Here is a 54,417-nt window from a genome sequence, read left to right on the forward strand (position 1 = left end):
AGAAGCCAGCGAGGAAATCGCGCCCTATGAATGGCAGGTCGATCTCCTCGACGGTGTGTCCGCCCTCGCGGGCAAGCGCCACCGCCGTGTCGAGCGCCTTGAGCGTCTCATCCGAGATCGGCAGGCCAAGCGGCGATTTGCGGTACACGGCCAGCCTGAGCTTGCCGGGATCGCGTGCGGCGGCCGCCGTGAACGTGCCTTTCGGCGGCGGCGCGGCATAGGGCGACAAAAGGTCGGGACCGTGGGTGAGATCAAGCAGCAACGCGCAATCGCGCACCGAACGGGTGAGTGCATGGTCGACCACCATGCCGTACCAGCTTTCGCTCACCAGGGGCGTCAGCGGTGTGCGGCCGCGCGACGTCTTCAGGCCGACAAGCCCGGTGCAGGCGGCGGGCACGCGGATCGAGCCGCCGCCATCCGAGGCGTGCGCCACCGGCACGACACCTGCGGCGACCAGTGCCGCCGCACCACCCGACGAGCCACCGCTGGTATGGCCGGTGTTCCACGGATTGCAGGTGATGCCAAAGGCTTTGGACTCGGTCATCAGCCGCAGCCCGTGTTCCGGCGACGTCGAGGTGACGATCGGAATGAGCCCGGCGGCAAGATAGCGGTCGGTGAGCGCCGAATCGACGTCGGCCAGCCATGCCGGAATGCGGCTGCCGCCATGCGTCGACACGCCCTTGATGGCTATGCCGAGATCCTTGATGGCGAACGGGACGCCGGCCAGCGGCAGCGAGCGGTCGACGATCCTGGCGCGGGCGCGGGCGGCATCATAGAGCGACACGGCCGTGGCGTTGATGTCGCGACGGGTGGCCTCGGCGCGGGCAATCGCGGCCTCGGTCAGCTCGATGGGCGAGACCTCCCCCTTGCGAATCAGATCGGCGAGGCCGGTTGCGTCTTGCGACCATAGTATCTGTTCAACCGACATGCGCGCTCCCCGTCCCTATAGCAAGCTAGGCAGTGGCGGCTACATTGGCAATCGACGGGCGGAGCCGGGCTGGCGACACGCAAAGCTAGGGCGTGCACAAGGTTTTCCGCCGTTGCAAATATATCGCAATCGCCTAATTTGCCTGCGATGACGCCGCAGGACATCACCAAGCTGATCGTCCGGACTTCGATGAAGGATCGGGCCGCGTTCGATCTGCTCTACCGGCAGACCAGCGCGAAACTTTTCGGCGTTTGTCTTCGTGTATTGAACGATCGGGGAGATGCGGAAGAAGCTCTACAGGAAGTCTTCGTCAAGATATGGACGAAGGCGGACCGTTTTGCCGTCTCCGACCTGAGCCCGATCTCCTGGTTGGTGGCGATCGCGCGCAATCATGCGATCGATCGCATCAGGGCGCGGCGCAAGCCTGCTGCCGACATCGATGCCGCACTCGACGTGGCCGATCCGGCGCCGGGGCCTGAAGCGATGGTGGTGGCGGGCGACGAATCCGAACGCATCCACCATTGCCTCGATGAATTGGAGAAGGACCGGGCGGCGGCCGTCCGGGGTGCTTATCTCAAGGGCGAAAGCTATGCCGAACTGGCGGAGCGCCACGGCGTGCCGCTGAACACGATGCGTACCTGGCTGCGCCGCAGCCTGCTGAAACTCAGAGAATGTCTGGAAAGATGACGCTGGCAGAAGACACAGGACCGGAACGTGGAGGCGACGACCTGCTCGCCGCCGAATACGTTCTCGGCGTGCTGGCTGCCGACGAACGCCGGATCGCGTCTCGCCGCATCGAAGCCGAGACCGACTTCGCCCGCCTTGTCGACGGCTGGGAGGTCAATTTTTCGCCGCTGGCTGCCGCCTATCAGGACATCGAGCCGCCGACTTCGGTCAAGCCGGCGATCGACCGCAGGCTGTTTGCGTCCGCCGGGGCCGTTACCGCACCCGCTCAACCGCGCGGATTGTGGTCCAGCCTGGCCTTCTGGCGCGGCCTCGCCGCGGCAGCGGTCGCCGCACTGGTGATCTACATCGCCGTGCCCATCCTTAACCCGCCGGTCGAGCAACCGCAGGCGCGCCTCGTCGCCTCGCTGGCCGCCGAAGGCAGCGACGTCAAATATCTCGCCGTCTACGACGCCGCGCATCACGAGGTCGGCCTGTCGCACGTCTCCGGTGAGCGCGCCGCCGGCAAGGACTTCGAGCTGTGGATGATCGAAGGCAAGAACCCGCCGGTGTCGATGGGCGTCATTCCGGCAGGTGCTACGGCGCGCATCATCGTCTCGCCGGCGGCCCGGCAGAAGCTCGCCCAGGGCGCGGTGCTGGCCGTCAGCCTCGAGCCGTCAGGCGGTTCGCCGACCGGCCAGCCAACCGGACCGGTGGTCGCCGCGGGCGATCTGAAGAGCATCTGACCGGCTCTTGCGTCTGCAAACTCAAAATAGATTACCTGAAGTCTATCATTCGCTGCACACGCCTCAGTGAGCATGTTCGTGGGCACACCCGGCGGCATTCGAAAATGTATCTGACCTGGTAGATAATTTAAAAAATCACAATATTCCTGAAACTAGCGCATTTTTGTCCCGTATCTCCTCTCGTCCCAAAGATGGGAAGTGGAAAATCCAAGGAGTATTATATCATGCGCAGATTCGCCACCCTTTTGCTCGCCGGTACCATCGCCGTCTCCGCCCTTGCCACCTCCGCCTATGCCAAAAACCCGACGGTCGGCGGCGCCCCAATGTATGCCAACAAGAACATCATCGAAAACGCCGTCAACTCGAAGGACCACACGACGCTGGTCGCCGCCGTGAAGGCCGCCGGCCTGGTCGAGACGCTGCAGGGCGCCGGTCCGTTCACGGTGTTCGCGCCGACCAACAAAGCCTTTGCGGCACTGCCGGCCGGCACGGTCGAGACGCTGCTCAAGCCCGAGAACAAGGACAAGCTCACCAAAATTCTGACCTGCCATGTCGTCGGTGCCAAGGCGATGCGGGCGGACGTTGCCTCGATGGCCAAGGCCGATGGCGGCACCCACAAGGTCAAGACTGTTGGCGGCTGCGAGCTGTCGCTCAAGGCCGAAGGCGGCAAGGTCACCGTCACCGACGAGAACGGCAATGTCGCCCATGTGACGATCGCCGATGTCGAACAGTCCAACGGCGTCATTCACGTCATCGACAAGGTTCTTTTGCCCAAGATGTAACTTCTTTTGTCGAAGATGTAACAGGGGGCTTGCTGCCGGCGAACTGGCTGCAAGAGCCCTCCGTCGATTGCATGATCCCGCTCCCGAGATCCGCAATCGACCCGCGCACTCCGCGGCGTCCACATCCAGATGTGGAACGGCGCGGGGTGTTCGGTCGAGGGCCACCGTCACCGGCTTTTGATTTCCGCGCGGCGGTATAGTTTGGCAAAGAGACAATAGGAGGAACTGGTCATGAACCGTCGCGACTTTCTTTGGAGCGGTGCCGCCGCCATTGGCGTCGCCGGGGGCGCGGCGACAGTGCTGCGCATGAGCAGCCCGCAGGCGGCGCAGGCCGCCGAGAAGTTCGAAGTCACCAAGACCGACGCCGAATGGAAAGCCATCCTGTCGCCGGCTGCCTTCGACGTGCTGCGCAAGGGAGGCACGGAGTATCCCGGTACGAGCCCGCTGCTCAACGAACACCGCAAGGGCATCTTTGCCTGCGCCGGCTGCGACCTGCCGGTCTACCCGTCGGAGACGAAGTTTGATTCCGGCACCGGCTGGCCGAGCTTCTGGCAAGAGATCCCCAATGGCATCGGCAAAACCGTGGACAGGTCGCTCGGCATGACCCGCACCGAGGTGCATTGCCGCCGTTGCGGCGGCCATCTTGGCCACGTCTTCGACGATGGCCCGGCGCCGACCGGCCTGCGCCACTGCATCAACGGCGTAGCGCTGAGCTTCAAGCCCGCGACCGCCTGACAAGTTCCAAACTGGAAACGAAAAACTCCGGGCTTGGCAGCCCGGAGTTTTTTGCGCGGTCACAGCTTTTCGGGCGTGGACTGGAGGAGCTTCCCGAAACGCTGCCCACGTATCTTTGTCGCAATTCCTGACGGAAAACCGCCTTTTACTATTCCTGGACTTGCTCCGGAATCAGTGCCCGCCACCGCCGCCGCCGGCGGGGACCGGCTTGCGGATCAGCATGGTGAACAGCCCGAGCGTCGCAAACAGCACCGTCAGCATGAAGAACACGTCCATGAAGGACAGCAGCGACGCCTGCTGATGGACCATGCCCGACAGCTTGGAGATCGCGGCATTTGTCGCGTTCAGGCCGGGGGTCTGCTCGAAATTGAGCGTCATGTTCTGCAGCTTGGACTGCGCGGCTTCACTGCCCCATTGCACATGCTCGGAAAGCCTTGCGAAGTGGAAGGCATTGCGGTCGATCAGCACCGTGTTGATCAGGGCGAGGCCGACGGCGCCACCAAGGTTGCGGGTGAGATTGAACAGGCCGGACGCATTCTTCAACCGCTCCGGCGGCAGCGTGCCGAGCGCTATGTTGTTGATCGGCACCATGCACAGCATCATCGAACAGCCCCGCAGGATCTGCGGGATGAGCAGCTCGTAGAAATCCCAATCGGCGGTCAGATGCGTCATCCACCAAGTGCCGGTGGCGAAGCCGAAAAAGCCGATCATCATCATTAGCCGCGGGTCGATCTTGTTCGACAGGATGCCCGAGATCGGTGCGGTGAAGAACATCGCCAGTCCGCTGACGAACAGCGCCTCGCCGATCATCATCGAATCATAGCCGCGGATGCGCCCGAGAAACACCGGGTAGAGATAGGTCAGGCCGTAGAGGCCGATGCCGATGACGAAGGAAAACAGCGAGCCGAAGGCGAAATTGATATTGGTGAAGGCCTTCAGGTCGACGATCGGCTCTTCGGCCGTGAACACGCGCCAGAAGAACAGCACCCCGCCAATGGTCATGACAATGGCGCAGATGAAGACGCCCTGGTCCTGCAGCCAGTCGTTGTTGGGTCCTTCCTCAAGCACATATTCCATGCAGCCCAGGAAGGCCGCCATGCCGGCGAGACCCCACCAGTCGAACTTGCTGAACAGCTTGAGATTGGGCTTGTCGAAGTCGATCAGCGTCCAGGCCGCCGTCGTCACCAGGATGCCGGGCACGACATTGACCAGGAACAGCCAATGCCAGGACATTGCATGGCTGATATAGCCGCCGACCGTCGGGCCGATGGTCGGCGCCAACGTTGCCACCAGGCCGATCATCGGCGACACCACGGCGCGGCGCGACGGCGGGAAGATGGTGAAGGCGGCAGCGAAGACGCTCGGGATCATGCCGCCGCCGATGAAGCCCTGGACGGCGCGGTAGACGATCATCTGGTCGATGTTGGTGGCGGTCGCGGCAAGGGCGCTGGCAGCGGTAAAGCCCGCCGCCGAAATCGTGAACAGCACGCGCGTCGACAGCATCCGGCTGAGGAAGCCCGACAGCGGGATCATCACCACCTCGGCGATCAGATAGGCGGTCTGCACCCACGGGATTTCATCGGAACTGGCGCTCAGGCCGGCCTGGATCTCGGCCAGCGAGGCGGAGACGATCTGGATATCCAGGATGGCCATGAACATGCCGAACACCATCGCCAGGAAAGCGATGACGCGCCGTGTCGAGATGGTGTCGGGCACAGCCGGCCTTGCCGGCGGCGCTCCTGCTGTCAGGGTTGCGGTTGCCATGGCATTGCTCCCCGGCGGCCGCTCAGTTCGACGCGGCGGCCGACGCCGACGCGGCGGGGGCGGTGCGGCTGTCGACGGCGACGACGACGCTGAGGCCGGCGCGCAGCTTGCCGCTCTTCAGCGCGTCGGCGGGTACGTCGATGCGGACCGGAACGCGCTGCACGACCTTGGTGAAGTTGCCGGTGGCGTTTTCGGGCGGCAGCAGCGAGAACACGGCACCGGAAGCCGGCGCGAGCGACGAGACGGTTCCCTCGAAGTCCTGGCCGTCGGTCGCATCGACCGAGATCTTGACCTTCTCACCGGGCACCAGCCGGGCAAGCTGCGTCTCCTTGAAGTTGGCGACGATGTAGAGCTTGTCCATCGGCACGATGACGGCAAGCTTCTGGCCGGGGCTGACGAGATCGCCCTGCTCCACGGAACGGTTGCCGACGACACCGTCGTAAGGCGCCTTGAGTACGGTGAAGGAAAGATCCCGCAGGGCCTTGTCGTGGCTGAGCTGCAAGGATGCGAGCGTGCTTGCCGATTCGGCGCGCTGCGCCTGCAGCACGCCGATATTGGCCTGCGCCGCGGCGATCTGCGCGTCGGCGCCGACAAGGGCTGCGTCGGCCTGCTGGACTGCCGTCTGGGCGTCGTCCAGTTGCGCCTGCGTGCCGACATGCGTCTTGAGCAGCTGCGAGGCGCGCGCCGCGACTTTGGCCGCATTGTCGGCAGAGGCACGGTCGGCGACCTTCTGCGCCTGGGCCTGCTGCAACGAGGCGCGCGCCGCTTCGGTCTGGGCGTCGATACGGTCGAGCGTCTTGCTCAACGTGGCCATCTGCGCCTCGGCCTGGGCGACAGCTATTTTATAGTCGCCATCATCAACGACGAGCAGTGGGTCGCCGGCCTTGACCAGCTGGTTCTCGCCGACCTTGACCTGATCGACATAGCCGGAAATCTTGGGCGATATGAACGCCATATCGGCCTGTACATAGGCATCGTCCGTCGAGATCATGAAGCGGCCCATGGTCCAATAGTCGTAACCGTACCAGGCGCCGGCACCCAGCAAGGCAACGCCGATGACGGGCAGCAGAAAGGAGCGCACCGAGCGCTTCTTCTTGGCCGGAGCCTCTGTCGGCGGCGGCGATACCGCGGGCTGGACTGGTATTTCAGGTGCTTCCGTCGCCGGCGCGACCTTGGCGTTGGGGAAGGGACGGACTTCGGCTGATGTTGGCGCGTTCGAGGACATGACATCTCTCTAATGTAATAGTACTGAACCGTTCGGTTCGATCCGGACGTTGACATAGCGCGTAAAGAGGACCATATCAAGTGCAATCGAACCGGATGGTTCGAATTATTTTCGAGGTGTGACCTTTATGGCCGAGACTCTGCCCAACGTCGAAACCGACCAGTGTGGCGATTTGCTGGACAGCTTGCGCCGTGGTCGCCCGGCGGCAGGGCAGGACCCGGTCAAGCGTAGCCAGATCATCGATGGCGCCCGGCGTGTCTTCATAGACAAGGGCTTCGAAGCTGCGTCGATGAACGACATCACCCGCGAGGCCGGTGTCTCCAAGGGCACGATCTATGTCTACTTCGCCAACAAGGAAGAGCTGTTCGAAGCGCTGATCGAGGAAGAGCGCGGCAGCATCTTCAAGAACATGTACGACATGCTGGAGAAATCCGACGACCTTCGCCAGACACTGGTGAAGTTCGGCAAGGTGCTGGCGCTCAAGATCACATCAGCCAAGGTCATCCAGGCACAGCGTACGGTGATCGGCGCATCCGACCGGATTCCCGACATGGGCGCGCGTTTTTACGAACGTGGACCCAAGCGCGGTCACGACAAGGTCGTGGCCTTTCTCAATGCTGCCATCGAGCGCGGCCTGTTGCGGATCGATGATGTCGATCTCGCCGCCTATCAGTTCACTGAACTGTGCTTGGCCAGTCTGTTCCGCCAGTGCATCTTCGCCTACCGAACCAAGGCCCCGTCGCAGGACGAGATCGACCACATCGTCACGTCAGGCGTCAGCATGTTCCTGAAGGCTTACGGCACCGAAAGGCTCGTGGCGGAAGAAAGCCATCAGACGATTGCCATCGAGGCCAAGCCTTAGCATTTTTGTTTCCGCGCAATTCCTAAGGGAAGGCGCTATGCGCTTTGGGAATTGTTCTATCCGCCATTGGCCGCAAGCACTATCGCGGCCTGCAATTCCTGCAGGCCCTCGGCCTTTTCCGAAGATGTCGCCAGAACGAACGGAAACGCTGCCGGCCGCTTCTTGATCTTTGCCAGCGTCTCCTCGATCAGCCGCGGCACGCCGGCAGCCTTGATCTTGTCGGTCTTGGTCAGCACGATCTGATAGGACACGGCCGCCTTGTCGAGCAGCGACAGCACTTCATCGTCCTTGGCCTTGATGCCGTGTCGGGCGTCGATCAGCACATAGACCCGCTTCAGCGTGACGCGGCCCTTGAGATAGTCGAAGACCAGCTTGGTCCACTCGTCTACCTTCTCCTTCGGTGCCGTGGCGTAGCCGTAACCCGGCATGTCGACAAGCGCCAAGGGCGGCAGGTCTGCGCCCTCGCCCGAAAAACCGTCCGGCACGAAATAGTTGAGCTCCTGCGTGCGTCCCGGCGTGTTGGAGGTACGGGCCAGCCCCTTCTGGTTGACCAACGCGTTGATCAGCGACGATTTGCCGACATTCGAGCGGCCGGCAAAAGCGATTTCCGGCGGTCCTTCCGGCGGCAGGAATTTCATTGCCGGCACGCCGCGAATGAATACCCATCCCCGCGTAAACAGTTCGGTGCCGATCGTGCTGCTGTTCAGAGCGTTCAAGCTGCTGCCTCCAGAAGAGAAATATTGGCACCCCGGATAGCGTCGAGGTTGCGGCTGATCTTGTCCACCGGCCAGTCCCACCACGCCACTGCCAGCAGCCGCCTGATCGTGCGGTCGTCGAAACGCATCTTAACCACCTTGGCCGGGTTGCCGGCGACGATTGCATAGGGCGGGGCGTCGTGCGTCACCACCGATTTCGCGGCGATGATGGCGCCATGACCTATTTCCAACCCGGGCAGGATCACCGCCTCCATGCCGATCCAGACGTCGTTGCCGACGATCGTGTCGCCACGAACCTCCTTCGACCAGGTCGCTGGGTCAAAACCCCTTTCCCAGCCATGGCCGAAAATGTTGAACGGGTAGGTCGAAAAGCCGGACATTGCGTGGTTGGCGCCATTCATGATGAAGCGCGCACCCTCGGCGATGGCGCAGAACTTGCCGATGATGAGCTTGTCGCCAATGAACGGATAATGATGCAGGACGCATTTTTCAGCAAATTTGTCCGGCCCGTCGGGGTCGTCATAATAGGTGTAATCGCCGATTTCGATATTCGGCGCGTTCACCAGTGCCTTGAGGAAGCCGACGCGGGTATACATCGGGATCGGGTGCTTGATGTCTGGGTTGGGTCCGTCCATGTCGAAGTCCATCAAAGAATTGGCCGCCTGGCGCAGAGCGAAGTTCGCACGCGCCCGTTCAAAAATAGCGTGATCCGCCCTATAGCACCAATCGGCTGACGAGCGAGCTTTCCATGGCGGCATTGCTCATTTGCTGCCGCACACAGGCAAGGTCGACGATCCCCGGAGCAGCCGGCGTTCATCTGCTTCGACAGCCAAAGCCCACAGAATCTTCGAGTCCAAGCAAAAGAACCGGGGCCCCGTGGAGGCCAACAGGACCCCGGTCTGCCGCTACGGCCTCCCAAACACCGGCGCCTTTGCGCCGGAAGCCGTCTTGGCAACACTATCTTGTCAGCGTCGCGAAAAAACGCGGTGGTGCGCACCAAACCCATGCCGTAGGGAATAGTGATACGCAGTTACGAGGCGTGGCGGCCAAAGTTTCGCCGGATATTGGAAATCGGTCGAAATGGGATGTCCACCAACGAAGAAGCCTCGGGCGTGTGAACCCGAGGCTTCTTGAGTCCGCAAAACGAGCGCCTGCTATTCCGCCGGTGACGGTTTCTTCCGGAACAGCGCAACCAGATTGTCCCACAGCTCGATCTTGGCGCCCTGGCGTTTCATGATCACGCCCTGCTGGAGAATCGACAGCGTGTTGTTCCAGGCCCAGTAGATGACGAGGCCGGCCGGGAAACCCGCCATCATGAAGGTGAAGATGACCGGCATCCAGGTGAAGATGGCCGCCTGCGTCGGGTCCGGCGGCGTCGGGTTCATGCGCATCTGCAGGAACATGGTAACGCCCATGATCAGCGGCCAGACGCCGATCATCAGCATGTGCGGCAGCGTGACCGGAACGAGGCCGAACAGGTTGAAGATCGAGGTCGGATCGGGTGCCGCCAGATCCTGGATCCAGCCGAAGAACGGCGCGTGCCGCATCTCGATGGTGATGTAAAGGACCTTGTAGAGCGAGAAGAAGACCGGGATCTGCAGCGCCACCGGCCAGCAGCCGGCGAGCGGGTTGATCTTCTCGGTCTTGTACAGCTCCATCATCGCCTGCTGCTGCTTCATCTTGTCGTCCGCGTATTTCTCGCGGATTTCGAGCATTTTCGGCTGCACCTTTTTCATGTTCGCCATCGACGCATAGGACTTGTTGGCGAGCGGGAAGAAGATGGCCTTGACGATGACGGTGGTGGCGAGGATCGCCAGGCCGAAATTGCCGAAGAATTTGTAGAGCGTGTCGATCAGCCAGAACATCGGCTTGGTAATGAAGTGGAACCAGCCCCAGTCGATCAACAGGTCGAACCGCTTGATGTGACGGTCTTCCGCATAGGCATTGATCTTGGCGACTTCCTTGGCGCCGGCGAAGATTTCGCTCTCCACCGTCGCCGACTGACCGGCGGCGACTGTGATCGGATCGGTCAGGAAATCGGACTGGTAGCGGTGGCGGCCGTCCTCGAAATAGGCGTAGCGCGGCTGGAACGGCTGCTTCTCCGTCGGCACCAGCGTCACCGCCCAGTATTTGTCGGTGATGCCAAGCCAGCCATCGGTCGACTTGCCCGGCGTGGCCTGCTTGTCCTTTTCGATGGACGCGTATTTGTGTTCCTGCAGGCCTTCGGTGCCGGTGAAGCCGATCAAGCCCTCATGCAGCACATAGGTGCTGGCGACGAGCGGCTTGTCGAACCGGGTGACGCGGCCGTAGTTGGACAGCGAGACGGCAGCCGTGCCCGCATTCTGCACCGTGTCGGAAACCGTGAACATGTAGTTGGTATCGACGGAAAAGGTGCGCTTGAAGGTCAGGCCCTTGTCATTCGAATAGGTCAGGGTGACCGGCGTCGTCGGCGTCAGTGTCGCATTGCCGTCGACGGTCCATACAGTCTCGGGACCAGGCACCGCACCGGTCTTGTCGTTGCCGACGAAGCCGATCTCGGCATAATAGCCATTGGGGAGTGCCGCCGGGTTGAGCAGGCTGATCTCGGGCGAGTTCTTGTCGACCGTCTCGGTGTAATGCTTGAGCTTGAGGTCGTCGAGACGGGCGCCAGTCAGGTTGATCGAACCCTCGAGGCTCGGCGTATCGATCTTGGCGCGGGTCGTCGTGGCCAGAGCCTGTTCGCGGCCGGCCGGCGTCACGGCATCGGTGCCGGGTGCGTTCGGAATGGCGCCAGGAGCAGCGGGCGTTCCGGTGTCGGTGCCGGGATTGGTGCCCTGGGCGGCCTTCTTCTGCTCCTCGATGCGCTGCTGTTCGACGCGGGCCGCCTCGCGCTGCTGCTCGCTGCGCGGCAACACGTAAAAATATTGCCATACGGCCAGGATCAGCACCGACAATGCGATGGTGATGAAGAAATTCCGGTTGTTTTCCATCGAAAGCCCTTGGCCTATCGTGTTCCGCGCAGTCGGCGGGAGAGTTCGGCCTTCAACTGGCCGAACGGAATGGTAAGCACGTCTTCGCGCCCGACGATGACATAGTCATTGCCAGGCGCCATGTCACATGCAGCGTGTGTACGGACGGCTTCTCGCAGCCGCCGCCGGACGCGGTTGCGGATAACCGCATTGCCGACCTTCTTGGTGACGGTGTAACCGATGCGCGGCGACAGGCCGTCGCCGCGGTCGAGAACTTCAACGAGAAAAAGCCGCCCACGTCGCTTTTCACCACGACGGACGGCCAGAAATTCCGCGCGCTTCAGAAGCCGCTGGGGATTTGGTCCCACTGGCTTGCCGGTTGCGGGCAACGATCTCGTCTTCCGTTCAGGCGCTGAGCCGCTTGCGGCCGCGATTGCGGCGAGCTGCGACGACGCCGCGACCACCCTTGGTGGCCATGCGGGCACGAAAGCCGTGCCGACGTTTGCGGACGAGTTTGGACGGTTGGTAGGTACGCTTCATTTGTTTTAATACCGCGGGGTGCGGCCCTTCTTGATTCTGTCACTGTGTAACAGGAGCTTTGCCGGGGCGTTTTTGGCGCGATCGAAACCGCGCCGGGACGAATGGCCCGAGCGTGTGCGGGCTTATAGAAAGAAGGCTTTTGGAAGTCAATCCGGAGTCGTCGGACCGAAACCCGGAGTCGTTCTGGCCGGTTTATGTTTCCGACAAGGATGAAATTGGCAAGAAAGCCGTAATCGCCTAATCTGCGTTGATCAAGTGATTGTGAAGACATGGACCGCATGAGCGAAACCATACAAGCGCAGGAAGGGACCGGCACGGCCGAACCCACCATCGTGCGCACGGTGCCGCTGTCTCGCGGCCTGTCGACCAAGCTGCTGCTGCTCACCATCGTTTTCGTGCTTTTGGCCGAAGTGCTGATCTTCCTGCCCTGGATCGCCAGCTACCGGCTGAACTGGCTGAAGGAGCGGCTGAGCACGGCGGCGGCGGTGTCGATCGTGCTGGTGCAGGGTGAGCCAACCTCGCTGTCACGCACGGCCCAGAACGACGTGCTGATGGCGATCGGCGCCAAGGCGATCGCGGTGCGCGACGGCGGCGTCTCGCGGCTGCTGGTGGTGGCCGAAATGCCGCCGAAGGTCGACGAACACATCGATATCGCCGGCATCGGCATGATCAAGGGCATGACCGGCGCGCTCGACACGCTGTTTTTCGGCGGTGACCGGATGCTGCGCGTTTTCGGGCCCGTCGGCGACTCCGACAAGGAGTTCGAGCTGATCATGCCCGACAACAGCCTGCGCAATGCGATGCTGCGATACTCACGCAACGTCGCCTTCGTCTCGCTGCTGATCTCGCTGTTCACCGCAATGCTGGTCTATGCCGCGATCGACCTGATCATGATCGGCCCGATCCGGACGATGACGCGCTCGATGCTGTCCTTTTCGGAAGCCCCCGACGATCCGGGGCGCATCATCCACCCGGCCGCCCGCGCCGACGAGATCGGCGTTGCCGAGCGCGAACTGTCGCAGATGCAGGAACGGCTGCAAAAAATGCTCTCCGAGCAGAAGCACCTTGCCGACCTCGGCCTTGCCGTCTCCAAGATCAACCATGACATGCGCAACATCCTGGCCTCGGCGCAGCTGATGTCGGACCGCCTGCGCCAGGTCAAGGACCCGACCGTGCAGGCCTTCGCGCCGAAACTGCTGCGCGCGCTCGACCGAGCCGTCTCCTATTCCGAAGGCGTGCTCGCCTATGGCCGCACGCAGGAGCCGCCACCGGCGCGCCGACGCTTGAGGCTGCGCCAGCTGGTCGAGGACGTGCACGGCCTGCTCGACATCGGGCAGGGCATCGAGTTCGTCAATTCCGTCGAACCGACCTTCGAGGTGGACGCTGATTCCGATCAGCTGTTCCGCGTGCTCACCAATCTGTGCCGGAATTCCGTGCAGGCGATGGCAGCAGACAGTGAAAGCGCCCTGGTGCGCCGCCTGGCGGTGTCGGCCGTGCGCCTCGGCAGTGTCAGCCGCATCGCCGTCAGCGATACCGGACCGGGGCTGCCGCCCAAGGCGCGGGAGAACCTGTTCGCGGCGTTCCGCGGCTCGGCCCGCAGCGGCGGCACCGGCCTTGGACTGGCGATTGCGCACGAACTGATCCGGGCGCATGGCGGCACGGTGGAGCTGGTCGAGAGCATTGGCGGGCGCACCACATTCGCGGTCACCATTCCCGACCAGCCGGCACGGCTCGACCAGGCCCGCAGCAACGGCCTGCGCCGCCCGGCATGACGGTTCGGCGCTGTTTTGACCCGGCCACTGACCTTTCCTCCATTTCCTTGCAGAAACATGTCGCCCGAAGGCGGCATCTCCGGCCATGGGCACGTCATGCATCGGAAGCGCATCGCTTGAGGCCGCCCGGACACGATGCGTTTTGGTGGTTTTGAGGCGCTGGGAAACGGGCCGTCATCGCCGGATGACACGCCTGCGACAAAACTTTTGCCGGATCGGCTTGCTTTTCCGAAATTCAGTCGCTAGGGAACACGTCTCGTCGCGGCCGGTCGTTCACGATCGGATCGCGGGGTCATGGAAGCATGGCCTGATGCGCGCCCGTAGCTCAGCTGGATAGAGCACCAGACTACGAATCTGGGGGTCAGGAGTTCGAATCTCTTCGGGCGCGCCATCCCCAGCCGACTTCACGATTTCCTGCGATCCATTGCCCCGAGCACTGCGAGGCCAGTCAGTATCGTGCGACGATCGATTGAAGTCCTAAAGGTTGAATTGTTCATTGCTGCACTTCTCCACCGGTCGTCTGGGACAGATGCTCGATGACGGCCGCAAGGAACTGGGCACGCCCGCGTTCGGACCGATCGAGGTGGACGTAGTGCGTCGCGTCCCGGATCGTGATAGCGCGCAGGTCTTCGGCGTTGATCAGATGACGCTGGAGCATCGTGACGTCCTGCTGACGGCTCCAGAAATCGTTGGCGGAACGGACAATCAGCACGCGCGCCGTGATGGCGGCCGCGTCCCAGAGCTGACGTCCGGACGCCAGATAGAAGCTGTCTTCCATAGCTCCGGAGGGTGCCCGGAACGATGCGGGATTGCGCTGAGCTGACGTCGGGTCTGAAGCGAGTGCTGCCTCCTGATAGGCTTCTGCGACAGCGGGATCGCGCCAATCCGCCTTGTGCTCGATCGGTATCGAGCGATCCCAGGATGGCAGGAGCGATGCGGCCGTGTTCAGGCGGTAGGCGCCAAACTTCGCTACATTGAAACGCGTGCGATCGGCGGGATCGGCGTTCTCGCCGTCAGGTCCGAGCAAGGGGTGCCCGCGCGTGCCGCCATATAGGCTGTTGTAGAAAACGAGGTGGCTGACCCGCTCAGGATTGAGGGCAGCGTACATTCCGCTCCAGTGACCACCAGTCGCCCAGCCGAGGAGCGCTACCTGCCTGTTGCCGGCGCGCCGCTCGACCGCGTCGGCGACCGCGCCAATGTCGCGCATGACCTCGTGGGAATTAGCAAGCGGATCGCCGTCCGCGCTCCCGTCCTGCCCGGCACGGCTCGAACCGCCATAGCCTCGCACGTCCATCACGAACACACGGTGCCCCGCGCGCGCCAGGTCAGCTGCGAGCGAGCCGCCCTGCACCGGTAGGTCGAACGAGGCAATCCCGGGTACGCGCGCGCCATGCACCAAGATTACCGGCGGTTTGCCTCCGCCCGCTTTCGTGTCGCTGACCTCCCGAACGGCGAGCTGAACTCCATAATCTGTCGTGACCTGGAAGTTTTCGCGCCTGATTTCGGCCGATACAGACGATGCTGCAAAAAGGGATGCAGCAGCGGCCGTTGTGACGGTTCTCAATCGCATCGATATTCTCCACGTTGTCATTCCCTCCCCATATTGTGGCCGACCGAGACATGATCCAATATCAACGCGATCTATATTGAGACCTTTTAGGTATGACAGTCGATCTTCTTCGGATGAGGCAGTTTGTGGCCGTGGCCGAGGAACTTCATTTCGGCAGAGCGGCAGTCCGCCTCGGCATGGCTCAGCCGCCGCTCAGCCAGGCTATCAAGCGGTTAGAAGCAGATCTCGGTTTCCCACTCTTCGAGCGTACCCGACGTGTCGTCAGCCTGACTGCGGCGGGCCGGGTGTTCTTGGAGGAAGCGCGCCAGACCCTCATCCAGGCCGAAGAGGCGATTCGCATGGCTCGTCGCGCCGCTTCAGACGACTTGGCGGAACTCTCCATCAACTTTGTGTCTGCGGCCCTCTATCGTGTGCTTCCCGCCGCCATCCGGGCATTTCGACGAACTTGGCCGGACGCCACAATCCGTCTCGACGAGCGACCTACCGACGCGCAGCTCGCTGACCTTGAGAGAGGCGCCGTCGACCTCGGGTTCCTTCATCCACCTCTCAAGGCGATAGACGGACTGGAGATTGAGACGATGCACCGCGACCGTCTGTTGGTTGCGGTGTCATCAACCGACTTACTCTCGACATGGGGCGAATGCCGCATTGCCGACCTGGCGTCGAAACCGTTCATCCTCTTCCCGTATCGCCAGGGGCCGAGCCTGCACGCCCGGATCACCCAGGCCTGCCGTCGCGCCGGCTTCTTGCCGCGCATCGCACAGGAGGCACGACAGATGCACACTATTCTAAGTCTGGTCGCGGCTGGACTGGGTGTGTCGCTTGTGCCCGAGGGCGCTCGCACAATGCAGGTGGATGGTGTCGCTTTTGTTCTGCTTACCGATGCCGCGGATGATCTCGCTTGGGAACTTGCCGTCGCGTGGCGACCGCGAGGCGCCCGACGTGCACTTCGCGACTTCGTTGAGACGACACGTGCAATTGCCGCCGACTTTGATCATGAGCGCCGTCCTAACCCGCATCAGAGATAGACCAGCGAGCCTACCCTGCATCCCCTGGTTGCACGTCGCTTTTCAGGCACCAATCTGGATCGTCGTAGTGATTCCGGCGGCTCTTGGCCGCTCACGGCTGCTTCCACGGCGAACGGCTGAAATGTCAAAGTACTTCAGCGGAAATGTAGCTATCAGTTTCATCCACGCTGGCGCGCCATTTGACTCTAAATCGTCCTGATGTGCGAACGCCATAGACCGCCGTTTCCCATCATCGAGCATACGGCGGTCCCAGCCCGGCTAGCCGCCTTGCCTGTATGTAACCACCACCATCGTCTGTGGGAGGCGGCTGATCCGGTGGAATGACCAAAGGAGGAGAGGGCAAAGAAGGAGCACGGCAGCGCCGAAATCGAGCGCGGCGGCCGAGCTGCCGGCCCAGGTTGCAAGTTTGCCGCCGATCGTCGGCCCAGCCAGCATGCCGGCATAGTAGACGGTGTAGAACACCCCCATCCCGATCGAGCGCGTCTTCTGGTTGAGCACGCGCGTCGGCAAGCTCATGATCGCGCCGGCAGGCAACCCGCCTGCGATCCCCATGGCGATGATGAGGGCAAACACTGGTCCGCTTCTCGACAGAAGGAGCATCAGAAATGCAAAGCCTACACAGCCCGTGGCGAGAACCACGCCGCCACGCTTGGTGCGATCGGTCAGGAAGCCACCCAGGGGGACCGAAAGCGTGGCCAGCCAAAGCACGACGCTGATCGTCGATCCCGCCGCAGAGTTGGACCACCCGCGCTCGACGAGCATTGACGGCCCGAAGCTGAAGACCATTGCGAAGCCGACATTGTAGAGGCACCAGATCAGGCCGGCGGCAATAAGGGCATAGGTTGTCGCCGCCGAAATGCCAGAGCGTTCGACGCCACCAGCGGGCAGTACCTCCGGGGTGCGGTAGATGAAGGTCATCAGGCCGATGGCGACGATGACCAGGACCGAAACGGCAATGGCCACGGCGGTCACTCCGAATGTCGTTGCGATTGCCGGCAGCAGCATGAGAGCGATAGCGATGCCTGCTGGCCACGAGTTGATGTAGATGGCCATGGCGGTTGCGATTTCCCGGCCGGCAAACCAGTCGGCGACCATCTTGGTCATCAGGACGTTCAGGAGAACGCCGCCAGTGCCGCTTATCAATCGACCGCCGACCTGCAGGCTCCAGAACGGCGATGCCGCCATCAGCATTTCACCCGCCAGCATCATCAGGAGCCCGGCAAGAACGGTCGCCTTATCGCCATAGCGCTGGCCGATGGTCGCGCCAGGCAGGGCCAATGCGACTCCCGGTGCAAGATAGAGGCCGATTAGAATGCCGATGTCGGCCAGGCTCGCTCCGACGCTATCGCTGATAAGAGGCGCGACGGCGCCGACGCTCTGAAACTGAAACGCCATTGCGGCGCGGGCGACAAACAGGACAAAGGATCGTCCAGCGACGGCGCACGGTTCCCCGTTATGTTTGTTCCGAACTATTCAGGCCTGATGTTCTGATTCAATCGAAAGAAATTGGTCGGGTCGTATTGCTTCTTGATAGAAGCGAGGCGCTCATAATTGGCGCCGTAGGCATCACGCACGCGCTCGTCACCCTCATCACCGAGATTGTTGGCATAGACGCCACCGGTCGAGAATGGTCTGACCGCATCCCACAGGTCGCGCGCCCAGCGGGTATTTGCCTCGTCATCGGCCAGATCGTCCCAGATCGCGATCGGGAAGCAGTCAAAGGCCGCATCGCGATTGGCGTAGGGCGAGTGCGATGCGGGCATGCGAGCGATCGCGCCGCCGACCTGCTGGAAAACCAACAGGGAGGAGCGATTGGGAGCCCGCGCGTAAGCGTCGAGCAGGGCCTCGATCGCGCCATCGCTGATCTCGCGCATGAACTGCGCTTTCCAGTAATAGCGTCGCCCGCGTGGAAAGAGGCTGTCGGCGGCCGATTGGATCTGAAGATAAGGAATGGCTTGAAGGCGACTGTCGATGGGGGATCCGAATTTCATCAGCGGTGCGATGACTGGTTCGCCCGCTTCGGGCGACCCGACGTAGCAAGCCGAGATGCTGAAGGCACGCTCGCCCGAGGGCAGCGTGACGAGCGCGGCATCGACGCTCACCTCGTCCGGGGCGTCGCGGGAGAATCCATCGTAAAACCGGATGGCCTCGCGCGCATGATCGTAATCATGAAGCACCGAGCCCACGAGAAGGTTCGGGCTAAGCGGGTGCAGCCGGTATTCGAACGTCGTCACGATGCCGAAATTGCCCCCGCCCCCTCGCAAGGCCCAGAACAGTTCGGGATACTCGCTGGCGCTTGTTCGCAACAGCCGTCCGTCGGCCGTGACAATTTCAGCCGCGATCAAATTATCGCAAGTCAGGCCGTGCTTTCGTCCGAGCTTGCCGAAGCCTCCACCCAGCGTGAGGCCGGCAATACCAGTGTCGCTGTTGACGCCCATGGTCGTCGCAAGGCCGTGGGCCAGCGTGGCTGCGTCGAACTCGCCGAGGGTCAGACCAGCTTCGGCCCTGGCAATGCGACGCCCAGGATCGACTGCGATCTTCTTCATGCGGGATAGATCGATCACCATCCCATCGTCGCAGACGGACAGACCGGCGACGTTGTGGCCGCCGCTGCGAACTGCCACGAGACAGCCGTGTGATCTGGCATAGGTCACGGCATGGACGACGTCATCAGGATCGGCGCAAAGGACAATTGCAGCAGGGTGTTTGTCGATCGCCCCGTTCCAGACTCCGCGCGCCTGGTCGTAGGTAGCGTCCGTCGGCAACACCAGTTCGCCCCGTAAGCCTTGCCGGAGCTGTTCAATCGCCGCACTCGGAGAATGGGGTCGGCCCAATAGCGCCTCGGTCTGTCGCGGAATCTCCATCGGTATCGCCCTCGGTTCTGGCAGGACTATGATCTCACAGAGACGCAACCTTCTGCAAAAGCGAAATTCTTAGCTGCTAGATGAGAGGAACTCATCTACACTGCCGGCATGGGAAACTGCCCGCCTCTCCGCGCTTTGCACGCCTTCGAGGCCGCCGCTCGGCACGGCAGCTTCAAAGCCGCAGCGGCGGAACTCGGCGTGACGCCGACAGCGATCAGTCACCAAGTCCGCTTGTTGGAAGAGATATGCGGTCGCAAGCTGTTCCAGCGCCGACCGCGCCCGCTCGTGTTGACGGGTGCGGGAACGCGACTGTTTCCTATACTCCGCAACGGCTTTGATCTTCTCTCCGGCTCCCTTGCCGCAGTCGCCGAGCCGGATTTTCAAGCACCATTGCGGGTGACAAGCCCAAACGCTTTCGCGAGTCGATGGCTGGTGCCTCGATTGCCTAAATGGCGAGAGGCCAACCCGGCCGTACCACTGGATATCATCGGGACGGACGCAGTACTCGATTTACGCGCCGGCGCCGCAGATGTGGCGATCCGCTACACGCGTCGCTCGCCTTTGGGCTTTGCCGCGCAGGAGATATGCCGTGATTCCTTCTTTCCCATATGCAGTCCCCGATTATTGGCAAGCGACGGGCGAAACGATTGAGCGTGCTGCTGATCTCCTGCGCTATCCGTTGATCCATTTCGACTGGATGAACCGGGATCCGGACGCTCCCACCTGGCCCCGGTGGCTAGCGACGGCCCGTTCAATCGATCCAGACCTAATCCCGCACAAAGCTTGGGATTTGAGCTTCCGCGAGGAACTGCATGCGATCGATGCGGTTGTCGCCGGGCAAGGCATTGCGATCTGTAGTGACGTCGTGGTTGGCCGTGAACTGGAAAACGGCTCGCTCGTCAAAGCGCATCAATTATCCTTGCCAGGCTACAGTTTTTATATCGTATGGATGCCCCACAGTCCGAGATCCGCGGTGATAGAGTCCTTCCTGGCGTGGATGAGAACCGTCGCATGAGACTGTCGAATCTGGGATGAGCCGCGCCAAGCTTGGCTCTCAAGAGGATGGGGCCATGGCAGCGAAGACGTCCAACAGATTTTCTTCCAGCCTTTTGACGGCGTGGGAGGAGGCGGCCGGAAACTCGCCGTGATTTCAGCAAGTTCCGGTCTGCTTCCGAGTGTCACTTTGGAGGGCTATAGCGTAGACATAGTTCTCATCATCACCTGCGACGGCGCGCCGAATTCATCCATGGACTATGGTTCGTTGATTGCGACAGTAGGGGAACAGGCGGAAACCAGTGGAGCCTGATTTGACCCATCCTCCTACCCATATCAAGCGCGCCTTAATCACCGGGGCCGGTGCGGCCGACGGCATCGGCTTTGCCATTGCCCGGCAACTCGGCCGTGCCGGCCACGCGGTTTTCCTCACCGGCGCCAGTGCGCGTGTGCTCGATCGCGCCGCCGAGCTTAGTGCCGAAGGCATCGATGCGAACGCCGCAATTGCCGATCTCACCAAAGCCGCCGATGTCGCGCGGCTGCGGGCGGATGTCGGCACGGTCGATATACTGGTCAACAATGCCGGCATGGGCTCGCTGGCATCGCCATCGGTCGACAAGGCGTTTCTAGCCATGACCGAGGCCGACTGGGATCAGGGGATCGACGTCAGCTTGAAGACCGCGTTTCTGGTCACCCGTGCGTTCCTGCCGGCGATGGTCGAAGCGGGCTACGGGCGCATCGTCAATGTGACATCGGTCACCGGGCCGCTGGTGTCTTTCGAAGGCACATCAGCCTATTCCGCCGCCAAGGCCGGCATGGTCGGCCTGACGCGCGCGCTGGCGCTGGAAGTGGCAAAAAGCGGCATTACGGCCAACGCCGTGGCCCCCGGCTGGATCGAAACGGGTTCGTCGAGCGAGATGGAGCGGCAAGCTGCCCTGCATACGCCGCCGGCGCGAGCCGGGCGACCCGACGAAGTGGCCGCAGCGGTGATGTTCCTGGCCTCGGAACGCGCCAGCTATGTCAACGGCGCCCTGCTGGTGGTCGACGGCGGCAACAGCCTGCAGGAGCGCAAGGGCTGAACGTCGATCGGCACATCCGCCAATCGGCGGGAACCAAACCGCTCAGCAGCGGTTTTCCCATGAAGGGACCGCAAACCTCAAGGGTGCGGAATAATGCACGACCATCTGGAACTGGAACTGGCGAGAGCCAGGCAGCGCGTCAAGCGGGCGGAAGTCTTTCTCAAGCGAGCGAACGAGATGCTGGACGAGGAGCGTGGCGTTGGCATCAGCCTTGCCCTGTGCTGCCGGATCAGATCCGAGCAAAAAAATGTGGCTGAAGCGCGCTCGCGCCTCCGCCAGATTGATCCCACCACACACTGATCATCCCATGACTATGATGCCCTTGGAATCTCCCGGCTGAGGGAACGGCTCAGGCCCGCGGCGCATCAGTAGCGTCCAGGTGGTTCCTCAAGACGCCTTGGCGAGGAAATTCCGATAGTCCGACTTGGCCTGCAGCAGGCGCAAGACATTGTCGCGCGATGCGCGCACATGGGCGCGGGCCAGGGTGCCGGCGCGGGCGGCGTCGCCGGCGCAGATCGCCTCGACGATTTCGGCATGCTCGTCGCGGGCGATCTTCCATTCGTCCAGCCACAGGAGTTCTGTCCAGACATAGTGCTGGCACTTGTCGAGGATGCCGCAGAGCATGCCGTGCAGCATCACATTGCCGCTGATTTCGGCGATGACGCGATGCAGGTCGATGCCGACTTCCAGTTCCTGGAACTTTTCCCTGTTGGTGCGGTCCGGAATGGCGGCCAGCCGCTCGCATTCGACCAGCATGGCGCGCAGCCGCGCCTTGTCCTGTTCCGAGGCAGCAGTCGCGGCCAGTTCGGTCGCATGGCCGTCGAGCAGTTCGCGGATCTCGAAGGCCTCGCGGAACATGTTGATGTCGAACTCGGTGACGGCATAGCCCTGACGCGGCCGGCCAGTGACCAGGCCGTCGCGCTCGAGGCGGTTGAAGGCCTCGCGCACCGGGGTGCGGCTGACATTGAGCTTCGCGGCGATGTCGTTTTCGGTGACGCGCGAGCCCGGCGGAATCTGGCCGGTCACGATCATCGCCTTGAGCGAGGAATAGACCGAGTCGCGCAGCGTATTTTTGGTTTCTCTGGCCAAGCTTCCATTCCCAGTTCTCCGGTCTTTCAGCCGGAACACGCATAGCTGTAATCGCAGTCGGCGTAATTTGCCACGTCTCCGACGAAGCCATCTCTCGCCATCTGTCCGGCACGAAGCGCGTACAATCCGATCGTGCAGGACGGTGTTGACATCGCCAACTCCCAAGCTACACTCAAAATTGTATACAAGATAGCATGCGAAATCAAAAAACAAATGGGAACACCGGTTGGAGAGCCGAAACATGAACAGGATCAGAAGCGTTAGCGTCGTTGCGGTTGCCGGCCTCATGGCCTCGCTCGCAGCTCCCGCAATGGCGGGCGACACCATCACCGTTGCCTCGTGGGGCGGCACCTATCAGGAGGCGCAGACAAAGGCGTTCTTCAAGCCGACCGCCGATGCGCTCGGCATCACCATCAAGGAAGACACCACCAACGGCCTCGACGACGTGCGGCTGCAGGTGACCGGCAATGCGGTGAAGTGGGACATCACGGAGCTCGGCGCCGACGAATGCGCGCGCGGCTCGAAGGAAGGGCTGTTCGAGAAGCTCGACTACGGCATCATCGACAAGAGCGGCATCAACCCGAAGCTGGTCCATGACGACTGGGTCGGCATTTCCTACACGTCGGTCGTGCTCATCTACCGGACCGATGTCTTCGGCGACAAAGGGCCGAAGACATGGGCCGATTTCTGGAACGTGGAGAAATTTCCGGGACGTCGCGCGCTGAGCGGCAGCCAGGCGACGGAAACGCTGAGCGTCGCGGCACTTGCCGAAGGCATTCCGATCGACAAGGTCTATCCGGTCGATATCGACGGTGCCTTGAAATCCATTGACAAGATCCGCGGCCATATCGATGCCTGGTGGACCTCCGGCGCCCAGGCCATGCAGCTGGTCAAGGATGGTGAAGTCGACATGGCGAGCATCTGGAACGGCCGCGCCGGCACCTTGAAGAAGCAGGGTGCGCCGGTCAGCTTCTCCTTCGACCAGGGCGTGCTGACCGCCGACTGCATGGTCATTCCCAAGGGTGCAAAGAACAAGGAAGCGGCGATGAAGGCGCTGGCGATGTTCGTCAGCCCGCAACTGCAGGCCAATCTGCCGCTCTATGTCGATAATGGGCCGGTCAACGAAAAGGCTTTCGAGACCGGCAAGATCCCGCAGGAGAGGATCAAGGACATCAATTCGGCGCCCGAAAACGTCAAGAAGCAGACGCTGCAGGACGCCGAGTTCTGGCGCGACAATCTGGTCGAGGCAACGGAAAAGTTCAACAATCTGGTCCAGCAATAGGCCGCGGCCACAACCCAAACCGCGGCAGGGCGGTGCTTCGCCCTGCTTCTGCCGCCTCAGCCTTCAGGAGACGATGATTTTGTCCATTGCGCCATCCGCGCTGCCGATCGGCATGCGCCGGATCGAGAAACGATTTGGCAGCGTGCCGGTGCTGCGCGACCTGAACCTCGATGTCGAGGCCGGCGAATTCCTGACGCTGCTCGGCCCTTCCGGCTCCGGAAAGACGACGCTGCTGATGATCCTGGCCGGCTTCGTGCGGGCCAATGCCGGCTCGATCAAGGTCGGCACCGACGAGATCATCACCATGCCGCCGCACAAGCGCAACATCGGCATGGTGTTCCAGAATTATGCGCTGTTTCCGCATATGAACGTCTTCCACAACATCGCCTTTCCGCTGAAGCAGCGCGGCGTCGCCGCCGCCGAGACGGCCGAGCGCGTCGAGAAGGCGCTCGATCTGGTGAAACTGCAGAGCCTGGGCGAGCGCCGGGTCGACCAGCTCTCCGGCGGCCAGCGCCAGCGCGTGGCGCTGGCGCGCGCCATCGTCTTCGAGCCGCGCATCGTGCTGATGGACGAACCGCTGTCGGCGCTCGACAAGGGCCTGCGCGAGCATATGCAGATCGAGCTGCGCAGCCTGCACCGGCGGCTCGGCATGACCACGGTCTATGTCACGCACGACCAGCGCGAAGCCATCACCATGTCCGACCGCATAGCCGTCATGAACGCCGGGCGCATCGAGCAGCTCGACCGGCCCGAAACGCTCTACGCCACGCCGCGGACGCGGTTTGTAGCCGGCTTCATCGGCGAATCGAATTTCATTCCGGTCGAGTGCCGCAACGGCTCCGTCTGGTACGAGGACAGACGAATCCACATCGCAGCGCCGGCGCCTGTATCGGGCCAGCAGCTGATTGTGGTGCGGCCGGAGAAGCTGCGGCTGCTGGCAAATGCCGAACCGGCGAACGGCGTCAACGTGCTCGATGCGACGCTCAGCGACATCATCTACCAAGGCGACAGCTTTGTCTGCTACGCGCTGTTGCGCGACGGCCGCCAGCTGACGCTGCGCGACTATTGCCGCAGCGATGTGCTGGCCAGAATGCCTGCTCCCGGCCAGCGGATAAGCCTCGGCCTCGATGCGCAGGACACCATCCTGGTGGCGGCGGATTGATGAGCGCGCAGCCCGCCCTCATGGAAGCGACTGGCCGCGCGGATAAGGTCCTGAACACACAGGCGCTGCGCGCCGATGCGCGGCGCGAGTCGTTGCGGCTGCTGGCGCTGCTGTCGCCAAGCCTGTTGCTGGTCTTCGCCATCATCATCGTGCCGATCGGCTGGCTGTTCTGGCTGTCGCTGTTCGACGAGGCCGGCGCCTTCAGCGCCGCCAACTATGCGCGCTTCTTCGAACAGGCCTCTTACATCAAGACCTTCGTCACCACCTTCAAGGTCGCCTTCATCGTCACCGGCGCCTGTGTCCTGCTCGGGTATCCCCTGGCCTACATGCTGTCGCAACTGCCACGCCGGGCGGCGTCGATCTGCCTGATCTTCGTCATCCTGCCATTCTGGACATCGGTGCTGGTACGCACCTATGCCTGGCTTGTGATCCTGCAGCGCAAGGGCCTGATCAACAGCTGGCTGATCGACCTCGGCGTGATCAATCAGCCGCTGTCGCTCGCCAACAATCTGTCGGGCGTCGTCATCGGCATGACGCATATATTGCTGCCGTTCCTGGTGCTGCCGCTTTACGCCTCGATGAAGATCATCGACACCGACTGCCTGCGCGCCGGCATGAACCTTGGCGCCGGCCCGGCCGCCACCTTCCGGCAGATTTTCTTTCCGCTGTCGCTGCCCGGCCTCGCCTCCGGCGTGGTCATCGTCTTCGTGCTGTGCCTGGGCTTCTTCGTCACGCCGGCGCTGATGGGCGGCGGCAAGGTGACCATGTGGGCCATGCGCATGGAACAGACCACCAGCCTCTTTTCCAACTGGGGTGCAGGCGCCGCGCTTGGCGTGGTGCTGCTGGTGGTCACGCTGGCGCTTCTCGGCCTGTTCCAGTGGCTGCTCGGCGCGCGCGCCACCGGTGTGTGGAGTTCACGATGAGTGGGGATGTCGGCCTGCCGATCTCGCACCGGCAACGCATTTGGCTCTATGGCCTCGGCGGCCTCGTGCTGTTCTTCCTAATCGCGCCGTCGATCATCATCGTCATCATGTCGTTCTCGGACTCGACGCTGCTGCAGTTCCCGCCGCAGCAATGGTCGCTGCGCTGGTACCAGACCTATTTCCAGTCGGTGGAATGGCGCGATGCCACGATCGTCTCGGTCAAGGTGGCTGTCATGACAGTGCTCGTCGCGACACCGCTCGGCACCGCCGCAGCCTACGCGATCAACAGGGGAACGCTGCGCTTCAACGGCACCATCAACGCGCTGCTGGCCGCGTCGCTGATCGTCCCGGTGATCCTGATCGGCATCGGCACCTTCTTCCTCTATGCGCGGATCGGGCTCAACAACACGCTGACCGGGCTGGTCATCGCGCATACGGTACAGGCCTTGCCGCTGGTGGTTCTGACGGTGCTGTCGGGCCTGCGTTCCTACGACATGAACCAGGAGCGGGTGGCGCGCAGCCTCGGCGCCGGACGCGTCGCCGCCTTCTGGCAGGTGACCATGCCGCAGATCCGATTCTCGGTCGTCTCCGGCGCGCTGTTTGCCTTCATCACCTCCTTCGACGAAGTTGTGGTTTCGCTGTTCATATCCGGCGGCGAGACGACGACGTTAACGCGCCGCATGTTCAATGCGCTGCGCGACCAGATCGATCCGACGATCGCCGCCATCTCGACCTGCCTGATCGTGCTCTCGGTCGCGCTGTTGTCGGTTGCGCAGATATTCGGGCGGCGGCATTGATTTCAGACAACCAATTCGCAGAAGTGACCAATTCACAGATGTGACCAGGGGTATCCAGACAGAATGCGTGATTTCCAGTTTCCCGGCCGCTCGCCGGTTCGTGCGACGGAGGCGATGGCAGCGACCTCGCATCCGCTTGCTACCCTTGCCGCAATCGACATGCTGCGCTCCGGCGGCAACGCCATGGACGCCGCGGTCTGCGCCGCCGCAGTGCAGGCGGTGGTCGAACCGCAGTCGACCGGCATCGGCGGCGACTGCTTCGTGCTTTACTGCCCGGCGGGACAAGGCAATGTGCTGGCCTTCAACGGCTCCGGCCGCGCGCCGGCCAGGGCGACCGTCGACTGGTATCTGGAAAAAGGCTTCGACCGCATCCCGCTGCAGGGCCCGCATGCGGTCACCGTGCCGGGCGTCGTCGATGCCTGGAGCCGCCTGCTGGAAGATCATGGTCGCAAGGGCCTTGCCGAGGCGCTGGCGCCTGCCATCCACTATGCCGAAAACGGCTATGTCGTGCACGACCGCGTCGCCTTCGACTGGGCCGAACCAGAGACCGACCTTTCGGCCGACGAGCATGCCGCGCGCATCTTCCTGCCCGGCGGCAAGGCGCCGCAGGCCGGAGATGTTCACCGCCAGCCGGAACTGGCGGCCACCTTGCGCACCATCGCCCGGCAGGGCCGTTCCGGATTCTACGAGGGTGCCGCCGCCGACGACATGGTGAGCCGGCTCAACGAATTGGGCGGGCTGCATTCGACCGAGGATTTCGCCGCGACCAGAGGCGACTATGTGGCGCCGGTCAGCACCTCTTATGGCGGCCATGATATCCACCAGATGCCGCCGAACAATCAGGGGCTGACGGCGCTCTTGATGCTGAACGTGCTATCGGGGTTCAAGCTCGGCGGACTCGATCCCAATGGCGCCGAGCGCCTGCATCTGGAGATCGAGGCAGGACGTCTGGCCTATCGCGACCGCGACCGCTACGTCGGCGACCAGGATCATGTCCCGGTGCCGGTCAAGCAACTCCTGTCGGGCGCCTATGCCGACAGGCTGCGCGCCGAGATCGACCGCGACCGCGCCATGACGCATCTGCCGCGTGTGGACCTGCCCGGCAGCGACACGGTCTACATCTCCATCGTCGACCGTGATCGCAACGCGGTCTCATTCATCAACTCGACCTACTATTCGTTCGGCAGCGGCGTGGTCAGCCCGAAGACCGGTGTGGTGCTGCAGAACCGCGGCTCCAGCTTCCGCCTCGACCCGGCGCACCCGAACGCAATCGCGCCCGGCAAGCGGCCGATGCACACGATCATGCCCGGCATGGCGACGAAGAACGGCCGCGTGGTGATGCCGTTCGGCGTCATGGGCGGCGGCTACCAGCCGTTCGGCCATGTCCATCTGCTCACCAACATGCTCGACTTCGGCATGGACCCGCAGCAGGCGCTGGACGCGCCGCGGGTGTTTTACAACGATGATACGGTGGAGGCCGAGCGTGGCGTTCCCAGCGATGCGATCGAGGGCCTGCGCCGGCACGGCCACCGCGTCACCGAGCCGCATCATCCGCTTGGCGGCGGACAAGCGGTGTTGATCGATTGGGAGAAGGGCACGCTGACCGGCGCCTCCGATCCGCGCAAGGATGGTTTGGCGCTTGGCTACTGAGGCGATCCGTTGTCCAATGGCGTATCCCATATCGAGGCAAGCCCGACAGCGGGGCTCGCGACAATAGTCGTTCGAAATCCAACCGGTGATCATGACCAATATTGCAAATCCCAAGGACCTTTCCCGTCGTCTCGCCGCCGGCGCCGATGATGCGCCGGCGATTTCGGCACCCGACAGGGCGACGCTCACCCATGGCGGATTGCGTGGCCTGATCGCGGACACGGCCGAACAACTGCATGCGCGCGGCATCGGCCGGGGCGACAGGGTGGCGATCGTGCTGCCGAACGGACCGGAGATGGCCACCGCCTTCGTCGCCGTGGCAGCCGCCGCCTCGACAGCGCCGCTCAATCCCGCCTACCGGGCCGACGAACTCGATTTCTACCTGACCGATATCGGCGCCAAGGCGATCCTTGTCGCCGAGGGCGAGACTGGCCCCGCGGTGACGGTGGCCGAGCGCCTCGGCATCGGCGTGCTGCGGCTTGTCGCGCAGCCTGACGCGCCCGCCGGCAGCTTCACGATCGAAGGCGCGGCGGTCGCACCGCCGGCAGCCCCTGACATGGCGCAGGAGGGCGACATCGCGCTGCTGCTGCACACCTCCGGCACGACATCGCGTCCAAAACTGGTGCCGCTCAGCCATGCCAACATCGCGGCCTCCGCCGCCCACATCGGCGCGACGCTTGGCCTGACGGCCGATGACCGTTGTCTCAACATCATGCCGCTGTTCCACATTCACGGCCTGATCGCGGCCGTGCTGTCGTCGCTGGCGTCAGGCGGCAGCATCTTCTGCACGCCAGGCTTCAATGCGCTGCGCTTCTACCAGTGGCTGAGCGAGGCCCAACCGAGCTGGTACACGGCGGTGCCGACCATGCACCAGGCGATCCTGCCACGGGCGGCGCGCAATGCCGAGGTGCTGGCGGCAGCGCGCCTGCGCTTCATCCGTTCGTCCTCGGCGTCTTTGCCGGCGCAAGTGATGGCCGAACTCGAGGCGACCTTCGGCTGTCCCGTAATCGAATCCTACGGGATGACCGAGGCGGCGCACCAGATGGCGTCGAATCGGCTGCCGCCGGGCCAGCGCAAACCGGGCAGCGTCGGTGCCTCCGCCGGTCCGGACGTGGCAGTCATGGCGCCCGACGGGCGGCTGCTCGAGGCCGGCGAGACCGGCGAGATCGTCATTCGCGGGCCCAATGTGACCGCCGGCTACGAGAAGAACCCGGATGCCAACGCCACGGCTTTCGCGCATGGCTGGTTCCACACCGGCGACCAGGGCGTGCTGGACGAGGACGGATATTTGCGCGTCACCGGGCGGCTCAAGGAGATCATCAATCGCGGTGGCGAAAAGATCTCGCCGCTCGAGGTCGACGATGTGCTGATGGATCATCCGGCGGTGGCGCAGGTCGTCACCTTCGCCATGCCGCATGACAAGCTTGGCGAGGAGGTGGCGGCGGCGGTGGTGCTGCGCGACGGTACCATTGCCACCGAGGGCGACATCCGCCTCTATGCCGCGACGCGGCTTGCCGACTTCAAGGTGCCGCGCAAGATCCTGATCCTGGCAGAGATCCCCAAGGGCGCGACCGGCAAATTGCAACGCATCGGCCTCGCCGCCAAACTCGGGCTTTGACGATGAAGATCACCATCTTCGGCGCTGGCGCGATCGGCGGCTATCTCGCGGCCAAGCTTGCCATCACTGGGCGGACCGATCTTTCGATCGTCGCGCGCGGCGCCCATCTGGAAGCGATCAAGGCAAATGGCCTGCGCCTGATCGAGGATGGCCGGGAAATTTCGGTCCCCGTCCGGGCCGCCGCCAAGGCAGGGGAACTTGGCGCCCAGGACTATGTCGTGCTGGCGCTGAAGGCTCACTCCCTCACGTCAGCCCTCGACCAGATCGCGCCGCTGCTTGGGGACCACACATCAGTCGTCACCATGCAGAACGGCGTGCCGTGGTGGTATTTCCATGGCGTTGGCGGGCCGCTCGAAGGCACTAGGCTGAGCGCGGTCGATCCCGGCGGCGCGATCTGGCAACGGATCGGACCGCAGCGCGTCATCGGCTCGGTCGTCTATCCCGCCGTCGAAGTCGACGACCCCGGCCTCATCCGCCATGTCGAGGGCAAGCGCTTCTCGCTCGGCGAACCCTCCGGCGAGCGCAGCGAACGGGTCACGCTTCTGGCCGACGAAATGGTCAAGGCCGGCTTGCAGGCGCCGGTGCGCGACGACATCCGCAGCGAGATCTGGGTGAAGCTGTGGGGCAATCTCTCCTTCAATCCGATCTCGGCGCTGACCGGCAGCACGCTGGCGGCGATCGTCGCCGATGAGGGCACCCGCACGCTCGCCCGCACAATGATGCTGGAGGCGCAAGCGATCGGCGAAAGCCTCGGCGTGCGTTTTCCCATAGCGGTCGACAGGCGCATCAAAGGCGCCGGCGATGTCGGCGAGCACAAGACCTCGATGCTGCAGGATCTCGAGCGCGGCCGGCCGATGGAGATCGACGCGCTGGTGACGGCCGTCCAGGAACTCGGCCGGCTGACGGACAGACCGACGCCGACCATCGACGCCGTGCTGGCGCTGGTGCGGCGGCTAGCGGTGGAGCGCGGGTGTTATGGGTGAGGCGGAGCGGCGCGTCTAGGCCTTGGAGCCGCTGCTCTGTCCCAATGATGTGCAGGGGCGCGCTCTGGTTGATGGCGGCATCCGCTGCAACGGTTAACGACCACTTTACTTTCGGAGCCGTTGCGGTCGTCGACCAATACCGCCCAGCTCGGGACAGGCCGGCTTAGGTTCAACTCTCCTCAAGGTTCCGGGATCACTGGCTTGAAGTGCGATCATCGGCCGGTGGCGGGAACTGTCGGCCGACGTCCATGCTTACTTCGGTGACCAGCTTGCGGCGAAGGGCAATGGCGTAGTCGTTTGGCCCCTTCGGCGTTATGACGAAGGCTTGCGAACCGCCAATGACCGATTTGGCAAAGTAGGATGCCAACGGTTGATCGGGATTCTCATCTTGCGTTGGAATGGCGATCGCGTTGATCGTATACCCCTTGGCAATGGCGTTCAGCCTGCTCGGTTGAACAGGAAGCCCATCGTTGTTCTCGCCGTTGGAGGAGATGTCGATTACTTTCTTGGCCGCCTTTCCCGGAAACTGGTCGAGCAGAAGACTACCGACGTCAATAGCGGAGGAAACGGATGTTCCTCTTCGCCCTCTACGGGTGAAGCCGGTATCGCCTTTCTTGCTGATCACCGACGCGGCCGCTCTGGCATCCTCCAGCCCGCAGATGCTTGTCCACGGCAGCACAATGCGTGTGTGCCCGGGACTCGACCATTCAAAGTAGGCCACACTGATGCAGCCAACGTAGTTCCGCGTGATGGCCGCGATGATCTCTGGCGAAGTAAGCGCCGCGGCATGACCCTCGCGCTGTAGATCGGCAACCTCTGGATCGATCGAGGACGAGAAGTCGACAGCGAATACAACGGCAACATCAACGTCGGCTGCGTGTGCCTGCAGTCCCCAAAACACCGAAGCTGCAAGTGTCCCCGCCACTCTCAAATACGAATTGATCCGTCTTGCCGGTTCTCTGGTCGATCGTTTCGTCGGCATCGGAATGCCGCTGAGTATCGCCCGAACCTGCCGGCGAAAGCCGGCCGGTACAGACGTGCGGGGCGGCCGTCGGGTTGGGAATACGTTCGCATCAACCGCAAGGGTCATCACATTCCTCCTTTGGACCTGAATTGAGAGCAGGACGATTCCCCGCCCAGGCTGCAGGCACAGCCGCAAAGGCAGGTGCCGCGTCGAAGGGAATCGGACCGGCCAGCGAGGGCGTGCGTGCCTGCGGCGTTCGGTTCGACATTGCGACCGACAGGATCGCACCGAGAATGATCGCGGCACCCAGTGCGCCCCCGGGTGAATTCCGTTCGCCGAGGAAGATCGCCGCGCCCAACGCCCCGAAGACGCTTTCGGCACTGACGATCACAGCGGCATGACTAGCGGAGGTGAAGCGCTGGGCGGCAATCTGCATGCCGAAAGCGATTGCGGTGGAGAATACGCCGAGGATTGCGAGTTCCGGGCCGGCTGCAAATGCTGCGGCCAGCGACAGGTTGCCTTGCAGTGCCCCGAGCGGCAGGGCGAAGGCGGCGGCGCCGAGGAACTGTGTCGCCGCGGCAGTGAACGGGCGCGCATGCGCCTGCATGTGCCGACCAAGCTCGACCATCCAGAGCGCATAGCAGCCAGCCGACAGGATGGCGGTGAGGTCGCCGCTGCTGAGACCGGCGATCCCGCCGGACAAGAGCATGGCACCGACCACGGTCAGCCCGGCGGCAGCGGTGAGGCTCGCTGTCGGACGTTCGCCGATGAGCAGCCAGGCGGCCAGTGGTGTCATCACCGTTGCCGTGCTCACCAGGAAGCTTGCATTCGTGACCGTGGCGCCGAGATAGCAAAGCTGCTGAAGCGTGATGGAGATGGCAAACAGAACGCCCACCCTGGCCAGGCTGGAAAGATAGCCCGGCCCGGCGGGCAGTTGCCTTTCGGTCAAGACGAAAGGCAGCACAAGCAGCCCACCGATCAGGCAGCGCAGGCCGACGGCGCTCAGCGGGTCGAGATGAGCAAGTACCGTCTTTTGCGCGACATTGCCGAGGCCCCACAAAGCGGCTGCAAACAGCAGCAGCAAATTGGCTCTAGTCTTGGACACCCGCCACCCCCTCGAGCCAAAGCCTATTGCTGACTCGGCTGGCCCTAATTCAGCGAAGGCTAATTGACCTTGCGTCACGACAGCGCTTGAGTGCGGGGCGCTAGAGTTCCGAAGCGTTAGTTTTGAGTTAGAATTTCGTCAGGCTGGAAGAGCAAATGCAAAATGAGGGCAGTGGCGCCAATATAATCTCACTCTTCGGTGGTTTCCGGATCGAAAATGGATCGGCGGATCCGCTCCGGCTGACAGGGAAAAGAGGTCCTGCGATCATTGCCTATCTGGCCCGGTGTCCAGGCATGGTGGCGACACGGGAGAGACTGGCTGATCTGTTTTGGGGTGACAGCGATAGCGAACACTCGCGTAATAGCCTGCGGCAAACGCTCAGTGTCCTGCGTCGGGATCTGTCGCGCGCAGGTGTGGATCTTATCCATTCCCGCGGGGACCTAATCGGCCTCGCGCCAGACGCGGTTCGAGTTGACGTGGAGGAATTCGAAGCAGGCCTCTCGGCCCGTTCCGTGCAGGAACTCGAAAAGGCTCTGGCGAACTACACCGGGCCGTTCCTCGACGGGCTTTATCTGGGAAGCAGTGGGTTCGATGACTGGGTCGCATCCGAACGCGACAGGCTGCTGAGCCGCGCACTTGAGGCCTTCGAAAAATTGGCCCGCCTCGTCGACGCGGAAACCGGGGTCATCCTGGTCGATCGTGTTCTGGCCATGGAGCCGACGCGGGAAGAATCCTACCGGCTCAAGATGGAATTGCTCCTGGCATGTGGTCAACACGACAGGGCGATTAGGACATACGAGGCTTGCAAAAGCATGCTGAAGAAGGAGCTCGGCGTCCACATTGGCCCGCAGACACGAGCGCTTTGGCAATCCGTTCTGTCGGCCGCCGATACGGCCTCAAATGCCCAGCCGGCAAATGCTGTTCCAGCCAGCCAGCGCCTCGGGCACCCATCCATCAGCGTTGCCGACTTTATCAATCTGACCGGAAAGCAAGGCGACGACTTTTTCGCCAAGGGACTGGTCCAGGACATCACCACGGCCCTCTCCGAGGTCGCCGACTATATCGTGCTTTCCGCATTTCCACCCGTGGAGAAGAGCAGCCCTGCTGAAGAAACCAAAATCCCGGGAATGCTTCGGGCGCAATATGTGCTCAGCGGCAGCGTCCAGAGATCCGGCAATGGACTGAGGGTGAACATCCAGCTTGTCGATGCCGCCGGCGGCCATAACGTCTGGGCCCAGAAGTTCGACGGCCACTCCGAGAACGCGCTCGAATTCCAGGACAGGATCGCTCAGGCGGTTGTGCTGGCCGTGATCCTCGACCTTCAACTGACCAACTGGAAAGTCCGCGACAAGAGCCCGCCCGGTCGCCCGGAAGTGCGCAGGTTGGTGAACGAAGCTCTCATGAAATATTTTGAGATGACCCGGGATTCGCTGTTGGTCGGGATAGAGCTTGCCGAGAAGGCTGTCGCGATAGGTCCCGACAACGCTCGTGCGAAGCGAACGCTCTCGGTCGTAATTTCCATGGGCGTGGCGTTTGGCTCGCAGCCCCGGGAGCCAGGGCAGATCGAGCGTGCGGTCGAGCTTGCGGAAGCAGCGGTACGGGCAGTGCCTGACGACGAAATCGCCCGCTGCATCCTGTCCTTCGCGCTCGAAAGTTCCGGTCGCATCGACGAGGCGATCGCCGAGTGCCAACATGCGATCAGCCTCAACCCGAGCTATCCGACCGGCCATGGCGACATTTCGATGCTCTTCGCGTTGCGCGGACAGGTCGGTGAAGCAGTGCGTGAAGCCAACGAGGCAATCCGGCTCGGAACGCATGACGTCATCGACTTCTGGCGTCACCATGGCCTGGCTGTTGCACTGTTCGCCGGCGGAGACGATCGGCGGGCGCTCGAAGCCGCCCGCAGGGTGGTTAGGACAAAGCCGGGATTCGTTCGCGGCGCCCTCTACTGGGCTGCTGCCGCGTCGGCAACCGGAAACAACGAAGAGGCCTCGCGGGCCATCCATCATTGCCTGTCACAACTTCCGCATCTCAACCTGGGTAATGTCTGCCCCGGCTTTGTGCCGCGCTATGTGAAGGATCATCATCACGCGAGATTCCTTGAAATGCTGTCGAGGGCTGGCCTTCCGAGCTCCTGAGGAGGTCGCGAAGAGCAGATCGTTGCTAATGAACCGCATGGTCGGGCGCAACGCCTCCTGCATATGCTTCAGGACCGCTGGACCGAATCCAAACCTATCCGGAACTGATCACTCCTTCCCCGCCCGCCTGATCACCCGCGCGTAAAATTCGCCGACAATGCCGCGCCGGAAGATCAGCACGCACACCATGAAGATCAGCCCGGTGGCGATGGTCACCGGGAAGCCGGAAGTGGCAAGGGTGTTTTCCAGTCCGATGACCAGGCTTGCGCCGATCATCGGCCCGACTATTGTCCCGATGCCGCCGAGAAGCGTCATCAGGATCACTTCGCCCGACATCTGCCAGGTGACGTCGGTGAGCGTGGCGAACTGGAAGACGATCGCCTTGAGCGAGCCCGCCAGCCCGGCCAGCGCCGCCGACATGACGAAAGCCCCCAGCTTGTAGTTGGCGACGGAATAGCCCAGCGAAATGGCGCGGTTTTCGTTTTCGCGGATCGAGCGCAGGATCATGCCGAACGGCGAATTGACGATGCGCCAGATGGCGAAGACGCCGACCAGGAACACGACAAGCACGAAATAATACATGTTCAGCGAGACATTGAGGTCGAGGACGCCAAGCAGGATGCCGCGCGGCACGCCTTGGATGCCATCCTCGCCTTGCGTGAAGGGCGCCTGCACGCAGAAGAAGAAGAACATCTGCGATAGCGCCAGCGTGATCATGGCGAAATAGATGCCTTGCCTGCGAATGGCGAAAAAGCCCATGACAAGGCCGAGCAGGGCCGCGCCCGTCATGCCAAGCAGGATGCCCGCTTCCGGCGGCCAGCCCCAGACCTTGACGGCATGCGCGGTGAAGTAGGCGGCGGCGCCAAAGAAGGTGGCGTGGCCGAACGACAGGAGCCCGGTATAGCCGAGCAGAAGATTGAACGCGCAGGCAAACAGCGCGAAACACAGCATCTTCATCAGGAAGATCGGATAGACCAGGAAAGGCGCAACCAGCAGCGCCACGATGCCGAGCCCGACCAGCGTCCATTCAAGCCTTGCCGAGGTCCTGGCGGGCTTCTCGCGACGTGTCGGGTCGTCCATGTCAGATGTCGCTTCCGACATCTCGGATACCTCTCCCGGCATGTCAGGCGTCCCTTCCGAACAGGCCGGCCGGCCGGACCAAAAGCACGATGGCCATGATGACGAAGACCACGAGGTTGGAGGCCTCGGGGTAGAAGACCTTGGTCAGGCCTTCGGCGAGGCCGAGCATGTAGCCGGTGACGATCGCGCCGAGGATCGATCCCATGCCGCCGACCACGACGACCGCGAAGACGACGATGATGAGATCCGATCCCATCAGCGGGCTCACCTGGTAGACGGGTGCTGCCAGAATACCGGCAAGCCCGGCAAGCGCGGAGCCGAGGCCGTAGGTCAGCGTCAGCAGCAACGGCACGTTGACGCCGAAAGCCTGGACGAGGCGGGGATTCTCGGTTGCCGCGCGCAGGTAGGACCCCAGCCTGGTCTTCTCGATCAGCGCCCAGGTCCCGAAGCAGACGATCAGCGAGGCGACCACCACCCAGCCGCGATAGTTGGGCAGGAACATGAAGCCGAGATTGGTGCCGCCGGAAAGCAGCGGCGGCACGGCGTAGGCGTTTCCCGAGACGCCGTAATAGTAGCGGAATATGCCTTCGAGCACGAGCGCGAGACCGAAGGTGAAGAGCAGGCCGTAGAGCGGATCGAGATCGTACAGCCTCGACAGTGCCAGGCGCTCGACGACGATGCCGAAGACGCCGACGATCAGCGGCGCGAGGATCAAAGCGGGCCAATAGCCGATGCCGAGATGGGTGAGAAGCAGATAGCCGACGAAGGCGCCGAACATATACTGGGCGCCATGGGCGAAATTGATGACGCGCAGCAGGCCGAATATGACGGCCAGGCCGAGGCTCAGCATGGCGTAGAACGAGCCGTTGATCAGCCCGACCAGCAGCTGTCCGAGGAAGGCCTGAACGGGGATTCCGAAGATCATCGTCATGGCGCCATCATACACCCAGGACTTCGTGCAGCAGCGTCATGCGGTCCGGCAGTTCGCCGACCGGAAACCCTGCCACGACCTTGCCGTGCTCCATCAGATAGAATCGGTCGGCGACGCGGCTGGCGAAGCGGAAGTTCTGCTCGACCAGCAGGATCGTCATGCCGCGCTTTTTCAACGTCGCCAGCAACTCGCCGATGCGCTGCACGATGACGGGCGCGAGACCCTCCGTCGGCTCGTCGAGAAGCAGCATTTTCACGCCGGTTCTCAACATCCGCGCAATCGCCAGCATCTGCTGTTCGCCGCCCGACAGCCTGGTGCCGGGACTGTTGCGCCGCTCCTTCAGATTGGGGAAGAGTTCGAATATTTCCTCGACGCTCATGCCGCCCTCGGCGACGACCGGTGGCAGCACCAGGTTCTCGTCCACGGTCAGCGTCGCGAAGATGCCGCGTTCCTCCGGCACGAAGCCGATTCCTTGATGGGCGGTGCGGTGCAGCGGCACCCGCATCAGATCCTTGCCGTCGAAAGCGATCCGGCCGGTTCGCTTGCGGATCAGCCCCATGATGGAGCGAAGCGTCGTCGTCTTGCCTACGCCGTTGCGGCCAAGCAGCGTGACCGTCTCGCCGGCAAACACCTCCAGATCGACGCCGTGCAGCGCATGACCCTCACCATACCAGGCGTTGAGACCGCTGACCGCAAGCAGGGGCGCGGCGCTAGTCATCGGCGGTGCCCATATAAGCGACCCTCACGCGTTCGTCGCGGCTGACGGTGGCGTAGTCGCCGGCCGCCAGCACCTCGCCACGCTGCATGACCGTTATCCAGTCGCAAAGGTCGGCGACGACAGTCAGATTGTGCTCGACCATCAGCACGGCGCGATCCCGTGCCACCGAGCGGATGAGGTCGGAAACCGTGGCCACATCCTCATGTCCCATGCCGGCCATCGGCTCATCCAGCAGCAGTACTTTCGGATCGAGCGCCAGTGTCGTGGCGATCTCGAGCACGCGTTTCCTGCCATAGGAAAGATCGCCGGCAAGCCTGTTCCTGGCGTCGTCGAGACCGACCGACCGCAGCAGTTCCTCGGCGCGCGGCGTCAGCCGATCGAGCGCCGCGAGCGAGCGCCAGAACTGGACGCTGAGCCCGCCCGGCCGCTGCAGCGCGACGCGCACATTGTCGAGTACGCTGAGGTGCGGAAAAATCGCCGATATCTGGAACGAGCGCACCAGACCCATGCGCGCGACCCTGGCCGGCGAGGTTCGGGTGATGTCGTGGCCGAGCAGTTCGATCCTGCCGCTGGTCGGCGCCAGGAACTTGGTGAGCAGATTGAAGACGGTCGTCTTGCCGGCGCCGTTGGGTCCGATCAGCGCATGGATGTTGCCATGGCGGACATCGAGATCGACATTTTTGACGGCGACGAAGCCGGCAAAGTCGCGCCGCAACCCGCGGGCGGAAAGCACCACATGCGGCTCGTTCGCGTTCACCTCAGGCGGCGCCATGGCCGCGCCGATCACTGGCTGGCCGTCGAACAGCCACTTTCCTTCTCGCTGAGGAAGGCCTCGTTGCCGGGAATGGTGGCGAGGTATTTGTAGTAGTCCCACTCCTTGGTGCTCTCGGCTGGCGACTTGACCTGATAAAGATACATGTCGTGAATCATGTTGCCGTCCGCCTGCACCTTGCCGTTGGCCGTAAAGACGTCGTTCACCGGCATCGAATGCAGTTGCTTGGCGACGGCTTCGGTCTCGTCGGTGCCGGCCTTGTCGATCGCCTTGAGGTATTGCGTCACCGCCGAATATGTCGCTGCCTGGATCATGTTCGGCATGCGGTTCGTGCGCTTGGAAAAGCGCTGCGCGAATTCGCGGCTCTTGTCATCGCGATCCCAGTAAAAGCCCTCGGTCAGCACGACGCCTTGCGCCGCCTGAAGGCCCAGCCCATGCACCTCGGCCAGAGTGAAGAGAAGTGCGGCGAGACGCTGGCCGCCCTGGACGATGCCGAATTCGGCCGCCTGTTTGATGGAGTTGGAAGTGTCGAGGCCGGCATTGGCCAGCCCGATGACCTTGGCGCCCGACGATTGCGCCTGCAGCAGGAAGGACGAATAATCGGTCGCCCCCAGGGGATAACGCACTTCGCCCAGCACCTTGCCGCCGTGGCTTTCGACGAACTTCGCGGTCTGCTCCTTCAGCGAATAGCCGAATGCATAGTCGACGGTGACGAAGAACCAGCTGTCGCCGCCCTGCTGCACCAGTGAGCCGCCGGTTCCCACCGCCTGCGAGTGGGTGTCATAGGCCCAGTGGAAACCGTAGGGCGAGCACTGCTTACCGGTCAGCTCCGTGGTCGCCGCACCGGTAACGATGTCGATCTTCTTCTTCTCCTTGGAAATGCCCTGGACGGCGAGCGCGACCGAAGAGGTGGTCAGTTCCATGATGGCATCGACCTGTTCGGTGTCATACCACTGCCGCGCAATGTTGGAGGCTATGTCAGGCTTGTTCTGGTGGTCGGCGCTGATGATTTCGACCGGCGCTCCCTGCACCTTGCCGCCGAAATCCTCGACCGCCATCTTGGCGGCCTCGACCGACCATTTGCCGCCAAAATCGGCATAGACGCCCGACTGGTCGTTGAGGATACCGATCTTGACCTTGCCATCGGAAATCTCGGCACCCGAAGCGGAGCTTGCAATAGCGGCGAGAAGGGCGGCAGAAACGAAATAGCATGCCTTCATGGTCTACTTCCTCCCATCACGATGAAGCGGACCGGCCCTCCACGATCAATCATCGGCAAGACGAACATTAGGAAGATGAGCATGATCGGCAAGAGGCCACTGCGCATTTCATGGCCGAAGCGGCGCACTTTGGCGCCATTACGCGGACAATGCGGACACAGACCGAGATACAGGATGGCGACACCGGGCGCGCGCTGCAACTCCATCAACAGATCGAGCACCCCGGCCTGCCGTCGCGGTTTGGTTGCTGCCGGCTATCTGGCCGCCGGCCTTTGACTGTGTTGGCGGGCATAGGCAACACAGGCATCCACCGTGCTGACGCACAGCGCGTCGCGCCTGTTCGGCAGATTGTTGTCGCCGGCGTAGGCGACTTCGGCGACGCGGCCGTCGACCATGCGAATTTGCGTGTCGCAATAACCGCCGGGAGCGACATTGACGGAACCGCCGACCGCCGGGATCGCGCCGACCGCCAGGGTTGGAACGACAATGCTTAGATTGCCGCGCTGAACGATGCGCTTGTAGGTCCAAATCTGGCCCGAGCGGCCAGCGTCCGCGGTGGCGGTTGGAAACCCGGCGCACATTCGAACGTCGGCTTCGCTGAGACCGACCATCTCCTTGCGGGCCGCCGACGCTGTGGGGTCAGCCTTGGCCATGCGTGACGTATCGTCGGGAACGACGCAGGAAGACAGGATACCGGCGAAGAGAACAGGAATGGCGAGCTTTCGAATCCAGGAAAATGTCATACCGACTGTCGGATTTGCATGGCCCCCGCCGCTTCTTTACCTAGGCAAACAGGCTATCGGATCAACCCGTGCAGCTTCACGAAAAAGTTGCCATGGCTGGATCATGGCCGGCCACTGGGACGTGCGCCGGGGTGGTGGTCGGAAACCGGACGTGAGCCGCAAGGGTCGCATCCATGATCATCCGGTCACCGCCCCCGCAACTGCTTCCGCCACCAGCGGCCGGGCGTCTCCCACTCGTGCGAAAGAATCGTAAAAGGCGGCGGGTCGTCGATGCTGTGTGCACCGCTGCGGTCGGCCGAAGCCGTCCTGTTCTCTCTTCGTTGAAATTTTTGAGAGAATATTCCTGGCTGTGGTGGGAACGGCGAAATGCGTTCTTTGATATAATCGATAGAATTTATGACGATGCGACCAAGGCTTAGGCAGTCCGCCTGGCCGCGATGACTTCACAACCGCAGAGATCAATCATGACCGACTTCAAAAACACTTCGCCCTCTTCCCTCTGGTCACCCCTAAGCCGGCGCAGTGGCCTTGCTCTGCTGTTTGCCTCGGCCGTCGCGATTGGCAGCCTGTTGGCGCCCGGCGCGTCGTTCGCCGAAGACAAGAAGGCGATCAAGGTCGGCATCATCAGCGGCGAAGACGAGGATGTGTGGCGGGTCGTAGTCGCCCAGGCTGCCGAAAAGGGCCTCGCCATCGAGACCGTGGTGTTCAACGACTACACCCAACCCAACGAGGCGCTGGAGCGTGGCGAGATCGACGCCAACGCCTTCCAGCACCAGCCCTATCTCGACAACCAGATCAAGACTCAAGGGTATCACATCGTCCGCGTCGGCTACACCGGCGTATGGCCGATCGGTCTCTACTCGAAGAAGTACACCAAGGTCGCCGAGCTGCCCGAGGGCGCGGTCATCGGCGTTCCGAACGACCCCTCCAATGAAGGCCGGGCGCTGCGCGTCTTGCAGAATGAAGGCGTGGTCAAGCTGAAAGACGCCACCGGCATCTTGGCCACCACTGCCGACATCGCGGAAAATCCCAAGAAGGTCCAAATCAAGGAGTTGGACGCAGGCATCGTTGGACGCTCGGTTGAGGATCTCGACGCTGCCGTGGTCAACACCGATTGGGCGCTAAAAAGCGGCCTGACGCCGGAAAACCGCATCGCGCAGGAGCCCATTGCCGACAATCCGTACCGCAACTTCATCGCGGTGAAGTCCGGCAACGAGAATGAGGCCTGGGTGAAAACGCTGGTGGCTTCGTACCAGAACGAGGCGGTGAAAGCCGAGTTCGACAAGGTCTACAAGGGCACCGGCCTCAGCGCCTATTGAGGACATACAGGCGCTCAAGCGTCTGCTTTGACAGCAAGGCGGTCCGCGCCACGCGCGGGCCGCACTCGTATTTTCAGGATCCGCCCATGAACCAGCACTTTACCTCGACCGTCGAGACCGCGGAGCAGGCCGGCGCAACACAGCAAGATGTCGTGCGCCTTGTCGAGCTTAAACGCCGCTTCGGTGTCACGGCAGCGCTCGACGGTATCTCGCTGACGGTGCGCAAGGGCGAGATCCTCGGCATTATCGGTCGCAGCGGCGCCGGCAAGTCGACGCTGATCCGCTGCCTGAACGGCCTGGAGCGGCCCGATTCGGGCGGCGTGTTCATCGAGGGCCGCGAGATCAGCCGGCTCGGCGAGCGCGACCTGCAGCCGCTGCGCCGGCGCATCGGCATGATCTTCCAGCATTTCAACCTGCTGTCGGCCAAGACCGTCGAGGACAATGTAGCGCTGCCGCTCAAGATCGAAGGCCGCCCGAAGGCCGAGCGGCTGGCGCGCGCGGCCGAGCTGCTCGATCTCGTCGGCCTGTCGGAGAAAGCCAAAGCCTATCCGGCCTTGCTGTCGGGTGGCCAGAAGCAGCGCGTCGGCATCGCCAGGGCGCTTGCGGCGCGCCCGGCGCTGTTGCTATCGGACGAGGCCACATCGGCGCTCGATCCGGAGACGACGCGGTCGATCCTTGCCCTGCTGAAAGACATCAACCGGCGGCTTGGCCTGACCATCCTTTTGATCACCCACGAAATGGAGGTGATCCGCTCGATCGCCGACCGGGTGGCGGTGATCGACGCCGGGCGCATCGTCGAGGAAGGGCCGGTCTGGTCGGTGTTTGCCGATCCGCGCTCCGAGATTACGCGGAGCCTGCTCGGCGCCATCCGGCCGCAGCTTCCGGCCGAACTGGCGGCCCGGCTGCTGCCGGCGGCCGGCGCGGAGACGATCCTGCGCGTCGATGTAGCCGGCGAAGCGGCAAGCGGCCCGCTGCTGTCAGACCTTGCCATCGCCGTTCCAGGTGCCTTCCGCCTCGTCCATGGCGGCATCGACCACATCCAGCAGCAGCCGGTCGGGACGCTGTTCCTTTCGGTTCCCGGCAGCGATGCAAGCCATCTCGCCGACATCATCACATTCCTGAAGGCCCGCCAGGCGCGGGTGGAGGTGCTTGGCCATGTCGCCAATCCTGTTTGAGCTTCTGCTGCGTTCGATCTGGGAGACGGTGCTGATGACGGCCGCCTCCGGCCTCATCTCGCTGGTCTTCGGCCTGCCGCTCGGCCTGGCCTTGATTGCCACCGAACGCGGCGGCATTGCCGAAAGCCTGTGGGTGAATCGCGCGCTGGGTGCCGTCCTCAACGGCTTCCGCTCGGTGCCCTTCATCATCCTTCTGGTGGCGCTGATCCCGGTGACACGACTGATCGTGGGCACCTCGATCGGCACGTGGGCGGCGATCGTGCCGCTGTCGATCGCCGCCACGCCCTATTACGCGCGCATCGCAGAAGTGTCGCTGCGCGAGGTCGATCATGGTTTGATCGAAGCGGCCCGCGCCATGGGCGGCAATCGCTGGACGATCATCCGCGAGGTGCTAGTGCCCGAAGTCCTGCCCGGCATCGTCGCCGGCTTCACCGTGACGCTGGTGACCCTGATCGGCGCCTCGGCCATGGCCGGCGCCATCGGCGCCGGCGGCCTCGGCGACCTCGCCATCCGCTACGGCTACCAACGTTTTGAGACGTCAGTCATGATCGCCGTGGTCATCGTACTGATCATCCTGGTCTGCGGCATCCAGTGGGTGGGGGACAGGCTTGTGGCGCGGCTGGATCGGCGGGGGTAAGCGGAGCCGGTAGTTGGGATTGGCCGAGGCTTCCCCAACTTCGTCGTCCACGGGCGGAGCAGCCGCGAAGCGGCGTCGCGGCATCCGGCCCTTTGATGTCCATCTCGTTTCCGTCTCCGCCGCGCGCCTTAAGCCCGCAGACTTCTTGCGCTCAACGGCGATCTCGAACATCCGTCTTTTCGGTCGTTTCGCTGTTAGCGGGCGCGCTGCTTGTCCGTCGCCTTCCGGTCGACCGCGAGCTCGCCCACCGACAGGACGACGCCGAATTTTTCGCTGGCTTCCGCAGGCGTATAATATCCCAGCGCCACATCGCGCAGCACCAGATCGGCATCCCGCTCGCGCGGATCGCCATAGCCGCCACCACCCGGCGTGCCGACCCTGACCCGATCTCCCGCTTTCAGCGCGATGTCCTGCTCCTTGGACAGATGCAGTGGTACATGTTCCTCGCCATTGCGGAAAACGGTAACGGTGTTGACCGCGCCGTCCTCACCGCCGAGTGCGCCTTGCGGGCCGAAACGGCCGTGATCCATGACGAAGGAGGCGCGCGCGTCGCCGCGCAGGATCTCAACCTCATAAGCTAGGCCAAAGCCGCCGCGATGCTTGCCGGCGCCGCCCGAGCCTTCGCGCAAGGCATAGTGGCGGTAGAGCACCGGGAATGCCTGTTCCATGATCTCGACCGGCGGCGACTTGGAGATGCCGATGGTCGAGCAGCCATTGGTCAAGCCGTCATGACTTGAATTGCCGCCATAGCCGCCGCCGGAGATCTGGTACATGACGTAGTCGCGGCCGCGCGCCGGGTCGTTGCCGCCGAGCGCGAAATTGCCGCTGGAGCCGGCCGGGGCCGCCGTCACCTTGTCCGGCACTGCCTGCACCATGGCCGCGAACACCGCCTCGGCGATGCGCTGCGACACTTCGGCGGCGCAACCCGATACGGGTCGCGGGTATTTCGCGTCGAGGAAAGTGCCTTCCGGGCGCTTGACGATCAGCGGTTCAAACGCGCCGGCGCTGATCGGCACATCGGAGAAAATGTGGCGCATGGCGAGATAGACCGACGACAGGGTCGTCGCCAGCACGCTGTTCATCGGCCCGGCGCACGGTTTCGACGAGCCGGAGAAATCGAAGGTCAGCGTATCGCCCTGCTTCTCGATGGCGAGCGCGATGGTCAGCGGCTCGTTGACCACCCCGTCGGAGTCGACGAACGCCTCGGAACTGTAGGTGCCGTCGGGGATGGCCACTATGTTGGCACGCATCTGCTCGGCGGCGCGGCGACGCAATTCGGCGATCGCCTCGACAACAGTTTCGTCGCCGTAACGATCCAGGATTCCGTTGAGCCGGTCCTGGCCGATCAGCAGCGCTGCGGCCTGGGCCCTGATGTCGCCGATGCGCTGGTCGGCGACGCGGATGTTGTTGCAGATAATGGCGTAGATCTCCGCGTCGAGCACGCCCTTCTTGAACAGCTTGACCGGCGGCAGCCGCAGCCCTTCCTGCTCGACTGCCGTTGCCGATGCGGAAAACCCGCCCGGCACGGAGCCGCCAATGTCGGGCCAGTGGCCGGTGTTGGACAGCCAGCAGAATATCTTGCCATTGCGATAGACCGGCATGGCAAAGCGCACATCCATCAGATGGGTGCCGCCGAGATACGGATCGTTGACGATGTAGATGTCGCCTGGGTCCGGGGCCAAGCAGCGGCCATCGGCGATCATCTCGATCACCGTCCTGGTCGAATACTGCATGACACCCACGAACACCGGCAGGCCCTGGCTGCCTTGCGCGATCAGCGAACCGTCGACGGCCGAATAGATGCCGTCGGAGCGGTCGTTGGCCTCGGCGATCACAGGCGAGAACGCAGCGCGCGAAAAGGTCAGGTCCATCTCGTCGCAGACCTGCTGCAGCGCCGCCTGAAGGACCGAAAGCGTGATGGCGTCGAGTTTTTCCATCTCAGGCCTCGCCAATATCGATGATGATGTTGCCGTCGGCGTCGCAGCGTGCGCAGTCGCCGGGTTCGAGCACAGTGGTGGCATCCATCTGTTCGAGGATTGCCGGTCCTTCGATGATCGCATCTAACGGCAGTTTTTCGCGTGCGTATACCGGCGTGTCGTGCCAGCGGCCGGCATACCAGACCGGCCGGATTTCGCGTCGCGCCTCGTCGAGTGTCTTGGTGCGCCCCGCCGGATCGATCAACCGCGACAGATCGATCGCCGGCCTGACGCCGGTCACCGAGGTGTTGAGATTGACGAGGTTGGCGCGGATTTCCGGCAATTCGACCTTGAAGCGGGCGAAATAGGCCTTTTCGAAAAGCTGCTGCAGCGTCGCCCGCGTCACCGATGACGACGGCAGCGCCACGTTGATGATGTGGGTCTGGCCGACGAACTGCATGTCGGCGGAGTGGGTGACGCGGATCGTCTCCGGCTTCACCGCTTCCTTGCCGATCAGCTCCTCGCCTTCGTTTCGGTGCCGTTCCAATACGGCGTGAAGCTGGGCTTCGTCGAGCACCGACACTGGCTGGTTGATCGTGTTGACGAAGTCGTGCCGCAGATCGGCAACGACGCAGCCGAGCGCGTTGGTGATGCCTGGCCGCGCCGGCACCAACACCTTGGGCAGGCCGAGTTCACGCGCCAGGGCGGTGGCATGCAGCGGGCCGGCGCCGCCAAAGGCGAACAGCGCGAAATCGCGTGGATCATGGCCGCGCGAGACCGAGACCATGCGGATGGCGCCGGCCATCTTCATGTTGCCCAGCCGCAGCACCGCACCCGCTGCCTCGACGCCGGACAGGCCGGTCGCCTTGCCGATCTTGTCCTCGAAGATGCCGGTGACGTACTCGACGGTGACCGGATTTTCGACCGCGAGCAGCTTCTTCGGCGCCAGCCGGCCGAGCACCAGATTGGCGTCGGTGATGGTCGGTTCCAGGCCGCCGCGCCCGTAGCAGATCGGGCCGGGATTGGCGCCGGCACTTTCCGGACCGATCTGGATCAGGCCGGCCGCATCGACGCGGGCGATCGAGCCGCCGCCGGCGCCGACCGTGTGCACCGCCACCATCGGCACATGGATCGGCATCGCGTATTCGATCTCGATCTCGTTCGAAACAGCCGGCTCGGCGTTGCGGATCAGCGCCACGTCGGTCGAGGTGCCGCCCATGTCGTAGGTGACGAGGTTTTCGAAGCCGGCGCGCTTGCCCGTATAGGCGGCGGCGATGACACCTGAGGCCGGGCCGGACATGACAGTCTTGGCCGATTCACGTGTGACGAAGCGGGCCGAGATCATGCCGCCATTGCCGTTCATGATCAGGAAATCGCGGGCATAGCCCTTTGCACCCAGCTCCGTGCGCAGCCGTTCGACATAGCGCTCGAGGATCGGCTGCACCGAGGCATTGACCGAAGCGGTGACGCCGCGCTCGAATTCGCGCGCTTCCGACAGCAGCGCATGGCCCGCCGTGATGTAGCCGTTCGGCCAGAATTCGGCGGCGATTTCGGCGGCGCGGCGCTCATGCGTCGGGTTGGCGTAGGAATGCAGAAAATGGATGACGAGGGATTCGCAGCCGGCCGCGATCAGCGTCTGCACGGCGTCGCGCATTTCCGCCTCGTCGAGCGGCGTGCGGATCGCGCCCGACGCTTCGACGCGCTCCGAGACTTCGAGCCTGAGATTGCGCGGGATGATCGGCACGAAGCTGCCGGTCATGCCATAGGCCTGCGGCCGCGTGCGCCGGCCAAGCTCGATCACATCGCGAAAACCGCGCGTGGTGATCATGCCGGTTTTCGCCAGCCGGCGCTCGAGCACCGCATTGGTGGTGGTGGTCGTGCCATGCACGATGAGGTCGATGCTGTCGATGGCAAATCCGGTGGCGCCGAGTGCCGAAACGACGCCGAAGGCCTGGTTGTTGACCGTGGTCGGAGTCTTGGCGATATGCACCCGGCCGCCGTCGCGCCCGTCGATCAAGAGCAGGTCGGTGAAGGTCCCGCCGACATCTATGCCGGCAACGACATTTCCAAGGGAATCGCGCGCTTGCGCTGAAAAATTCTCTTCCATCGTCGAAACCCGAAATGCGCGGACTACGGATATGCGTCAGTTTGGAAAGCTGTTTTAAGGGAGCATCTTGACGCAAATATCGTTTGTATACTAATAAATTCGGGACACAAGAGCTTGCCGCTTTGGAGTGTGCGAACAGCACGCCGGAACCTGAATGGTTCGGGCGCGCAGGTGAAGGTTTGGCGCCCGCATCCACAGTTGGGCCAGAAGGTTGGATTTGATGAACACCACATCCGCTCTCAACATCGTCGGCGCCCGCCCGCTGCAGTTTCCGATTCCGGCCAACGTCTATGCCGAAACCGTCGTCTCGGTGAAGCACTACACCGACCGGCTGTTCTCGTTCCGCATCACCCGTCCGCAGTCGCTGCGCTTCCGCTCCGGCGAGTTCGTCATGATCGGCCTGCCCAATGCTGAGAAACCGGTATACCGCGCCTATTCGGTGGCAAGCCCGGCCTGGGACGAAGAGCTGGAATTCTTCTCGATCAAGGTGCCGGACGGCCCGCTGACCTCGGAATTGCAGAAGATCCAGGTCGGCGACACGGTCATCATGCGCCCGAAGTCGACCGGCACGCTGGTGATCGACGCGCTGACGCCCGCCAAGCGGCTGTTCATGATCTCGACCGGCACTGGCATCGCGCCCTTCGCCAGCCTGCTGCGCGATCCCGATACCTACGAGAAGTTCGATCAGCTGATCCTGACCCACACTTGCCGCGACAATGCCGAACTGACTTATGGGCAGGAGCTGGTGGCTGCACTGGAGAGCGACCCGTTGATCGGCGAGCTGACCGCCGGCCGCGTCACGCTCTACAATTCCACGACCCGCGAAGAATCGCCGTGTATGGGCCGCATCACCGCGCTGATCGGCTCCGGCAAGTTCTACAGCGATCTCGGCATCGACAAGCTCAATCCGGAAACCGACCGCATCATGATCTGCGGCTCGATGCACATGCTGAAGGATGTCAAGGAACTGGCCGAAAGCCTCGGCTTCGTCGAAGGCTCGCTGAGCCATCCGGCGACCTTCGTCGTCGAGCGCGCCTTCGTCGGCTAGGCCTGGGCCGGCGACATCTTAATTTTACATTTTGACCATGCGGTCAAAAATCAGCTGCTCCGGTAGCCTTTTTCAGCTATGACGGCCCAAAGGACTCGTGAAGTATAACTTCGCGAGCTATCTTCGTGCGTATCGTCCAAAAGAGTCGAGCGGTCTTGGGAAAGCGATACGCGCCAAGGCATAAGCGCACGCCGCTGAATGAAAGGGCAGGAGATGAGCAGCACAATCCGCGAAGCCGATCTCGGCACCAAGGTGACACCGTTGCCCGCGCGTGCCGCCGCCAACACAGCCGTTCCGCCGGACCATCGCATCGCGCGCAATCCCGGCATGAAGCTCGACCTCGGCTTCATGGAATCGGTGCGCAGCGTCAACCGTTCGGCGCTGGAACGGCGCGTCGCCAGCCTGACCAAGCGGCGCTCGATCAAGGCCGACAACCAGGCGGCCTGGCTGCTGCGCGCGGTTGCCTGCATGGATCTGACGACGCTGAATTCCAACGACACCGAGGAGCGCGTGCGCCGGCTCTGCGCCAAGGCGATCAATCCGTTCCGCCGCGACATCGTCGAAGGCCTCGGCATAGCCGATGAAAAGATCCACCCGGCCGCCGTCTGCGTCTACCATCCCTTCGTCGCCACCGCCGTCGAGGCCGTGCGCGGCACCGGCATCCATGTCGCCGCCGTTTCCACTGCCTTTCCGCATGGCCTTGCACCGCTCACCACCCGTCTGCAGGAGATCGAGGCTTCGGTGCGCGACGGCGCCGACGAGATCGATGTCGTCATTCCGCGCGGCCTGGTGTTCGGTGCCAAGTGGCGGGAGCTCTACAATGAGATCGTCTCGATGCGCGCCGCCTGCGGCGATGCGCATCTGAAGGTCATCCTCGGCACGGGCGACCTCGCGACGCTGCGCAATGTCATGCTGGCCTCGATGGTGGCGATGATGGCCGGCGCCGATTTCATCAAGACCTCGACCGGCAAGGAAAGCGTCAACGCGACGCTGCCCGTCGGCCTCGCCATGGTGCGCGCCATCAGGGCCTATTTCGAGGAAACCGGCTACCTCATAGGCTTTAAGCCGGCCGGCGGCATTTCCACCGCCAAGGCTTCGCTCGACTGGCTGGTGCTGATGAAGGAAGAACTCGGCCGGCCGTGGCTGGAACCGGACCTGTTCCGCTTCGGTGCGTCCAGCCTCTTGACCGACATCGAGCGTCAGCTCGAACATCACTTGACCGGTCACTATTCGGCCAATCATCGCCACGCAATGGCTTGAGCACCCCACCCCGATCGGCCTTGCCGATCGACCCCTCCCTGCAGGGAGGGTGAAGGAGGCACCTGATGAACATTCTCGACCGCTATCACGCCATGGATTACGGCCCGGCGCCGGAAGCCCGCAACGAGGCTGATGCCTGGCTTGCCGCCCGCGACTTTTCCAAGGCGCTGTTCATCGATGGTACCTGGAAGGCCGCATCCGGCGGCAAGAGCTTCGAGACCAGCGAGCCATCCTCCGGCAAGCTGCTGGCCAAGATCTCCGATGCCAGGGCCGCCGATATCGACGCGGCGGTTGCGGCGGCCGCCAAGGCGTTGCCCAAGTGGAGCGCCAGTTCAGGCTATGTCAGGGCGAAAGTGCTTTATGCCATCGGCCGTGCCATGCAGCGCCATCAGCGCCTGTTCGCGGTGCTTGAGACAATCGACAATGGCAAGCCGATCCGCGAAAGCCGCGATATCGACGTGCCGCTGGCGATCCGTCATTTCATCCACCATGCCGGCTGGGCACAGGCGCTGGACAGGGATTTCCCCGGCCACAAGGGTGTCGGCGTCGTCGGCCAGATCATCCCGTGGAACTTTCCGCTGCTGATGCTGGCCTGGAAGATCGCGCCGGCGCTCGCCGCGGGTTGTACGGTGGTGCTGAAGCCGGCCGAGTTCACGCCGCTGACATCAATCCTGTTCGCCGAGATCTGCGAGCGCGCCGGCGTGCCGAAAGGCCTCGTCAACATCGTTCAGGGCGGCCCGGAAGCGGGCGCCGCCATCGTCAACCACCCCGGCGTCCAGAAGATCGCCTTCACCGGCTCATCCGAAGTCGGCAAGATCATCCGCAAGGCAACCGCCGGCTCGGGCAAGAAACTGTCGCTGGAACTCGGCGGCAAGTCGGCCTTCATCGTCTTCGAGGACGCCGATCTCGACAGCGCCGTCGAAGGCCTGGTCGACGGCATCTGGTTCAACCAGGGCCAGGTCTGCTGCGCCGGCTCGCGCCTGCTGGTCCAGGAAGGCATCGCCGACGCCCTGATCGCCAAGGTCAAGACGCGAATGAGCCGCCTACGCGTCGGCAGCCCGCTCGACAAGAACACCGATATCGGCCCGCTGGTTGATTTGACCCAGCTCGACCGGGTCAAGGGTCTGGTCGCCGAAGGCGCCAGACAAGGCGCCGTCTGCTGGCAGCCGGATGCGGCGCTGCCGTCCTCCGGCCATTATCATCTGCCGACGCTCGCCACCGGTGTTTCACCGGCTAATATTCTTGCTCAAGAGGAAGTGTTCGGCCCGGTGCTGGCGACCATGACCTTCCGCAACACTGAGGAAGCAATCGAGCTCGCCAACAACACGCGCTACGGGCTCGCCGCCTCGGTATGGAGCGAGAACGTCAACCTCGCTTTGCATGTCGCGCCGCAACTGAAGGCCGGCGTCGTCTGGGTCAACGGCACCAACATGTTCGATGCCGCCTGTGGTTTTGGCGGCTACCGCGAGAGCGGTTTCGGCCGCGAGGGCGGACGGGAAGGCATGTTCGAATATATCACGGCGAAACTGCCGCTTGGCCCGGTGATCAAGCCGGCGGCGATCTCGGCGCAGCCTGTCGAGCAGGCGGACGGTTCGACCATCGACCGCACGGCGAAGCTGTTCATCGGCGGCAAGCAAATTCGGCCGGATGGCAATTACTCGCTTGCCATCGCCACCGCCAAGGGCAAGCTTGCCGGCGAGGTCGGCCTCGGCAGCCGCAAGGACATCCGCGATGCCGTTTCTGCGGCGCGGGCCTGCAAGGGCTGGCCGGATGCGACCGCCTATAACAGGTCCCAGGTGCTTTATTATCTGGCTGAAAATCTTTCCGGCCGTGCCGACGAGTTCTCGGCGCGCCTCGTGCAGCTCACGGGCGTCACCGCCAAGGCCGCGCGCGAGGAGGTCGACCAGTCGATCGAGCGGCTGTTCCTCTATGCCGGCCTTGCCGACAAGTTCGAGGGCCGCGTGCACCAGCCGCCGGCGCGTGCCGTGACACTGGCCCTGCACGAGCCGGTCGGCGTCGTCGGCATCGTCGCGCCTGACACCTCGCCGCTGCTCGGCCTGATCTCGCTGGTCGCACCGGCGCTGGCCATGGGCAACACCGTGGTCGCGGTGCCTTCGGAAAGATACCCGCTGCTGGCCACGGACCTCTATCAGGTCATCGAATATTCCGACGTTCCGGCCGGCGCCATCAACATCGTCACCGGCCGCACGGCGGAACTTGCCGGCGTGCTGGCCAAGCACGACGACGTCGACGGGCTCTGGGTGTTCGCCGATGCCGAGACCTGCGCCAAGGCGGAGGCCGACTCCATCGGCAACCTCAAGCGGGTCTGGAGCGGCAATGGCCGCGGCCTCGACTGGGCGTCCGACGAGGCCGCCGGCGATGCTTTCCTGCGCCGCGCCGTCGAGGTCAAGAATGTCTGGGTGCCTTACGGGGATTGAGCCACGTGGCTATCCGCGATGGTGATCGTATTCGGACTTGACGCCCGGATGCATGTTCTTTAACGAGAAAAAACATCTTTATCTGTGAGTTGATGACGCGCAGGCCGCATGATGATGGCTGACTGGCACATGACGCCCCGGCCGGCTGCCGATAGACCCTAACGATGCCAAGCGGACGAGGAGAACAGCATGGCGGATCTGGCAGGCAAGGTCGTTGTCATCACGGCAGCGGCGCAAGGCATCGGCAAGGCGAGCGCGCTGGCGTTCGCCAAGGCAGGCGCCGTGGTCCACGCCACAGACATCAACGAAGCGCTGCTGGCTGAGCTCGCCAAGACCACCGGCATCAAGACCCGCAAGCTGGACGTGCTCAATGACGAGGCCGTCAACGCGGCCTTTGCCGAGATCGGCATCGTCGACGTCCTCTTCAATTGCGCCGGCTTCGTCCATTCCGGCTCGATCCTGGAGATGAAGGATGCCGATCTCGATTTCGCCTTCAACCTCAATGTCCGCGCCATGATCCGCACCGTGCGGGCCGTGCTGCCCGGCATGCTGGAGCGCGGCGACGGATCGATCATCAACATGTCCTCGGTCGCCGGCGCCGGCAAAGGCGTGCCCAACCGCTTCGCCTATGGTGTCACCAAGGCCGCCGTCATCGGCCTGACCAAGGCGATCGCCGCTGACTATGTCGGCAAGGGCATACGCTGCAACGCCATTTGCCCCGGCACGGTCGAGAGCCCCTCGCTGCAGGACCGCATGCACGCGCAAGGCGATTACGATGCCGCCCGCGCCGCCTTCATCGCCCGCCAGCCGATGGGCCGGCTCGGCACGCCGGAGGAAATCGCCGATCTCGCCGTTTATCTGGCGGGCGCCACCTATACGTCCGGACAGGCCTACAATATCGACGGCGGCTGGTCGATCTAGGGTGCTCTCCTAGCGGAAAAGCAGGTTGCTTCCGCACTTGCCCGGCCACTATCCACTGGCAAGGTTCCGCCGGCCCTGGAACCACGTCGTCGCGGCGACGGAGCGAATTGTAATCGGCCGATGGCCGCAATCAGGAGAAGTATCTAGATGAAACTGCTGCGCTATGGCGAGGTGGGAAGCGAGCGCCCAGGTCTGCTCGATACGGATGGCACCATCCGCGATCTCTCCGCTCATGTCGCCGACATCGGTGGCAAGGCGCTGGACCCGGCCTTGCTGGCTGATCTGGCCAAGCTCGATCCGAAGTCGCTGCCGGCGGTTTCCGGCAGCCCGCGCCTCGGCGCTTGCGTCGCCGGCACCGGCAAATTCATTTGCATCGGTCTCAACTATTCCGACCATGCCGCCGAAACCGGCGCCACCGTGCCGCCGGAACCGATCATCTTCATGAAGGCAAGCTCGGCCATTGTCGGGCCGGATGACGACGTGCTGATCCCGCGCGGCTCAGACAAGACCGATTGGGAAGTCGAACTGGCCGTGGTCATCGGCAGAAAAGCCAAATATGTCAGCGAAGCTGACGCCCTGGACTATGTTGCCGGCTACAGCGTTGCTCACGATGTGTCGGAACGCGCCTTCCAGGCCGAGCGGCAGGGCCAGTGGACCAAGGGAAAGTCCTGCGACACCTTCGGCCCCACCGGCCCATGGCTGGTGACCAAGGACGAGATCGCCGACCCGCAGAACCTGAAGATGTGGCTGACGGTCAACGGCAAGACGATGCAGAACGGCTCGACCAGGACCATGGTCTACGGCGTCAAGTACCTGGTGTCCTATCTCAGCCAGTTCATGTCGCTGCACCCCGGCGACATCATCTCGACCGGCACGCCGCCCGGCGTTGGCCTCGGCATGAAGCCGCCGGTATTCCTCAAGGCTGGTGATGTGGTGGAGCTCGGCATCGAAGGGCTCGGCCAGCAGAAGCAGACGTTCAAGGCGGACGTGTAGGTTTCTCTGTTCCCTTCGGGAATGAGAACAGGAAGGGGCGAATTCGCGCCTTTCCTCTCCCCCGTCGATCGGGGGAGAGGTGTCGAGCGAAACACGCCCGAGTGGGGGTCGACCCCCCGGGGAGATTTAAGCTCTTGCTGTCGAAAGCCTCGACACAGCTACTCCGCCGCTTCCAGCTTCGCGATGCGACGGCTCTGCCTGGCTTGCTCGTCA

At 63.1% G+C, this 54,417-nt stretch carries 50 protein-coding genes and 1 tRNA gene (1 of these 51 cut by a window edge); 28 read left to right on the forward strand and 23 right to left on the reverse strand.

All coding sequences use genetic code 11. The features are described from left to right. On the reverse strand, window positions 1-928 hold the 5' portion of the coding sequence (locus NKJ89_RS09265) for an amidase (RefSeq protein ID WP_352601773.1). The gene continues 569 nt to the left of window position 1, outside the view; the window shows 928 of its 1,497 coding nt (coding positions 1-928); the start codon lies at window positions 926-928; its stop codon lies beyond the left edge, outside the window. A gap of 147 nt (window positions 929-1,075) precedes the next feature. Here NKJ89_RS09265 and NKJ89_RS09270 point away from each other — a divergent pair, with 147 nt between their 5' ends. From NKJ89_RS09270 to msrB, 4 genes are all read left to right on the forward strand, one after another. Continuing rightward, on the forward strand, window positions 1,076-1,615 hold the full coding sequence (locus NKJ89_RS09270) for a sigma-70 family RNA polymerase sigma factor (protein WP_023761368.1): 540 nt from the start codon (window positions 1,076-1,078) through the stop codon (window positions 1,613-1,615). Beyond that, window positions 1,612-2,337, forward strand: coding sequence for an anti-sigma factor (locus tag NKJ89_RS09275; protein ID WP_352601857.1), 726 nt, complete (start codon window positions 1,612-1,614; stop codon window positions 2,335-2,337). The genes NKJ89_RS09270 and NKJ89_RS09275 overlap by 4 nt, the downstream gene beginning before the upstream one ends. A 224-nt stretch (window positions 2,338-2,561) precedes the next feature. After that, window positions 2,562-3,119, forward strand: coding sequence for a fasciclin domain-containing protein (locus NKJ89_RS09280; protein WP_352601775.1), 558 nt, complete (start codon window positions 2,562-2,564; stop codon window positions 3,117-3,119). Between the two features lie 231 nt (window positions 3,120-3,350). Then, window positions 3,351-3,854 (forward strand): peptide-methionine (R)-S-oxide reductase MsrB, encoded by a 504-nt coding sequence (msrB, locus tag NKJ89_RS09285; protein WP_352601777.1) that lies wholly within the window; start codon window positions 3,351-3,353, stop codon window positions 3,852-3,854. Window positions 3,855-4,025: 171 nt separating this feature from the next. On the opposite strand, the gene NKJ89_RS09290 is transcribed toward msrB, so the two are convergent. Continuing rightward, window positions 4,026-5,618, reverse strand: a complete 1,593-nt coding sequence (locus NKJ89_RS09290) for a DHA2 family efflux MFS transporter permease subunit (protein ID WP_352601779.1) — start codon at window positions 5,616-5,618, stop codon at window positions 4,026-4,028. Window positions 5,619-5,640: 22 nt separating this feature from the next. Next, window positions 5,641-6,843: an HlyD family secretion protein gene (locus NKJ89_RS09295; RefSeq protein ID WP_352601781.1), complete on the reverse strand. Its 1,203-nt coding sequence runs from the start codon at window positions 6,841-6,843 to the stop codon at window positions 5,641-5,643. A 127-nt stretch (window positions 6,844-6,970) separates the two neighbouring features. On the opposite strand from NKJ89_RS09295, the gene NKJ89_RS09300 reads away from it, so the two are divergent. Next, window positions 6,971-7,705, forward strand: a complete 735-nt coding sequence (locus NKJ89_RS09300) for a TetR/AcrR family transcriptional regulator (RefSeq protein WP_352601783.1) — start codon at window positions 6,971-6,973, stop codon at window positions 7,703-7,705. 56 nt (window positions 7,706-7,761) lie between these two features. Here NKJ89_RS09300 and yihA read toward each other — a convergent pair whose 3' ends face one another. The 5 genes from yihA to rpmH all read right to left on the reverse strand — a co-directional run bounded on the left by yihA (window position 7,762) and on the right by rpmH (window position 11,909). Continuing rightward, the gene (gene yihA, locus NKJ89_RS09305; protein ID WP_352601785.1) at window positions 7,762-8,421 is read right to left on the reverse strand and encodes a ribosome biogenesis GTP-binding protein YihA/YsxC; all 660 of its coding nucleotides are present in this window, start codon (window positions 8,419-8,421) and stop codon (window positions 7,762-7,764) included. After that, complete coding sequence (locus NKJ89_RS09310; protein ID WP_352601786.1) at window positions 8,418-9,056, reverse strand: CatB-related O-acetyltransferase; 639 nt, start codon at window positions 9,054-9,056, stop codon at window positions 8,418-8,420. The genes yihA and NKJ89_RS09310 overlap by 4 nt, the downstream gene beginning before the upstream one ends. A gap of 519 nt (window positions 9,057-9,575) precedes the next feature. Continuing rightward, complete coding sequence (gene yidC, locus NKJ89_RS09315; RefSeq protein WP_352601787.1) at window positions 9,576-11,390, reverse strand: membrane protein insertase YidC; 1,815 nt, start codon at window positions 11,388-11,390, stop codon at window positions 9,576-9,578. A gap of 14 nt (window positions 11,391-11,404) precedes the next feature. Continuing rightward, complete coding sequence (gene rnpA, locus NKJ89_RS09320; RefSeq protein WP_352601789.1) at window positions 11,405-11,758, reverse strand: ribonuclease P protein component; 354 nt, start codon at window positions 11,756-11,758, stop codon at window positions 11,405-11,407. A 16-nt stretch (window positions 11,759-11,774) separates the two neighbouring features. Beyond that, window positions 11,775-11,909 carry a 50S ribosomal protein L34 gene (rpmH, locus tag NKJ89_RS09325; protein WP_008833937.1) on the reverse strand — a complete coding sequence of 45 codons (135 nt, stop codon included), beginning with the start codon at window positions 11,907-11,909 and terminating at the stop codon, window positions 11,775-11,777. Window positions 11,910-12,187: 278 nt separating this feature from the next. On the opposite strand from rpmH, the gene NKJ89_RS09330 reads away from it, so the two are divergent. Together NKJ89_RS09330 and NKJ89_RS09335 are read left to right on the forward strand one after the other, a co-directional pair. Beyond that, window positions 12,188-13,681: an ATP-binding protein gene (locus tag NKJ89_RS09330; protein ID WP_023761356.1), complete on the forward strand. Its 1,494-nt coding sequence runs from the start codon at window positions 12,188-12,190 to the stop codon at window positions 13,679-13,681. Window positions 13,682-13,995: 314 nt separating this feature from the next. Then, window positions 13,996-14,072: transfer RNA gene (locus NKJ89_RS09335), tRNA-Arg, on the forward strand. Between the two features lie 102 nt (window positions 14,073-14,174). Here NKJ89_RS09335 and NKJ89_RS09340 read toward each other — a convergent pair. Then, the gene (locus tag NKJ89_RS09340) at window positions 14,175-15,251 is read right to left on the reverse strand and encodes an alpha/beta hydrolase (RefSeq protein ID WP_352601791.1); all 1,077 of its coding nucleotides are present in this window, start codon (window positions 15,249-15,251) and stop codon (window positions 14,175-14,177) included. Between the two features lie 92 nt (window positions 15,252-15,343). Here NKJ89_RS09340 and NKJ89_RS09345 point away from each other — a divergent pair, with 92 nt between their 5' ends. Next, on the forward strand, window positions 15,344-16,279 hold the full coding sequence (locus NKJ89_RS09345) for a LysR family transcriptional regulator (protein WP_352601793.1): 936 nt from the start codon (window positions 15,344-15,346) through the stop codon (window positions 16,277-16,279). 258 nt (window positions 16,280-16,537) lie between these two features. Here NKJ89_RS09345 and NKJ89_RS09350 read toward each other — a convergent pair whose 3' ends face one another. Next, window positions 16,538-17,674, reverse strand: a complete 1,137-nt coding sequence (locus NKJ89_RS09350; RefSeq protein ID WP_352601795.1) for an MFS transporter — start codon at window positions 17,672-17,674, stop codon at window positions 16,538-16,540. A 74-nt stretch (window positions 17,675-17,748) separates the two neighbouring features. Further along, window positions 17,749-19,143 carry an FAD-binding oxidoreductase gene (locus NKJ89_RS09355; RefSeq protein WP_352601797.1) on the reverse strand — a complete coding sequence of 465 codons (1,395 nt, stop codon included), beginning with the start codon at window positions 19,141-19,143 and terminating at the stop codon, window positions 17,749-17,751. A 108-nt stretch (window positions 19,144-19,251) separates the two neighbouring features. On the opposite strand from NKJ89_RS09355, the gene NKJ89_RS09360 reads away from it, so the two are divergent. From NKJ89_RS09360 to NKJ89_RS09375, 4 genes are all read left to right on the forward strand, one after another. Further along, window positions 19,252-19,794 (forward strand): LysR family transcriptional regulator, encoded by a 543-nt coding sequence (locus NKJ89_RS09360; RefSeq protein WP_352601799.1) that lies wholly within the window; start codon window positions 19,252-19,254, stop codon window positions 19,792-19,794. Then, window positions 19,733-20,158, forward strand: coding sequence for a LysR substrate-binding domain-containing protein (locus tag NKJ89_RS09365; protein ID WP_352601801.1), 426 nt, complete (start codon window positions 19,733-19,735; stop codon window positions 20,156-20,158). The genes NKJ89_RS09360 and NKJ89_RS09365 overlap by 62 nt, the downstream gene beginning before the upstream one ends. Before the next feature lie 292 nt (window positions 20,159-20,450). Continuing rightward, window positions 20,451-21,215 carry an SDR family NAD(P)-dependent oxidoreductase gene (locus NKJ89_RS09370; protein WP_352601803.1) on the forward strand — a complete coding sequence of 255 codons (765 nt, stop codon included), beginning with the start codon at window positions 20,451-20,453 and terminating at the stop codon, window positions 21,213-21,215. A 93-nt stretch (window positions 21,216-21,308) separates the two neighbouring features. Continuing rightward, complete coding sequence (locus NKJ89_RS09375; protein WP_023761350.1) at window positions 21,309-21,515, forward strand: hypothetical protein; 207 nt, start codon at window positions 21,309-21,311, stop codon at window positions 21,513-21,515. Between the two features lie 87 nt (window positions 21,516-21,602). Here the strand turns inward: NKJ89_RS09375 and NKJ89_RS09380 are convergent, their stop codons facing one another. Then, the gene (locus NKJ89_RS09380) at window positions 21,603-22,304 is read right to left on the reverse strand and encodes a GntR family transcriptional regulator (RefSeq protein WP_352601805.1); all 702 of its coding nucleotides are present in this window, start codon (window positions 22,302-22,304) and stop codon (window positions 21,603-21,605) included. Between the two features lie 241 nt (window positions 22,305-22,545). Here NKJ89_RS09380 and NKJ89_RS09385 point away from each other — a divergent pair, with 241 nt between their 5' ends. The 7 genes from NKJ89_RS09385 to NKJ89_RS09415 all read left to right on the forward strand — a co-directional run bounded on the left by NKJ89_RS09385 (window position 22,546) and on the right by NKJ89_RS09415 (window position 30,719). Next, window positions 22,546-23,586, forward strand: coding sequence for an ABC transporter substrate-binding protein (locus NKJ89_RS09385; RefSeq protein WP_352601807.1), 1,041 nt, complete (start codon window positions 22,546-22,548; stop codon window positions 23,584-23,586). A gap of 79 nt (window positions 23,587-23,665) precedes the next feature. Beyond that, window positions 23,666-24,748, forward strand: a complete 1,083-nt coding sequence (locus NKJ89_RS09390; protein ID WP_352601859.1) for an ABC transporter ATP-binding protein — start codon at window positions 23,666-23,668, stop codon at window positions 24,746-24,748. Next, entirely contained in the window at window positions 24,748-25,671 is a 924-nt protein-coding gene (locus NKJ89_RS09395) for an ABC transporter permease (RefSeq protein WP_352601808.1), read from the forward strand. The genes NKJ89_RS09390 and NKJ89_RS09395 overlap by 1 nt, the downstream gene beginning before the upstream one ends. Continuing rightward, window positions 25,668-26,468, forward strand: a complete 801-nt coding sequence (locus tag NKJ89_RS09400; protein WP_352601810.1) for an ABC transporter permease — start codon at window positions 25,668-25,670, stop codon at window positions 26,466-26,468. Before NKJ89_RS09395 ends, NKJ89_RS09400 begins: the two co-directional genes overlap by 4 nt. Before the next feature lie 63 nt (window positions 26,469-26,531). Then, window positions 26,532-28,118 (forward strand): gamma-glutamyltransferase, encoded by a 1,587-nt coding sequence (gene ggt, locus NKJ89_RS09405; RefSeq protein WP_352601812.1) that lies wholly within the window; start codon window positions 26,532-26,534, stop codon window positions 28,116-28,118. Between the two features lie 91 nt (window positions 28,119-28,209). Next, window positions 28,210-29,736 carry an acyl--CoA ligase gene (locus NKJ89_RS09410; RefSeq protein WP_352601814.1) on the forward strand — a complete coding sequence of 509 codons (1,527 nt, stop codon included), beginning with the start codon at window positions 28,210-28,212 and terminating at the stop codon, window positions 29,734-29,736. Window positions 29,737-29,738: 2 nt separating this feature from the next. Then, window positions 29,739-30,719, forward strand: coding sequence for a 2-dehydropantoate 2-reductase (locus NKJ89_RS09415; protein WP_352601815.1), 981 nt, complete (start codon window positions 29,739-29,741; stop codon window positions 30,717-30,719). 193 nt (window positions 30,720-30,912) lie between these two features. Here NKJ89_RS09415 and NKJ89_RS09420 read toward each other — a convergent pair whose 3' ends face one another. Next, window positions 30,913-31,701 carry a DUF1194 domain-containing protein gene (locus NKJ89_RS09420; RefSeq protein WP_352601861.1) on the reverse strand — a complete coding sequence of 263 codons (789 nt, stop codon included), beginning with the start codon at window positions 31,699-31,701 and terminating at the stop codon, window positions 30,913-30,915. A gap of 91 nt (window positions 31,702-31,792) precedes the next feature. Next, window positions 31,793-32,788, reverse strand: coding sequence for a DMT family transporter (locus NKJ89_RS09425; protein WP_352601816.1), 996 nt, complete (start codon window positions 32,786-32,788; stop codon window positions 31,793-31,795). Between the two features lie 155 nt (window positions 32,789-32,943). Here NKJ89_RS09425 and NKJ89_RS09430 point away from each other — a divergent pair, with 155 nt between their 5' ends. After that, window positions 32,944-34,926: a BTAD domain-containing putative transcriptional regulator gene (locus NKJ89_RS09430; RefSeq protein WP_352601817.1), complete on the forward strand. Its 1,983-nt coding sequence runs from the start codon at window positions 32,944-32,946 to the stop codon at window positions 34,924-34,926. A gap of 108 nt (window positions 34,927-35,034) precedes the next feature. On the opposite strand, the gene NKJ89_RS09435 is transcribed toward NKJ89_RS09430, so the two are convergent. Genes NKJ89_RS09435 through NKJ89_RS09465 form a run of 7 tightly spaced genes read right to left on the reverse strand, consistent with a single transcriptional unit; the run spans window position 35,035 to window position 40,390 of the window. Beyond that, complete coding sequence (locus tag NKJ89_RS09435; RefSeq protein ID WP_352601863.1) at window positions 35,035-36,006, reverse strand: branched-chain amino acid ABC transporter permease; 972 nt, start codon at window positions 36,004-36,006, stop codon at window positions 35,035-35,037. A 43-nt stretch (window positions 36,007-36,049) separates the two neighbouring features. Continuing rightward, window positions 36,050-36,937: a branched-chain amino acid ABC transporter permease gene (locus NKJ89_RS09440; RefSeq protein WP_023761337.1), complete on the reverse strand. Its 888-nt coding sequence runs from the start codon at window positions 36,935-36,937 to the stop codon at window positions 36,050-36,052. A gap of 7 nt (window positions 36,938-36,944) precedes the next feature. Then, a complete protein-coding gene (locus NKJ89_RS09445; RefSeq protein WP_352601818.1) occupies window positions 36,945-37,655 on the reverse strand; it encodes an ABC transporter ATP-binding protein in 711 nt (236 codons plus the stop codon). Beyond that, the gene (locus tag NKJ89_RS09450; protein ID WP_352601819.1) at window positions 37,648-38,427 is read right to left on the reverse strand and encodes an ABC transporter ATP-binding protein; all 780 of its coding nucleotides are present in this window, start codon (window positions 38,425-38,427) and stop codon (window positions 37,648-37,650) included. Before NKJ89_RS09450 ends, NKJ89_RS09445 begins: the two co-directional genes overlap by 8 nt. Window positions 38,428-38,438: 11 nt before the next feature. Continuing rightward, window positions 38,439-39,647, reverse strand: a complete 1,209-nt coding sequence (locus NKJ89_RS09455) for an ABC transporter substrate-binding protein (RefSeq protein ID WP_352601820.1) — start codon at window positions 39,645-39,647, stop codon at window positions 38,439-38,441. Beyond that, the gene (locus NKJ89_RS09460) at window positions 39,644-39,868 is read right to left on the reverse strand and encodes a hypothetical protein (RefSeq protein WP_352601822.1); all 225 of its coding nucleotides are present in this window, start codon (window positions 39,866-39,868) and stop codon (window positions 39,644-39,646) included. Before NKJ89_RS09460 ends, NKJ89_RS09455 begins: the two co-directional genes overlap by 4 nt. Before the next feature lie 33 nt (window positions 39,869-39,901). Continuing rightward, window positions 39,902-40,390, reverse strand: coding sequence for a hypothetical protein (locus NKJ89_RS09465; protein WP_352601824.1), 489 nt, complete (start codon window positions 40,388-40,390; stop codon window positions 39,902-39,904). Between the two features lie 464 nt (window positions 40,391-40,854). Here NKJ89_RS09465 and NKJ89_RS09470 point away from each other — a divergent pair, with 464 nt between their 5' ends. The 3 genes from NKJ89_RS09470 to NKJ89_RS09480 all read left to right on the forward strand — a co-directional run bounded on the left by NKJ89_RS09470 (window position 40,855) and on the right by NKJ89_RS09480 (window position 43,521). Continuing rightward, on the forward strand, window positions 40,855-41,709 hold the full coding sequence (locus tag NKJ89_RS09470; RefSeq protein ID WP_023761331.1) for a MetQ/NlpA family lipoprotein: 855 nt from the start codon (window positions 40,855-40,857) through the stop codon (window positions 41,707-41,709). Between the two features lie 86 nt (window positions 41,710-41,795). Beyond that, complete coding sequence (locus NKJ89_RS09475; RefSeq protein ID WP_352601826.1) at window positions 41,796-42,884, forward strand: methionine ABC transporter ATP-binding protein; 1,089 nt, start codon at window positions 41,796-41,798, stop codon at window positions 42,882-42,884. Continuing rightward, a complete protein-coding gene (locus tag NKJ89_RS09480) occupies window positions 42,865-43,521 on the forward strand; it encodes a methionine ABC transporter permease (RefSeq protein WP_352601827.1) in 657 nt (218 codons plus the stop codon). The genes NKJ89_RS09475 and NKJ89_RS09480 overlap by 20 nt, the downstream gene beginning before the upstream one ends. 194 nt (window positions 43,522-43,715) lie before the next feature. Here the strand turns inward: NKJ89_RS09480 and NKJ89_RS09485 are convergent, their stop codons facing one another. Both NKJ89_RS09485 and NKJ89_RS09490 read right to left on the reverse strand, forming a co-directional pair. Beyond that, window positions 43,716-45,458, reverse strand: a complete 1,743-nt coding sequence (locus tag NKJ89_RS09485) for a hydantoinase B/oxoprolinase family protein (RefSeq protein ID WP_352601829.1) — start codon at window positions 45,456-45,458, stop codon at window positions 43,716-43,718. Between the two features lies 1 nt (window position 45,459). Continuing rightward, the gene (locus tag NKJ89_RS09490) at window positions 45,460-47,544 is read right to left on the reverse strand and encodes a hydantoinase/oxoprolinase family protein (protein WP_352601830.1); all 2,085 of its coding nucleotides are present in this window, start codon (window positions 47,542-47,544) and stop codon (window positions 45,460-45,462) included. Window positions 47,545-47,764: 220 nt separating this feature from the next. Here NKJ89_RS09490 and NKJ89_RS09495 point away from each other — a divergent pair, with 220 nt between their 5' ends. The 5 genes from NKJ89_RS09495 to NKJ89_RS09515 all read left to right on the forward strand — a co-directional run bounded on the left by NKJ89_RS09495 (window position 47,765) and on the right by NKJ89_RS09515 (window position 54,204). Beyond that, window positions 47,765-48,592: a ferredoxin--NADP reductase gene (locus NKJ89_RS09495; RefSeq protein WP_352601832.1), complete on the forward strand. Its 828-nt coding sequence runs from the start codon at window positions 47,765-47,767 to the stop codon at window positions 48,590-48,592. Window positions 48,593-48,805: 213 nt separating this feature from the next. Then, window positions 48,806-49,852, forward strand: coding sequence for a deoxyribose-phosphate aldolase (gene deoC / locus NKJ89_RS09500; RefSeq protein ID WP_352601834.1), 1,047 nt, complete (start codon window positions 48,806-48,808; stop codon window positions 49,850-49,852). Between the two features lie 65 nt (window positions 49,853-49,917). After that, window positions 49,918-52,290: an aldehyde dehydrogenase family protein gene (locus NKJ89_RS09505; protein WP_352601836.1), complete on the forward strand. Its 2,373-nt coding sequence runs from the start codon at window positions 49,918-49,920 to the stop codon at window positions 52,288-52,290. A 189-nt stretch (window positions 52,291-52,479) separates the two neighbouring features. Further along, window positions 52,480-53,211, forward strand: a complete 732-nt coding sequence (locus NKJ89_RS09510; RefSeq protein WP_352601838.1) for an SDR family oxidoreductase — start codon at window positions 52,480-52,482, stop codon at window positions 53,209-53,211. 147 nt (window positions 53,212-53,358) lie between these two features. Next, the gene (locus NKJ89_RS09515) at window positions 53,359-54,204 is read left to right on the forward strand and encodes a fumarylacetoacetate hydrolase family protein (RefSeq protein ID WP_352601840.1); all 846 of its coding nucleotides are present in this window, start codon (window positions 53,359-53,361) and stop codon (window positions 54,202-54,204) included. Window positions 54,205-54,417: the final 213 nt, after the last annotated feature.

This window comes from Mesorhizobium sp. M0047 (genome assembly GCF_040323315.1).
Classification (GTDB): domain Bacteria; phylum Pseudomonadota; class Alphaproteobacteria; order Rhizobiales; family Rhizobiaceae; genus Mesorhizobium.

Excerpts from the sequence above, each read along its gene's own strand:
- NKJ89_RS09270 (WP_023761368.1), top strand. The coding sequence starts at position 1,076 with ATGACGCCGCAGGACATCACCAAGCTGATCGTCCGGACTTCGATGAAG.
- NKJ89_RS09275 (WP_352601857.1), top strand. The coding sequence starts at position 1,612 with ATGACGCTGGCAGAAGACACAGGACCGGAACGTGGAGGCGACGACCTG.
- NKJ89_RS09280 (WP_352601775.1), top strand. The coding sequence starts at position 2,562 with ATGCGCAGATTCGCCACCCTTTTGCTCGCCGGTACCATCGCCGTCTCC.
- msrB (WP_352601777.1), top strand. The coding sequence starts at position 3,351 with ATGAACCGTCGCGACTTTCTTTGGAGCGGTGCCGCCGCCATTGGCGTC.
- NKJ89_RS09290 (WP_352601779.1), bottom strand. The coding sequence starts at position 5,618 with ATGGCAACCGCAACCCTGACAGCAGGAGCGCCGCCGGCAAGGCCGGCT.
- NKJ89_RS09295 (WP_352601781.1), bottom strand. The coding sequence starts at position 6,843 with ATGTCCTCGAACGCGCCAACATCAGCCGAAGTCCGTCCCTTCCCCAAC.
- NKJ89_RS09300 (WP_352601783.1), top strand. The coding sequence starts at position 6,971 with ATGGCCGAGACTCTGCCCAACGTCGAAACCGACCAGTGTGGCGATTTG.
- NKJ89_RS09310 (WP_352601786.1), bottom strand. The coding sequence starts at position 9,056 with ATGGACGGACCCAACCCAGACATCAAGCACCCGATCCCGATGTATACC.
- yidC (WP_352601787.1), bottom strand. The coding sequence starts at position 11,390 with ATGGAAAACAACCGGAATTTCTTCATCACCATCGCATTGTCGGTGCTG.
- rpmH (WP_008833937.1), bottom strand. The coding sequence starts at position 11,909 with ATGAAGCGTACCTACCAACCGTCCAAACTCGTCCGCAAACGTCGGCAC.
- NKJ89_RS09330 (WP_023761356.1), top strand. The coding sequence starts at position 12,188 with ATGAGCGAAACCATACAAGCGCAGGAAGGGACCGGCACGGCCGAACCC.
- NKJ89_RS09340 (WP_352601791.1), bottom strand. The coding sequence starts at position 15,251 with ATGCGATTGAGAACCGTCACAACGGCCGCTGCTGCATCCCTTTTTGCA.
- NKJ89_RS09345 (WP_352601793.1), top strand. The coding sequence starts at position 15,344 with ATGACAGTCGATCTTCTTCGGATGAGGCAGTTTGTGGCCGTGGCCGAG.
- NKJ89_RS09350 (WP_352601795.1), bottom strand. The coding sequence starts at position 17,674 with ATGGCGTTTCAGTTTCAGAGCGTCGGCGCCGTCGCGCCTCTTATCAGC.
- NKJ89_RS09355 (WP_352601797.1), bottom strand. The coding sequence starts at position 19,143 with ATGGAGATTCCGCGACAGACCGAGGCGCTATTGGGCCGACCCCATTCT.
- NKJ89_RS09360 (WP_352601799.1), top strand. The coding sequence starts at position 19,252 with ATGGGAAACTGCCCGCCTCTCCGCGCTTTGCACGCCTTCGAGGCCGCC.
- NKJ89_RS09375 (WP_023761350.1), top strand. The coding sequence starts at position 21,309 with ATGCACGACCATCTGGAACTGGAACTGGCGAGAGCCAGGCAGCGCGTC.
- NKJ89_RS09385 (WP_352601807.1), top strand. The coding sequence starts at position 22,546 with ATGAACAGGATCAGAAGCGTTAGCGTCGTTGCGGTTGCCGGCCTCATG.
- NKJ89_RS09395 (WP_352601808.1), top strand. The coding sequence starts at position 24,748 with ATGAGCGCGCAGCCCGCCCTCATGGAAGCGACTGGCCGCGCGGATAAG.
- NKJ89_RS09400 (WP_352601810.1), top strand. The coding sequence starts at position 25,668 with ATGAGTGGGGATGTCGGCCTGCCGATCTCGCACCGGCAACGCATTTGG.
- ggt (WP_352601812.1), top strand. The coding sequence starts at position 26,532 with ATGCGTGATTTCCAGTTTCCCGGCCGCTCGCCGGTTCGTGCGACGGAG.
- NKJ89_RS09410 (WP_352601814.1), top strand. The coding sequence starts at position 28,210 with ATGACCAATATTGCAAATCCCAAGGACCTTTCCCGTCGTCTCGCCGCC.
- NKJ89_RS09415 (WP_352601815.1), top strand. The coding sequence starts at position 29,739 with ATGAAGATCACCATCTTCGGCGCTGGCGCGATCGGCGGCTATCTCGCG.
- NKJ89_RS09420 (WP_352601861.1), bottom strand. The coding sequence starts at position 31,701 with ATGCCGACGAAACGATCGACCAGAGAACCGGCAAGACGGATCAATTCG.
- NKJ89_RS09430 (WP_352601817.1), top strand. The coding sequence starts at position 32,944 with ATGCAAAATGAGGGCAGTGGCGCCAATATAATCTCACTCTTCGGTGGT.
- NKJ89_RS09435 (WP_352601863.1), bottom strand. The coding sequence starts at position 36,006 with ATGGACGACCCGACACGTCGCGAGAAGCCCGCCAGGACCTCGGCAAGG.
- NKJ89_RS09440 (WP_023761337.1), bottom strand. The coding sequence starts at position 36,937 with ATGACGATGATCTTCGGAATCCCCGTTCAGGCCTTCCTCGGACAGCTG.
- NKJ89_RS09445 (WP_352601818.1), bottom strand. The coding sequence starts at position 37,655 with ATGACTAGCGCCGCGCCCCTGCTTGCGGTCAGCGGTCTCAACGCCTGG.
- NKJ89_RS09450 (WP_352601819.1), bottom strand. The coding sequence starts at position 38,427 with ATGGCGCCGCCTGAGGTGAACGCGAACGAGCCGCATGTGGTGCTTTCC.
- NKJ89_RS09455 (WP_352601820.1), bottom strand. The coding sequence starts at position 39,647 with ATGAAGGCATGCTATTTCGTTTCTGCCGCCCTTCTCGCCGCTATTGCA.
- NKJ89_RS09465 (WP_352601824.1), bottom strand. The coding sequence starts at position 40,390 with ATGACATTTTCCTGGATTCGAAAGCTCGCCATTCCTGTTCTCTTCGCC.
- NKJ89_RS09470 (WP_023761331.1), top strand. The coding sequence starts at position 40,855 with ATGACCGACTTCAAAAACACTTCGCCCTCTTCCCTCTGGTCACCCCTA.
- NKJ89_RS09475 (WP_352601826.1), top strand. The coding sequence starts at position 41,796 with ATGAACCAGCACTTTACCTCGACCGTCGAGACCGCGGAGCAGGCCGGC.
- NKJ89_RS09480 (WP_352601827.1), top strand. The coding sequence starts at position 42,865 with ATGTCGCCAATCCTGTTTGAGCTTCTGCTGCGTTCGATCTGGGAGACG.
- NKJ89_RS09485 (WP_352601829.1), bottom strand. The coding sequence starts at position 45,458 with ATGGAAAAACTCGACGCCATCACGCTTTCGGTCCTTCAGGCGGCGCTG.
- NKJ89_RS09490 (WP_352601830.1), bottom strand. The coding sequence starts at position 47,544 with ATGGAAGAGAATTTTTCAGCGCAAGCGCGCGATTCCCTTGGAAATGTC.
- NKJ89_RS09495 (WP_352601832.1), top strand. The coding sequence starts at position 47,765 with ATGAACACCACATCCGCTCTCAACATCGTCGGCGCCCGCCCGCTGCAG.
- deoC (WP_352601834.1), top strand. The coding sequence starts at position 48,806 with ATGAGCAGCACAATCCGCGAAGCCGATCTCGGCACCAAGGTGACACCG.
- NKJ89_RS09505 (WP_352601836.1), top strand. The coding sequence starts at position 49,918 with ATGAACATTCTCGACCGCTATCACGCCATGGATTACGGCCCGGCGCCG.
- NKJ89_RS09510 (WP_352601838.1), top strand. The coding sequence starts at position 52,480 with ATGGCGGATCTGGCAGGCAAGGTCGTTGTCATCACGGCAGCGGCGCAA.
- NKJ89_RS09515 (WP_352601840.1), top strand. The coding sequence starts at position 53,359 with ATGAAACTGCTGCGCTATGGCGAGGTGGGAAGCGAGCGCCCAGGTCTG.